This is a genomic window from Flavivirga algicola, from assembly GCF_012910715.1.
In the GTDB taxonomy this organism is placed as follows: Bacteria; Bacteroidota; Bacteroidia; order Flavobacteriales; family Flavobacteriaceae; genus Flavivirga; species Flavivirga algicola.
In genome coordinates this window covers 115,343-173,013 of the sequence record NZ_JABBHF010000010.1, presented here as the reverse complement: position 1 = coordinate 173,013, position 57,671 = coordinate 115,343, and the positions used below count along the sequence as shown (strand labels likewise).

General features: G+C 33.8%; 54 protein-coding genes. 32 read left to right on the top strand and 22 right to left on the bottom strand.

What is annotated here, in order from left to right:
* Positions 1 to 75: 75 nt before the first annotated feature.
* Positions 76 to 945 (top strand): OmpA/MotB family protein, encoded by an 870-nt coding sequence (locus HHX25_RS16775; RefSeq protein ID WP_169675886.1) that lies wholly within the window; start codon positions 76 to 78, stop codon positions 943 to 945.
* Positions 946 to 1,001: 56 nt separating this feature from the next.
* Here HHX25_RS16775 and HHX25_RS16770 read toward each other — a convergent pair whose 3' ends face one another.
* The 4 genes from HHX25_RS16770 to HHX25_RS16755 all read right to left on the bottom strand — a co-directional run bounded on the left by HHX25_RS16770 (position 1,002) and on the right by HHX25_RS16755 (position 6,207).
* Positions 1,002 to 1,445, bottom strand: a complete 444-nt coding sequence (locus tag HHX25_RS16770; RefSeq protein ID WP_169675884.1) for a DinB family protein — start codon at positions 1,443 to 1,445, stop codon at positions 1,002 to 1,004.
* Between the two features lie 205 nt (positions 1,446 to 1,650).
* Complete coding sequence (locus tag HHX25_RS16765) at positions 1,651 to 4,134, bottom strand: ribonucleoside-diphosphate reductase subunit alpha (protein WP_169675883.1); 2,484 nt, start codon at positions 4,132 to 4,134, stop codon at positions 1,651 to 1,653.
* A gap of 225 nt (positions 4,135 to 4,359) precedes the next feature.
* Positions 4,360 to 5,340, bottom strand: coding sequence for a ribonucleotide-diphosphate reductase subunit beta (locus HHX25_RS16760; protein WP_169675881.1), 981 nt, complete (start codon positions 5,338 to 5,340; stop codon positions 4,360 to 4,362).
* A gap of 294 nt (positions 5,341 to 5,634) precedes the next feature.
* Positions 5,635 to 6,207 carry a DUF3109 family protein gene (locus HHX25_RS16755; RefSeq protein ID WP_169675879.1) on the bottom strand — a complete coding sequence of 191 codons (573 nt, stop codon included), beginning with the start codon at positions 6,205 to 6,207 and terminating at the stop codon, positions 5,635 to 5,637.
* Positions 6,208 to 6,297: 90 nt separating this feature from the next.
* Between HHX25_RS16755 and HHX25_RS16750 the strand changes: the two genes are divergently transcribed.
* From HHX25_RS16750 to HHX25_RS16740, 3 genes are read left to right on the top strand one after another with little or no spacing between them, the layout of a single operon-like run.
* Positions 6,298 to 6,885: a MarC family protein gene (locus HHX25_RS16750; protein ID WP_169675877.1), complete on the top strand. Its 588-nt coding sequence runs from the start codon at positions 6,298 to 6,300 to the stop codon at positions 6,883 to 6,885.
* Between the two features lie 12 nt (positions 6,886 to 6,897).
* Entirely contained in the window at positions 6,898 to 7,101 is a 204-nt protein-coding gene (locus tag HHX25_RS16745) for a hypothetical protein (protein WP_169675875.1), read from the top strand.
* Positions 7,101 to 7,709 carry an NAD(P)/FAD-dependent oxidoreductase gene (locus tag HHX25_RS16740; protein ID WP_169675873.1) on the top strand — a complete coding sequence of 203 codons (609 nt, stop codon included), beginning with the start codon at positions 7,101 to 7,103 and terminating at the stop codon, positions 7,707 to 7,709. The genes HHX25_RS16745 and HHX25_RS16740 overlap by 1 nt, the downstream gene beginning before the upstream one ends.
* On the opposite strand, the gene HHX25_RS16735 is transcribed toward HHX25_RS16740, so the two are convergent.
* The 3 genes from HHX25_RS16735 to HHX25_RS16725 form a co-directional block, all read right to left on the bottom strand.
* Positions 7,706 to 9,304, bottom strand: coding sequence for a S41 family peptidase (locus HHX25_RS16735; RefSeq protein ID WP_169675871.1), 1,599 nt, complete (start codon positions 9,302 to 9,304; stop codon positions 7,706 to 7,708). The two genes, HHX25_RS16740 and HHX25_RS16735, sit on opposite strands and share 4 nt — an antisense overlap.
* A complete protein-coding gene (locus HHX25_RS16730; protein ID WP_169675868.1) occupies positions 9,304 to 9,735 on the bottom strand; it encodes a deoxycytidylate deaminase in 432 nt (143 codons plus the stop codon). Before HHX25_RS16730 ends, HHX25_RS16735 begins: the two co-directional genes overlap by 1 nt.
* A gap of 184 nt (positions 9,736 to 9,919) precedes the next feature.
* Positions 9,920 to 10,510 (bottom strand): HupE/UreJ family protein, encoded by a 591-nt coding sequence (locus tag HHX25_RS16725; protein ID WP_169675866.1) that lies wholly within the window; start codon positions 10,508 to 10,510, stop codon positions 9,920 to 9,922.
* Positions 10,511 to 10,712: 202 nt separating this feature from the next.
* On the opposite strand from HHX25_RS16725, the gene HHX25_RS16720 reads away from it, so the two are divergent.
* Positions 10,713 to 11,234: a hypothetical protein gene (locus tag HHX25_RS16720; RefSeq protein WP_169675864.1), complete on the top strand. Its 522-nt coding sequence runs from the start codon at positions 10,713 to 10,715 to the stop codon at positions 11,232 to 11,234.
* Between the two features lie 61 nt (positions 11,235 to 11,295).
* On the opposite strand, the gene HHX25_RS16715 is transcribed toward HHX25_RS16720, so the two are convergent.
* Positions 11,296 to 12,009, bottom strand: a complete 714-nt coding sequence (locus HHX25_RS16715) for a tetratricopeptide repeat protein (RefSeq protein WP_169675862.1) — start codon at positions 12,007 to 12,009, stop codon at positions 11,296 to 11,298.
* A gap of 215 nt (positions 12,010 to 12,224) precedes the next feature.
* On the opposite strand from HHX25_RS16715, the gene HHX25_RS16710 reads away from it, so the two are divergent.
* Positions 12,225 to 12,692, top strand: coding sequence for a CBS domain-containing protein (locus tag HHX25_RS16710; protein WP_169675860.1), 468 nt, complete (start codon positions 12,225 to 12,227; stop codon positions 12,690 to 12,692).
* Between the two features lies 1 nt (position 12,693).
* Here the strand turns inward: HHX25_RS16710 and HHX25_RS16705 are convergent, their stop codons facing one another.
* The 6 genes from HHX25_RS16705 to HHX25_RS16680 all read right to left on the bottom strand — a co-directional run bounded on the left by HHX25_RS16705 (position 12,694) and on the right by HHX25_RS16680 (position 16,424).
* The gene (locus tag HHX25_RS16705) at positions 12,694 to 13,215 is read right to left on the bottom strand and encodes a hypothetical protein (RefSeq protein WP_169675859.1); all 522 of its coding nucleotides are present in this window, start codon (positions 13,213 to 13,215) and stop codon (positions 12,694 to 12,696) included.
* Between the two features lie 241 nt (positions 13,216 to 13,456).
* Positions 13,457 to 13,804 carry a hypothetical protein gene (locus HHX25_RS16700; RefSeq protein WP_169675857.1) on the bottom strand — a complete coding sequence of 116 codons (348 nt, stop codon included), beginning with the start codon at positions 13,802 to 13,804 and terminating at the stop codon, positions 13,457 to 13,459.
* Between the two features lie 2 nt (positions 13,805 to 13,806).
* Positions 13,807 to 14,331, bottom strand: coding sequence for a GNAT family N-acetyltransferase (locus tag HHX25_RS16695; protein WP_169675854.1), 525 nt, complete (start codon positions 14,329 to 14,331; stop codon positions 13,807 to 13,809).
* Positions 14,332 to 14,342: 11 nt separating this feature from the next.
* Entirely contained in the window at positions 14,343 to 14,852 is a 510-nt protein-coding gene (locus HHX25_RS16690; protein ID WP_169675852.1) for a DinB family protein, read from the bottom strand.
* Positions 14,853 to 14,892: 40 nt separating this feature from the next.
* Positions 14,893 to 15,843 carry an aldo/keto reductase gene (locus HHX25_RS16685; protein ID WP_169675850.1) on the bottom strand — a complete coding sequence of 317 codons (951 nt, stop codon included), beginning with the start codon at positions 15,841 to 15,843 and terminating at the stop codon, positions 14,893 to 14,895.
* 56 nt (positions 15,844 to 15,899) lie between these two features.
* A complete protein-coding gene (locus HHX25_RS16680) occupies positions 15,900 to 16,424 on the bottom strand; it encodes a DinB family protein (protein WP_169675848.1) in 525 nt (174 codons plus the stop codon).
* Positions 16,425 to 16,682: 258 nt separating this feature from the next.
* On the opposite strand from HHX25_RS16680, the gene HHX25_RS16675 reads away from it, so the two are divergent.
* The 7 genes from HHX25_RS16675 to HHX25_RS16645 all read left to right on the top strand — a co-directional run bounded on the left by HHX25_RS16675 (position 16,683) and on the right by HHX25_RS16645 (position 26,693).
* A complete protein-coding gene (locus tag HHX25_RS16675) occupies positions 16,683 to 20,627 on the top strand; it encodes a hybrid sensor histidine kinase/response regulator transcription factor (RefSeq protein WP_169675846.1) in 3,945 nt (1,314 codons plus the stop codon).
* A 189-nt stretch (positions 20,628 to 20,816) separates the two neighbouring features.
* The gene (locus HHX25_RS16670; protein WP_169675844.1) at positions 20,817 to 21,872 is read left to right on the top strand and encodes a helix-turn-helix domain-containing protein; all 1,056 of its coding nucleotides are present in this window, start codon (positions 20,817 to 20,819) and stop codon (positions 21,870 to 21,872) included.
* An 83-nt stretch (positions 21,873 to 21,955) separates the two neighbouring features.
* Positions 21,956 to 23,509 carry a fibronectin type III domain-containing protein gene (locus HHX25_RS16665; RefSeq protein ID WP_169675842.1) on the top strand — a complete coding sequence of 518 codons (1,554 nt, stop codon included), beginning with the start codon at positions 21,956 to 21,958 and terminating at the stop codon, positions 23,507 to 23,509.
* Between the two features lie 225 nt (positions 23,510 to 23,734).
* Entirely contained in the window at positions 23,735 to 24,280 is a 546-nt protein-coding gene (locus HHX25_RS16660) for a M23 family metallopeptidase (RefSeq protein ID WP_169675840.1), read from the top strand.
* A gap of 12 nt (positions 24,281 to 24,292) precedes the next feature.
* The gene (locus tag HHX25_RS16655) at positions 24,293 to 24,907 is read left to right on the top strand and encodes an SIMPL domain-containing protein (RefSeq protein ID WP_169675839.1); all 615 of its coding nucleotides are present in this window, start codon (positions 24,293 to 24,295) and stop codon (positions 24,905 to 24,907) included.
* A gap of 720 nt (positions 24,908 to 25,627) precedes the next feature.
* Entirely contained in the window at positions 25,628 to 26,236 is a 609-nt protein-coding gene (locus tag HHX25_RS16650) for a hypothetical protein (RefSeq protein ID WP_169675837.1), read from the top strand.
* 202 nt (positions 26,237 to 26,438) lie between these two features.
* Positions 26,439 to 26,693 carry a hypothetical protein gene (locus HHX25_RS16645; RefSeq protein WP_169675835.1) on the top strand — a complete coding sequence of 85 codons (255 nt, stop codon included), beginning with the start codon at positions 26,439 to 26,441 and terminating at the stop codon, positions 26,691 to 26,693.
* Positions 26,694 to 26,822: 129 nt separating this feature from the next.
* Here the strand turns inward: HHX25_RS16645 and HHX25_RS16640 are convergent, their stop codons facing one another.
* Complete coding sequence (locus HHX25_RS16640; protein ID WP_169675833.1) at positions 26,823 to 27,272, bottom strand: hypothetical protein; 450 nt, start codon at positions 27,270 to 27,272, stop codon at positions 26,823 to 26,825.
* Positions 27,273 to 27,349: 77 nt separating this feature from the next.
* On the opposite strand from HHX25_RS16640, the gene HHX25_RS16635 reads away from it, so the two are divergent.
* From HHX25_RS16635 to HHX25_RS16620, 5 genes are all read left to right on the top strand, one after another.
* Entirely contained in the window at positions 27,350 to 28,267 is a 918-nt protein-coding gene (locus HHX25_RS16635; protein ID WP_169675831.1) for an IS1595 family transposase, read from the top strand.
* A complete protein-coding gene (locus tag HHX25_RS16630) occupies positions 28,264 to 29,430 on the top strand; it encodes a virulence RhuM family protein (protein ID WP_169675829.1) in 1,167 nt (388 codons plus the stop codon). Before HHX25_RS16635 ends, HHX25_RS16630 begins: the two co-directional genes overlap by 4 nt.
* Before the next feature lie 24 nt (positions 29,431 to 29,454).
* A complete protein-coding gene (locus HHX25_RS21365; protein ID WP_262888892.1) occupies positions 29,455 to 29,583 on the top strand; it encodes a hypothetical protein in 129 nt (42 codons plus the stop codon).
* A gap of 19 nt (positions 29,584 to 29,602) precedes the next feature.
* A complete protein-coding gene (locus tag HHX25_RS21545; RefSeq protein ID WP_394352863.1) occupies positions 29,603 to 29,875 on the top strand; it encodes a JAB domain-containing protein in 273 nt (90 codons plus the stop codon).
* Positions 29,876 to 30,255: 380 nt separating this feature from the next.
* Positions 30,256 to 30,591, top strand: coding sequence for a single-stranded DNA-binding protein (locus HHX25_RS16620; RefSeq protein WP_169675825.1), 336 nt, complete (start codon positions 30,256 to 30,258; stop codon positions 30,589 to 30,591).
* Between the two features lie 44 nt (positions 30,592 to 30,635).
* On the opposite strand, the gene nadB is transcribed toward HHX25_RS16620, so the two are convergent.
* The 3 genes from nadB to HHX25_RS16605 all read right to left on the bottom strand — a co-directional run bounded on the left by nadB (position 30,636) and on the right by HHX25_RS16605 (position 35,164).
* Positions 30,636 to 32,195, bottom strand: coding sequence for an L-aspartate oxidase (gene nadB / locus HHX25_RS16615; RefSeq protein ID WP_169675823.1), 1,560 nt, complete (start codon positions 32,193 to 32,195; stop codon positions 30,636 to 30,638).
* 3 nt (positions 32,196 to 32,198) lie between these two features.
* Positions 32,199 to 33,125 (bottom strand): quinolinate synthase NadA, encoded by a 927-nt coding sequence (nadA, locus tag HHX25_RS16610; protein ID WP_169675821.1) that lies wholly within the window; start codon positions 33,123 to 33,125, stop codon positions 32,199 to 32,201.
* Positions 33,126 to 33,355: 230 nt separating this feature from the next.
* Entirely contained in the window at positions 33,356 to 35,164 is a 1,809-nt protein-coding gene (locus HHX25_RS16605) for a hypothetical protein (RefSeq protein ID WP_169675819.1), read from the bottom strand.
* 297 nt (positions 35,165 to 35,461) lie between these two features.
* Here HHX25_RS16605 and HHX25_RS16600 point away from each other — a divergent pair, with 297 nt between their 5' ends.
* A complete protein-coding gene (locus tag HHX25_RS16600) occupies positions 35,462 to 38,050 on the top strand; it encodes a phosphoenolpyruvate carboxylase (protein ID WP_169675817.1) in 2,589 nt (862 codons plus the stop codon).
* A 173-nt stretch (positions 38,051 to 38,223) separates the two neighbouring features.
* Here the strand turns inward: HHX25_RS16600 and HHX25_RS16595 are convergent, their stop codons facing one another.
* Entirely contained in the window at positions 38,224 to 38,535 is a 312-nt protein-coding gene (locus HHX25_RS16595) for a hypothetical protein (RefSeq protein WP_169675815.1), read from the bottom strand.
* 111 nt (positions 38,536 to 38,646) lie between these two features.
* On the opposite strand from HHX25_RS16595, the gene HHX25_RS21465 reads away from it, so the two are divergent.
* Complete coding sequence (locus HHX25_RS21465; RefSeq protein ID WP_317169103.1) at positions 38,647 to 38,874, top strand: helix-turn-helix domain-containing protein; 228 nt, start codon at positions 38,647 to 38,649, stop codon at positions 38,872 to 38,874.
* A gap of 45 nt (positions 38,875 to 38,919) precedes the next feature.
* A complete protein-coding gene (locus tag HHX25_RS16585; RefSeq protein ID WP_169675811.1) occupies positions 38,920 to 39,612 on the top strand; it encodes a hypothetical protein in 693 nt (230 codons plus the stop codon).
* Between the two features lie 229 nt (positions 39,613 to 39,841).
* Here HHX25_RS16585 and HHX25_RS16580 read toward each other — a convergent pair whose 3' ends face one another.
* The 3 genes from HHX25_RS16580 to HHX25_RS16570 form a co-directional block, all read right to left on the bottom strand.
* Complete coding sequence (locus tag HHX25_RS16580; RefSeq protein ID WP_169675809.1) at positions 39,842 to 41,077, bottom strand: ammonium transporter; 1,236 nt, start codon at positions 41,075 to 41,077, stop codon at positions 39,842 to 39,844.
* Between the two features lie 24 nt (positions 41,078 to 41,101).
* The gene (locus HHX25_RS16575; protein ID WP_169675807.1) at positions 41,102 to 41,440 is read right to left on the bottom strand and encodes a P-II family nitrogen regulator; all 339 of its coding nucleotides are present in this window, start codon (positions 41,438 to 41,440) and stop codon (positions 41,102 to 41,104) included.
* A 91-nt stretch (positions 41,441 to 41,531) separates the two neighbouring features.
* A complete protein-coding gene (locus tag HHX25_RS16570; protein ID WP_169675805.1) occupies positions 41,532 to 42,542 on the bottom strand; it encodes an outer membrane beta-barrel protein in 1,011 nt (336 codons plus the stop codon).
* Positions 42,543 to 43,005: 463 nt separating this feature from the next.
* Here HHX25_RS16570 and gltB point away from each other — a divergent pair, with 463 nt between their 5' ends.
* From gltB to HHX25_RS21355, 11 genes are all read left to right on the top strand, one after another.
* Complete coding sequence (gene gltB, locus HHX25_RS16565) at positions 43,006 to 47,520, top strand: glutamate synthase large subunit (RefSeq protein ID WP_240964559.1); 4,515 nt, start codon at positions 43,006 to 43,008, stop codon at positions 47,518 to 47,520.
* 4 nt (positions 47,521 to 47,524) lie between these two features.
* Complete coding sequence (locus tag HHX25_RS16560) at positions 47,525 to 48,988, top strand: glutamate synthase subunit beta (protein WP_169675802.1); 1,464 nt, start codon at positions 47,525 to 47,527, stop codon at positions 48,986 to 48,988.
* A 290-nt stretch (positions 48,989 to 49,278) separates the two neighbouring features.
* The gene (locus HHX25_RS16555) at positions 49,279 to 50,568 is read left to right on the top strand and encodes a glycoside hydrolase family 117 protein (RefSeq protein ID WP_169675800.1); all 1,290 of its coding nucleotides are present in this window, start codon (positions 49,279 to 49,281) and stop codon (positions 50,566 to 50,568) included.
* 7 nt (positions 50,569 to 50,575) lie between these two features.
* Positions 50,576 to 52,357, top strand: a complete 1,782-nt coding sequence (locus tag HHX25_RS16550) for an arylsulfatase (protein WP_169675798.1) — start codon at positions 50,576 to 50,578, stop codon at positions 52,355 to 52,357.
* A gap of 245 nt (positions 52,358 to 52,602) precedes the next feature.
* Positions 52,603 to 53,487 (top strand): restriction endonuclease, encoded by an 885-nt coding sequence (locus HHX25_RS16545; RefSeq protein WP_169675796.1) that lies wholly within the window; start codon positions 52,603 to 52,605, stop codon positions 53,485 to 53,487.
* An 84-nt stretch (positions 53,488 to 53,571) separates the two neighbouring features.
* Complete coding sequence (locus HHX25_RS16540) at positions 53,572 to 54,210, top strand: class I SAM-dependent methyltransferase (RefSeq protein ID WP_169675794.1); 639 nt, start codon at positions 53,572 to 53,574, stop codon at positions 54,208 to 54,210.
* 164 nt (positions 54,211 to 54,374) lie between these two features.
* Positions 54,375 to 54,902 (top strand): hypothetical protein, encoded by a 528-nt coding sequence (locus tag HHX25_RS16535; protein WP_169675792.1) that lies wholly within the window; start codon positions 54,375 to 54,377, stop codon positions 54,900 to 54,902.
* Between the two features lie 152 nt (positions 54,903 to 55,054).
* Positions 55,055 to 55,591 carry a YcxB family protein gene (locus HHX25_RS16530; RefSeq protein WP_169675789.1) on the top strand — a complete coding sequence of 179 codons (537 nt, stop codon included), beginning with the start codon at positions 55,055 to 55,057 and terminating at the stop codon, positions 55,589 to 55,591.
* Positions 55,592 to 55,661: 70 nt separating this feature from the next.
* On the top strand, positions 55,662 to 56,525 hold the full coding sequence (locus HHX25_RS16525; RefSeq protein WP_169675787.1) for a DUF4261 domain-containing protein: 864 nt from the start codon (positions 55,662 to 55,664) through the stop codon (positions 56,523 to 56,525).
* 62 nt (positions 56,526 to 56,587) lie between these two features.
* Positions 56,588 to 56,968: a hypothetical protein gene (locus tag HHX25_RS16520; protein WP_169675785.1), complete on the top strand. Its 381-nt coding sequence runs from the start codon at positions 56,588 to 56,590 to the stop codon at positions 56,966 to 56,968.
* A 27-nt stretch (positions 56,969 to 56,995) separates the two neighbouring features.
* Complete coding sequence (locus HHX25_RS21355; protein ID WP_262888891.1) at positions 56,996 to 57,130, top strand: hypothetical protein; 135 nt, start codon at positions 56,996 to 56,998, stop codon at positions 57,128 to 57,130.
* The last annotated feature ends 541 nt before the right edge of the window (positions 57,131 to 57,671 follow it).

Here is a 57,671-nt window from a genome sequence, read left to right as displayed (position 1 = left end):
AAAAAAACACAACCTTTCAACGTCTAAAGCTCTACTTTCAACGTAAATAGCCTAAATAACCTAATGATTATTATTATGAAGAAAATTTCTGTTTTGCTATTAGTAGCAATTTTTACCGTTTCATGTGTATCAAAGAAAAAATACATGGCCCTAGAGCAAGAAAACGGAGAAATTAAAAGTGAATTACAAAAAACAAGAGTCGCCAAAGAAGATTTAGAAGCTAAATTTGATAAAATCCAAGCTAGAGTTGAAGCTTATAACTCTAAAATAGCAACTCTTAAAGAGGCTAACGACTCTAAGTTAGAAGTTGTAGAAAACGTAGCTGTCATGTCTAACGAGACAAAAGCAAACATGCGTAAAACGTTAAAAAATGTTGACCCCGCTAAATTAAGTCAAGCAAAAACACTTAAAGATTCCATGAATCTAGCAGTTGCTTACAATCTTGAAAAAACAATTAGCGAAAGCAATATAAACGAGAACGAAGATTTTGCTGTAAATATTAATGAAACTGTTGTTATGATTTCTATTGCAGACAATATGTTATTTAATACGGGGAGTTATAGATTAAGCCCTAAGGCAGATCCTGTTTTAAAGAAACTGGCCGATGTTATTAACTCTGAGCCTAGTTTAGATGTTATGGTTGAAGGCCATACGGATTCTAGAACGATAAACACTCCGAATATTGCTGACAACTGGGATTTAAGCGTTTTAAGATCAACATCTGTTGTGCGTAAACTACAAGAAAAATATAATGTAGCACCAGAAAAATTAATTGCCTCGGGTAGAAGTAGCTACCAACCTATTGCAGAAAATGACTCTAAAGAAAATAGAGCAAAAAATAGAAGAACAAGAATTATTATTCTTCCAAATATTGACAAGTTTTTTGCTTTAATGGCTGAAAATAATGATACTGTAGCTGAAAATATAGTATTAGAAGAAGATTAAGTATAAACCGAGTTTATAAAAATTACAGAAGAAGCATCCAAATTGGGTGCTTTTTTTTATTTAAGTATTTGATTTAGGTGATGCTCTAAATGACTTACATAATCTTTAATCAGAAATCTTAAATCGGATATTTCATTACTATTAAACACTATTTTATAATTAAGAGTGTCTTCCGTTTGTTGATTTATAACATAACAAATTCTGTTATTGATTGCTATCCAAAAATTAGTGATTTCTTTTAAATCGGCATGTTGATAATCGTTTGCTTTAACCAATTCATCCTGTTTATATTTTCGAATTCGATAAGGTTTCGTTTCAGTCTGAATTTCTGTAAATCGTTGCAAATTATTTATCCCAGAGTCAATAAGATGTCCTAAAATTTCTTTTTTCGACCACTTTTCAGGTGATAATTTTTGAGTTAATTCAAAATCTGAAGATTGGGATATATATGCTTTCCCCTGTTTTATTAAGTTTTTTAATTTATGAACCGTTTCTTTCATTCTTCAAATTTATTAACATCAACAACATATGTTTTTGAAATAGAATCATGCCACCCTTTACCATTTATTTGTTCTTAAAAAGGATAATCTATATTGGAAGCCTTTTATTTTTGTTAAAAAATAAATATACTCTTTTAATAAGAAAAAGCACCCTAAAAAGGGTGCCCTGTGCCTGATAAATCTATTTTTAATAATCTATATATAGTTAAGATCCACACATCAAGCAATCATCACCTTCTCCAGCTTTCGCCTGAGCAATGAGTGCTTTCATTTCCTCTGCAGTCATGGGCTCAACTTCTGGCACATTTTGTTGCGCAAATTTTGCCGCGTTTTTGGCTGCCACTTTTTTCTTTTTTGCCTGTTCTTCCTGTAAATTAACATCATTAACTTCTACAACTTCTGCTGTTGGTTCTTCCTTCTTGGTTGTTTTTAGAGTAAACTTAATAGCATCTACAGCACTCTTAGTACGCAAGTAATACATACCCGTTTTTAAACCACTTTTCCATGCGTAGAAATGCATAGATGTTAGTTTAGCCATTGTAGCACCTTCTAAGAATAAGTTAAGTGATTGTGACTGGTCTATAAAGTACCCTCTTTGACGAGACATATCTATAATATCCTTCATACTTAACTCCCAAACTGTTTTGTAAAGGTCTTTAATATCTTGAGGAATAACATCAATATTTTGTATGGAGCCATTGGCTCTCATAATATCTTGTTTTAAACTTTCATTCCAAAGTCCAAGTTCAATTAAATCTTCCAATAGATGTTTATTCACAACAATAAACTCCCCAGACAATACACGACGCGTATAAATGTTAGATGTATAGGGTTCAAAACACTCATTATTACCAAGTATTTGAGATGTCGAGGCTGTAGGCATAGGTGCCACTAACAGCGAGTTACGCACACCGTTTTTAAGTACTTGTTTACGTAGTTTCTCCCAATCCCAGTTACCACTTAATTCGTCATTATTTAGGTTCCATAAGTTATGTTGAAATTGCCCTTTACTTATTGGAGAGCCTTCATAGGTTTCATAAGGACCATCCACTTTTGCTTCTTCCATACTCGCAGTCACCGCTGCATAGTAAAGTGTTTCAAAAATATCCTGGTTTAATTTTTTAGCAGCATCACTCGTAAAAGGCATACGTAGTTTTATAAACGTATCTGCTAATCCCTGAACCCCCAAACCTATTGGTCTATGACGCATATTAGAATTTTCGGCTTCTTTTACTGGATAATAATTTCTATCAATAACTCTGTTTAAGTTTTTAGTAACACGCTTTGTTATACGGAACAATTCTTTATGATCGAATTCTCCATTTTTAACAAACATTGGCAAAGCAATAGATGCTAAATTACATACAGCAACCTCATCTGGTGATGTATACTCTAAAATTTCTGTACATAAATTAGAAGAACGAATGGTTCCCAAATTTTGCTGATTAGACTTACGGTTTGCCGAGTCTTTATAAAGCATATATGGTGTCCCAGTCTCTATTTGAGATTCTAATATTTTCTCCCAAAGTTCACGTGCCTTAATTGTTTTACGCCCTTTACCCTCGGCTTCATATTTTAAATATAAGGCTTCAAATTCTTCACTATGTGTTTCTGGTAATCCAGGGCATTCATTAGGACACATCAAAGTCCAATCGCCATCTTCCTGTACACGCTTCATAAACAAATCTGAAATCCACATTGCATAAAACAAATCACGTGCACGCATTTCTTCTTTACCGTGGTTTTTCTTTAAATCCAAGAAATCAAAAATATCAGCATGCCAAGTTTCCAGATAAATCGCAAAGCTTCCTTTACGTTTTCCACCTCCTTGATCTACGTAACGCGCCGTGTCGTTAAATACACGAAGCATGGGTACGATACCGTTACTCGTACCATTGGTTCCTGCAATATAACTCCCTGTAGCACGTACATTATGCATCGCTAAACCAATCCCTCCAGCAGATTGTGAAATTTTTGCCGTTTGTTTTAAAGTGTCATAAATACCATCTATACTATCTTCTTTCATAGTTAAAAGAAAACAAGACGACATTTGCGGTTTTGGTGTACCTGAATTAAATAGTGTTGGTGTAGCATGCGTAAAATATCTTTTAGACATGAGCTCATAGGTCTCAATAGCAGCATCTAAATCATTTAAATGAATTCCTATTGAAACACGCATAAGCATATGTTGCGGACGCTCGGCAATAACACCATTTAACTTTAAAAGGTAGGAACGTTCTAACGTTTTAAAACCAAAATAGTCATAACCAAAATCACGGTTATATATAATAGTAGAATCAAGACGTTCTTTATTCTCCATAATAACGTTATAGACTTCGTCTGATAAAAGCGGTGCATCTTTACCTGTTCTCGGGTTTACATATTTATGCAAATCTTCCATAACACTGCTAAACGATTTTTTAGTGTTTTTATGCAAGTTAGAAACCGAAATTCGTGCTGCTAAACGCGCATAGTCTGGATGTACTGTTGTCATTGTTGCAGCAATTTCTGCAGCAAGGTTATCCAGTTCGCTTGTTGTTACACCATCGTACAGTCCTTCAATCACACGCATGGCCACTTTTAAAGGGTCGACCAACTCGTTTAATCCATAACATAACTTTCTCACTCTGGCAGTGATCTTGTCGAACATGATTTGCTCTTTTCTTCCGTCTCTTTTTATTACATACATAATATTACACTTTTTAGGTTTTCTGATACACCTTCAGAAAAATGGTTAGTCAATTATTCTAAAATTTAGTTCTAATGGTTAGTTAGATAAAAATCAGTTGCTTGGGTTATTCAATAAAAGGCTATTAATCTTCCACTTTCATGGAAATGTCATTCTAATCGTTCTTTCAAATAGGGAAACTCCATTGGAGTTTTGAAAAGAAGAATTATTAATAATTCTTCTTGATTAAAAATCGGCATCAAAGCTAAATTTGTCCTTTTCTTCTTCTTTATTAAGGACTCCTGCTTTTTGATATTCGGATACACGTTTCTCAAAGAAATTTGTTTTTCCTTGTAATGAAATCATATCCATGAAATCAAATGGGTTAGCTGTATTATATACTTTTTCGCAACCTAATTCATTTAACAGCCTATCGGTCACAAACTCTAAATATTGTGCCATTAAAACTGCATTCATGCCAATTAAACTTGCTGGTAAAGATTCTGTTATAAATTCACGTTCAATATCTAAAGCATCTACCAATATTTCTTTAATACGGGATTTAGGTACTTTATTTATTAAATGTTTATTATGTAAGTGCACTGCAAAATCGCAGTGTACACCTTCATCACGAGATATTAACTCATTAGAGAATGTTAAACCTGGCATTAACCCTCTTTTCTTCAACCAGAAAATAGAGCAAAATGCCCCTGAAAAGAAAATACCCTCAACAGCTGCAAATGCAATTAAACGTTCTGCAAAACTTGGAGATTCAATCCATTTTAAAGCCCAGTCTGCTTTCTTTTTAATAGCAGGAAAGTTCTCAATGGCATTAAATAACAAGTCTTTTTCTTTTTCGTCTTTTACATAGGTATCTATTAAAAGCGAGTAGGTCTCACTATGAATATTCTCCATCATAATTTGAAATCCATAAAAGAATTTCGCCTCACTATACTGTACTTCGTTTACAAAGTTCTCTGCTAAATTTTCGTTTACAATACCATCACTGGCAGCAAAAAATGCCAAAATGTGCTTTATAAAATAGCGCTCATCATCATTAAGTTTTGTACTCCAATCTGTAAGATCTTGATGTAAATCAATTTCTTCTGCTGTCCAAAAGCTTGCCTCCGATTTTTTATACCACTCCCAAATATCATGGTGTTGAATTGGAAAAATAACAAAGCGATCTTTGTTTTCTTGTAGAATCGGTTCTATAGCCTGAGACATTGTTTCTTTAAATTTTTATAAAATATTGGACGAAAATTTCTTTCGATTTGGGAATAACAAAGATTGAAAATAGAAGTTGAAAATGAAAGGCTTTGTTATAAACATTGTCAACAAGTTTTTAACAAAACTTAGCAGATGGGGGTTTTCAAAGGAAAGCCCTACAACAACACAATAACCTGATAATCAGTAATTTAATTTCAACAACCTTCGCTGAAGCCTTATAAAACAAGGGTTCTTTAGTTTGCAAAAATTGTAAAGAAAAGGAGCATCTATTTTAGAAAATCAAACTAGTTTTTAATCGTTTTTTTTAGAATTTGCAACCTTTTCCAACTCCATGTACCAGTCTTCTCCAAACTTTCTAACTAAGGCTTCTTTTACAAATTTATAGATGGGGATTTGCAGTTCTTTTCCTAAAGAGCAAGCATCATCGCAAATTTGCCATTTATGATAATTCACTGCCGAAAATTCGCTGTAATCTTGAACTCTTACAGGATACAAATGGCAAGACACTGGTTTTTTCCAGGAAATCTGGCCTTGGTTATACGCTTCTTCTATACCGCAAAGCGCCACTTTTTTTTCGTTAAAAATAACGTAAGCGCAATCTGCCCCATCAATTAAAGGCGTTTCCAGTTCTCCATCTTCAGTAGTTACATACGTCCCTTGGGATTCTATAGCTTCAATACCCTCTTTACGTAAAAAGGGCTTCACCTTAGGGTAAATATTTTCAAGTATTTTAGTCTCATCTGCTTCTAACGGCGCACCTGCATCACCATCAACACAGCACGCACCCTTACAAGCCGATAGATTACATACAAAATCTTTTTCTATGATCTCTTCGGATACAATGGTTTTTCCTAATTGAAACATCGGACAAAAATAGACAATCTTTAGAATTATTTTGTGTAATAGTTTGGCATTTAATACCGAACTTTGCCCACAAACTTAATAATCAAAGCAATGCAATTAGACTTTAAAGAAATTTTTACGGCCTTTATGGTATTATTTGCCGTTATAGATATTATCGGGAATATCCCAATAATTATCGATTTAAGAAAAAAAGCAGGACATATACAAAGCGAAAAAGCCTCCATTATAGCGGGCATTATATTAATTCTGTTTTTGTTTTTAGGAAAAAGTATTTTAAACCTTGTTGGTATTGATGTCAATTCATTTGCTGTAGCCGGTGCTTTTATTTTATTTTTTATTGCTTTGGAAATGATTTTAGGAATCACTTTATACAAACAGGAAGAAAGCACCTCTATGACAGCTGCGGTATTCCCTTTAGCGTTTCCACTCATTGCGGGCCCTGGTAGTTTAACGACTTTATTATCACTAAGAGCTGAATTTAGAACAGAAAACATTATTGTTGCAGTTATAATGAATGTTATCATTATTTTTATCGTGCTTAAAACATCTGCTAGAATAGAACGCCTTATTGGACAAAACGGTATCAATATTATACGCAAAGTATTTGGAGTTATCTTATTAGCTATTGCTGTTAAACTATTTGCTCATAACATAAAAGCCTTATTTGAAATTACATAAACACCATCACAAATGAAATATTTAACTATTATAATTAGCATTATTGCTCTAGGTTTAATGATTTTCAATTTTACAAAAGTGAATTTTAGTGCGCCTTTTAAAGATGATAGCTTAATCGCTTTAATCACTATTTTAGCATCTCTTTGTGTTATTCTTATGATGCTTATTCTAAGGGTCTCTAAGCGTATTGAACAAAAAACCAAAGAACGCAACTAATGTATGATGCTCTAATTATTGGCGGGGGTGCTGCGGGTTTGTCATGCGCCCTAGTTTTAGGCTCTGCTAAAAATAAAGCTTTTGCCAAAGACAAACATATTGGCATTATTGCCCATCAAAAAACATCCCATCTTCAAACTGCTTTATTCAACAATGTACTGGGCTTAACGCCTGAAACTACTGGAGCTTCAATATTGGAAAGCGGAAAAAAACAATTAACGGAACTATACCCGCATGTCGAACTGATTGAAAAAGAAAAAACCTTGGAATTGTCAAAATCTGAAGGCCTTTTAAAAATTAGAACCAATAAAAACACCTACACAGCAAAAGCTGTTGTTATTGCTGTTGGCTATACCAACTTGATGACGATTAAAGGACTTGAACATTATATAGAACCTCATCCAAGGAGCCCGATTGAAAAAAATCGGATTTGGTTAAAAAACACAGATCATTTGATTGAAGCCAATTTATACGTTGCAGGCACACTTGCTGGGTGGCGTAGCCAATTTTCCATAGCTTCTGGTAGTGGCGCACATGTAGCTACCGACATTTTAACACTTTGGAACAATGGAAAAGACACTAAAGTGCATGATAAAATTGAAGTTTAGTCTTTAGCCTTACTATCACTTAACTTAATAACCTCATCAATCATGATATCACGCTGATTGAAAACTTCTTCAAAAGCACCACTGCCATAAAGCTGACCTGCTAGTGTTGCTTTGATATATTGTTTCACCTCAGTATGGTATGCTACAAAAGTAATTTTAGAATCGGTACGTACATTTAAGTAGTCCTGGAAAGCAAACACCAAATCATCACTCACCTCAAACGAATCAATAAAATCTTGTCTTGAAATATTATCGTAAAGATGCCTGTCTTTTTCAAGCTCCTCAAATACAAAATAACCGATAAATCCGCGTCTTTGTAAAAAGGTTAGCGTTTCATTTTGCATACTATTATCTATAGGGACAAATACATCTGGAATAATACCCCCACCACCATACACCGTTTTCCCCGCTGGTGTTGTAAATTTTAATGAATCTGCTACCTTAATTTTGTTGGGATCTAAAAGCTCTCCACTATCTAGCCTATCAAAATATTCATCATAGTAATCTTTATTACCATTTTTATATGACCGCTGAATAGAACGTCCTGTTGGTGTATAATAACGTGACACCGTTAAACGCACGGCACTACCATCTCCTAGGTCCATTTCTCGCTGCACCAAGCCTTTGCCATAAGAACGACGCCCTACTATGGTTCCTTTATCATTATCTTGTAATGCCCCAGCAACAATCTCACTTGCAGATGCTGAATTCTCATCTATGAGTACGTATACATGACCATCTTCAAAATCGCCTTTACCAGTAGCAAAGCTTTTTTCAATATTTCCGCGCTTATTTTTAGTAAATAGGATGAGTTTATCATCTTCTAAAAACTCGTCTACTATTTGTTCTGAGATACCTAAAATACCTCCTGGGTTATTTCTTAAATCCAATGCAATTTCGGTAGCTCCTAATTCTAAAAGCTTATTCAACCCTTTTTTAAATTCCTTATAAGTAGACTCTGCAAATCGGTTTATTTTTATATATCCTAATTTTTCGGTTAGCATATAAACGGCATCGACACTTTTAATAGGAATATTATCCCGCTTTATTGTGAAGTTTAAAAGTTCTGGCTCTCCTTTTCTATATACTTTTAAATTGACTTTAGTATGAATAGGCCCTTTTAGTTTTTTAACCATTTCACCATCATTCAATCTATCTCCAAAAAGCGTATCGTTATCTGCCATAATAATACGGTCACCTCCTTTTATACCTGCTTTGGCACTAGGACCTCCTTCAATCGCCCTAATAACCGCTATGGTATCTTTGTAGGGATAAAAGCTAACTCCAATACCCACAAAATCACCTTTCATCTCTTCCGCAACACGTTCCATAGCCTCCTTAGGGATGTATACAGAATGCGGATCTAGATTTTCTAAAATACCATTAACCGTAACATCAACAATACTGTCTGTATTTATGTCATCAACATAATCATAATCAATATAGTCGATAAGCCTATTGAGTTTATCTTTTTTACTATTAGTAGAGAACAATCTATCTGGCGAATCTGTAAAATCCAGCTTTCCACCAATAAAAATGCCTGCCGCTATCGCAACACCCAAAATAAAAGGCAAATATTTTTTTTGAAATGACATTATGCTTTTAAGTCTTCTATTAATTTAAGTTCTATACCTGCTTTTTTCAAGAATTTCAATCCAGAATCATCTTTATATGCTTCATGATACACCACCTTTACAATCCCAGCCTGATGGATTAATTTGCTGCATTCTTTACATGGTGACATTGTGATATACAGTGTAGCGCCTTTGCACGACTGGGTAGAAGCAGCCACTTTTAAAATAGCATTCGCTTCTGCATGTAACACATACCATTTTGTGTAGCCTTCATCATCTTCACAAAAATTCTCAAACCCCGATGGCGTTCCATTATAACCATCAGAGATAATCATTCTATCTTTCACAATAATCGCGCCAACTTGCCTGCGTTTGCAATAAGACAATTTTCCCCACTCCTGTGCTATTCTTAAATAAGCCTTATCGTACTTAAGCTGTTTATTTTCTGGCATTATTCTATTTATAATTATAACATGTTTTTAAACGATTAATACATTTTTAGAAGCCATTTCAAAAATAAAAACCAAGAATAGCTCGCAAATGCTTTAATCTCAAACGCAAAACAATACAACGAAGATACTCTGTTCGTATTTTAATCGCAATGCAAGTTCGTTAAAGTTTTATGAAAATTTTATATTATGACAAGAAATCACTGTTCAATATCATGGGAATAACCAAACCAACAACGATGGCAGACACAACCATAATCCAATCGCGTTTAGAAAATCTAAAAATAGTCTGTACCACATACCCTAAAAACAAGACTAAAAATACAATGATAATCTGGGCAAGCTCTATTCCTAAAGCAAACTCCAACAATAATGCTAATTTGTTATCTGAATCTCCCAAAAGCATCTGAAATTCACGTGCAAAGCCCAAACCATGTATCAATCCAAAGAATAGTGTTGACAAGAACAACACGCCCACTTTTTCCCTTTGAGCACCTTTACCAGAAGTAAAAACATTAAACAGCGCAACAATTAGAATAGTAATAGGAATTAAAAATTCAACAATCTGCGCATTCACACGAACCACATTATAAGCTGCCAAAACGAGTGATAAGGTATGCCCCAAAGTAAACATAGAGACCAATAGCAACACACGTTTCCAATCTTTAAACACATAGGAAACTGTTAAGACTATAAGAAATAAAACATGATCGTATGCGTTGATATCTAATACATGATTGATACCATACTCTACGTTAAACCAAAAATTTTGAAACATAATAATTTTAAGATTAGGGAACCGTTCAAATATACAATTAATTAGGTTGTTTTAAAATGGCATCGGATTTTTTATCTGAGCAAAACAACTCATTTTACACAAATTAATATCGTATAAGAAATTAGTAATTTGATTTCTAATTCTTAAACAGAAGATAAACTATTACTATATCTTTGTACGGTATCATTTTAAATGAAGCACTATGCGTATTAAAACCTTAAGTATTTTAAGCCTGCTAATACTATTTCTTTCTTGTAAAAAAGAACAAGAAAGCAACGTAGCAACTAATAAAGCGGACATTGAAAACAATGAAATAACGGAAAAAGATATTTCAAAAATTGACTATATCGAGTTTTTTATAGACTCAAAAGCCGAAGGGATTACAGAAAACTGGGCAGAATACCAACAATTACAAGAAGCTATAACAACTATTAAAAAAGGGGATTTAAGTTTTTTTAATGATAATGAAGAAACCATAACCGCTCTGTTAAAAGGTTTAAAAAAAAGCATTCCTAAAGAATTAAAGGCACCTTCTATTTCTTCTAGAATTACAGCGTTGGAAACCAAACTTCGCAAACTAGAGAGTTTATCAAATTTATCTACTACAAGCAAAAAAGAACTTATAGCGACCATTAAGGATTTTTTAGTAGCCTTTTCTAGTTTTAATTTACAAATAAATAAGAAAATAGAATTCGATACACGAAAAATTGAAAAGCCAGAATAATAAAAAAAGGGTCTAAAAAGTGCATTCGCTTTTTAGGCCCTTTTTTCAATTAATTTTTTAATTAATTTTTTGGTTGTGACGCTTGTGCTTGCAGAGCCTGTTTTTGTCTTAACAATTCCGTTTTTGTTAATTGAATTAAATTAAAGTTGGGTGCTGTTTTTAAAGTTTCATCCAAAACATCGACAGCTGCATCAATATTTGCTTTCGTATCCTTATTGTAAACAACCAATGCCTTTAAATACATAAAGGCCGCTTTTAAAGATACTTCATATGGTGTTTGAGTCTCGTAATAAGCTTTCTTCATATCGTCTTTCGAATTTGCGATACCATAAGCAATATGCTTTTCTGCTTCCGCCAGTTTTTTAGTTTGCAAATTAAGTTCTGCCAATTCGTAGGCAATTGGGGCATTTGGTTTTCTTTTAAACATTTCCTCAAAAAACCCAATGGCTAATTCAGGCTGTTTAACCGATTTTAAAGACAATGCCTTAACTTCAATGGCGATATCAGAATCGGTAGCACTTTTTTCTATGCCTATGGTGTTAAGTGCTTGCATGTATTTACCTTCGGTCATGTATAAATAAGCTAAAGTGTCTTTTCTTGCCTGGGATGGTGCTAACAAATTTAAATGTGTCATCCCATTTATTATCCCTTGAACATCTCCTTGTGCCTTCATTTGCTTATAATAAGCTTCATAATGTTTTATTAATTCTGAGTTACTTTGAGCGTTTAGCATAAAGCCACTTACTAATAAAATCAATCCAAATAATCTTTTCATTCCTCTAATATTTATTTTAACGTGCTAAAACTATAAAAAATTAACATTTAAACTCTTAAAAGAATGCTAATTATTTTTATTTGGATCATACGGTCTTCTTTTGGGAAACCACATACCATTTATTATTAATTCAAATCTCTTTTTAGCGAAAAAATGCATTTATAGGAAAATTTAAAAAAAATGACTATATTTAAGATTACTTAAAATTAATGACCATGGGAATAAAAAGTTTTCTAGCCTCGCGAAAAAAGACAAAAAAGGACACGCCCAATACCCCAATTAAGGTTAGTGACTATATGACTACAAATCTGATTACGTTTAAATCTAATCAAAGAATTGAGCAAGTTATTGATGCTATAATAAAACATAGAATTTCAGGTGCGCCCGTAATAAATGAAAAGAATGAATTAATAGGTGTTATCTCTGAAGGTGATTGTATTAAACAAATAAGTGAAAGTAGATATTACAATATGCCCATGGATAATGCTACTGTTGAAAAACACATGGTTAAAGATGTTGAGACCATTGATGGTAATATGAATATTTTTGATGCTGCCAATAAGTTTCTTAACTCCAAGCGAAGACGTTTCCCTATTGTTGAAAACGGAAAACTTGTGGGGCAGATAAGTCAGAAAGACATTCTTAAAGCGGCCCTAAAGTTAAAAGGGCAAAATTGGAAATAAACTAAAGCCTTCTTTTCACTGGCTGTATTGCCTTGGGATGATCTGTAATGATTATTTTTTGATTCACAGTACTTTCCAATGCTGCAATTTTAGAATAGGTATACCCTCCAATAGGCTCTTTTAATGTTTTCCACTTTGCAATACCACCAACGGTTATTATTTCGCCAATTTCTATAATCCTTTCAGTATATTCCAAGGTTTTATTAAACCCAAACCAATTTTCGCTTTCAATTCCGAACGCATCCAAAAGCTTCAAAAACTCAGGTGTAGGATCATTAAACGTACCCGAAGAAACCTGCTTATCCCTAACCATATAACTACTATAGTTACTGGTTTCCTGAGAGGGTTTTACCATAACCAATTCGCCATCTTTCTCTATAAAAAAATCTTGAACATCTTCCTTTTTGACTAATGTGTTCCATCGAGAATTCTTGCCCGATTTTATTTTTTCCCTTATTTCAAAAATATAAGCAACACATTTTCGTTTACTAAATGGCATAACAAACGGCTCTTGTACTTGCATTACTTTCCCTGATACCTTTGTAAGTTCGTTGGTTCTAAATTGAGAGATGCGTTTGGACTTAAATTTGGACAGTTTTCTCAGAATAATATTTTTTTTATTGAAATAGATCACTAAAAAGACAATCCCACCAAATAGACAAAACATAAAAATGGGTATAATAAAAATAAGGGATTCAGTCATCGAGGTTATTATATAATATTTAACAAATGGTGAGTATTAAAAATATGCAGCAAAATAATATTTATTCTCGTTTTACCAATGCATAATAATCGCCTTCTAATGGTAAATACCCTTGGTCGTAAACAAAATAATAAATAGTTCCTGCTTTAGTCGTATAAATACTTGTAAAATAGTTAAAGTCGAAACCTGCTTCTATGAGCTTGGCTCGGGATGTTTTTGTTTTTTGCTCAGGATTAAGCATCTCTAAAACCCTATAATTTTTACGTAATCGATTATTTGTGTTGCGTATTAAATTCTTGCTATCTTTGTTTACGCGATTGTTATACGCATTTCTACACCCATCGCTACAAAACTTTTTATCAATTCTGCCAACTATATTATCGCCACACTCTAAGCATTGTCTCTGCATAACTACTTATTTTCAATTTTATACCAGCGAAGCTTTATCTTTTCCTCTTCAAAATAAAAATCTTCAATATATTTTAAGCCAATTTTTAAAAGGGCATGGTGAGAAGCTTGGTGTTCCATTTCTGTTATACCGTACAACTCGGGAAGCTTTAAAACCTTAAAACCATAATCTACAGCTTTTTTACCAGATTCTGTTGCATAACCTTGGCCCCAAAAACGTTTTATTAATCTGTAACCTACATCATAAAAGTTAGTAATGCCATTCATTTTTGTATTGAGTTTTAGCCCAGACCACCCCATGAATTCACCTGTTTTTTTATTGATTAGAGCCCATCGACCTATACCGTATTTTTCATATTGATCAATAACAGCTTCTATAATTTTTTGAGATTCTTCTTTAGTTTTTACAGGTTTGTTTCCTAAATATTTATGTACTTCAGGATCCGAATCCAATTCGAACATACCTTCTAAATCAGACATCCGTAAGTCTCTTAAAATAAGACGTTCTGTTTCTAAATTAAATGTCATACTAAATTACATTACCAGTTCCCTGCATACCCTAAATCAAGCTTAGTTCTCTGTTTTAAGTAATTATAATCATATCTTAAAACTTGTCTTATATGCAAATAATCGTGTGCCAACCAATTAGCTAAAAGCAACCTTGCCGACATAGCTCCCAGTTCAGGGTGCAATAACTTACTTTCCCAATTAGCATCTAACTTACTTTTTAACCATACAACAGATTGTTTCCGCTCTTCTAGAAAATCCAGAAGTGTTTGGTTATAATCTCTAGCATTATAATCTCTTTCTTTAACCCAGCCTTCAGGATCAATTGGCACCAAGGGTTTTTTAGGAGTTTCAAGTGCATGAACCACCCGAGCTTTAAAATCGTCTCGTTCTTCATCCAATAAATGACATACAATTTCTAGCAAGTTCCATTTTTCAGGCTCGGGCCTCCATAAATATTGTGTCTCTATTTTAGATACTAAAAGACTTTTAAAAACCTGCTGGTTGCTTTCTAATTGCTGTATAATTTCTTTAATAGACATATCCTTGCTTAATTTAACACACTAAATAGCACCAAACCTACTAAGCCCAAATACTTTCCAATGTGTAAGCACCACCTTCAAACACCCAGTGTCCACCTGTTAAATACCTGTAATTTTTATCTAAGCTGGCAATTTTTTTCATATCATCATCGGATAAATGAATGGCTCCTGCCTGTAGGTTTTGAGCAATTCTACCTGAGTTTACAGACTTAGGAATAACAGCAGTGCCCCGATGCAATGCCCAACTAATTAGGACTTGTCCTGGTGTGGCGTTTTTAGACTTTGCCATGTCTGTAATGATAGGATCTTCTAATAATTTAGGCTCATCTGCTGCCTTAAATTTCTCTGCCCTGTCTGAAGAGCCCAACGGTGCATATGCCGTAAAATGAATATGATGATCTTTACAAAATGAGAGTAGGTCTTCTTGCTGAAAATAGGGGTGCGACTCCACCTGATTCATTTCAGGTTTTATTTTCGATTTAGATATTAAATCTTCTAAAGCTTTTTTACCAAAATTAGAAACCCCAATATGCCTTACCAAACCTAAACCTACAGCTTCTTCCATAACTTCCCATGTTGTCGCATTAGGAAGATCATCTAATGAAATTAAATCTTCCTTAGCACCAACGAACATTACTTCTTTTTTTAAGGCTACCGGCCAATGAATCAGGTATAAATCCAGATAATCGAGTTGCAGATCGCTTAACGTTTGCTTTAAGGCTGGAATTACATCTTCCTTTGCATGGGCATTACACCAAAGTTTGGAGGTAATCCATAACTCTTTTCTGGTTACAATACCTTCTGAAAAACATTCAGCCAATGCTTCACCTATTTCTTTTTCGTTACCATATACTGCTGCACAATCAATATGTCTATAGCCTTCCTTAATAGCTGTTTTTACTGCATTGTAAACGTCTCCTGATTCAGATTTCCATGTACCTAGGCCAAAAGCAGGCATTTCGTCATTGTTCTTAAATTTTAGTGTTCGCATTTATTTTTTAATGTTTGTATTTTAAGATTTATATGTTAAATATTTAATGTCTATATCTATGTATTCAAAATAGGAATGAAGGCTTTCCAAGGACCTACCTCATCTTTATATTGTTTTGCCATAACTCGTGCAATTTGTACAATATGCGCCAAATCATGTGCTACCCAACAGGCCAATAGCTCTTTTAGCCTGACCTCTCCTAATTCAGGATGCGCGGCTTTCATCTTTAATTGCGACTCTGTAATTTTAAAATCCTTGAGCTTTTTTAAGTTTTCTGTACGTAATTCTGAAAACTCTTTTAATAATTGTTGTAATGTTTTGTCTTTTGAATTTCCAAACTGAGCAAATCTATCAAAAGATTCAAATACTTTGTTACTAGAATCGCTCAAAATAATTTGTATTCTAACAATCCAATCGGTCTTTTCGCCATGAATTAAATGTCCAACAACATCAAAAGCACTCCAGGTATTGTCACCCTCGTTATTATAAATCCATTCATCAGACAATCCCAAAAGCATTATATTAAGTGTATTCGGAGTGCGTTCCAAAATTTCTAAAGCTTGGTCTAAATTGTAAGTCATTATATTTATTTACAATAAATTATTTTAATTCATTTCCAATGCATGCTCAAACACAATTTGGGAGCAAGCCATATAGTTTTACCAAATATAAGGTTATTCCGAATAAAATTTAAAACCAAAAAAATCAAGTGTAGTTCACTGGTACCTTTAGAGATAACATAGAAATTATTAATCCAGAATTAAGGAAAACTTTTAGCTAAATTATATTATAAAGTATATTAGCAGTATCAAAATTGCCATTTGTACCAAATAAGACCTATGAGACTTTTCAATACATCCTTATTAGTAGGTATATTTATATTTATTGGTTGTTCGACATTACAAGCGCAAAATAACCTGTCTTATAATGTAAAACATTATGATATTTTTGACGGACTTTCAAATAATTGGATCTCGGACATTTTTCAGGACAAAGATGGTTTTTTATGGTTTGGAACACAGTATGGAATAAACCGTTTTGATGGTAAAAACTTTAAAGTATTTACATACATACCTGGAGACACCACGGCCATCAAAGCCAATTGGATAAGGAGCATCACACAGCTAGACGATCATAAAATATATTTTGGCTCTTTGGGTGGTGGTATTAATGTTTTGGACCCTTACCAAGAAAAGTTTACCGAATTATTTATTAAGTCCAATTCAAACAATCACAACATATCATTGATTAATAAACTCACTCCCGATGATGAAAAAAATTTATGGATATCGAGTACCAATGGTGTTTTTCGCTATCATCCTAAAGATAGTACGATAAAAGAACTTTATAACAGAGGTTCTTCCAATATTAGTATTTCAAAAAATGGTTCGAAACTTATCTTGGGAAGACAAGAACGTACTTCAAAAAAACAGGAACAAGGGCACAGTATTTTTAAAGTAGTGCATGATACGATTCAAGAAATTCCTTTGCCAAAAGATCAAAAACTCATCAATACTTTCTCTATTTCCAAAGATAGTACACTGGTTTATACTAACAAGGCATTATACATTACCTATAAATCTAATGGCGCTTGGTCTCAACAAAAATTAAATTTTGAAAGTACCTACAAAACAGCCGTAAGAGATGTTCCCTTTATTTTTAAGGACAAAGAAGGTTGGATATGGGTAAATGGCGGAAAAAAAATTTACAGATTCTCTTCTGATTTTACTCAGCAAGAAGCTATTACCATAGAAGCATTATTAAACTACCCTTCTTCTGTTAGTATAAGGGCCAATTGTATGTTTCAGGATAACGAAAGTAACTATTGGTTAGGCACCAATCTAGGAGTATTTCAACTCATTCACCACAAACCATTTAGGCATCCCTTTTTAGGAGAGCTAGGAAAAGTTAGAGAAATAGTGGGGCGTGGAGATAAAATTTGGTTTGCTCTTCCTGATGGAATTTACACTTGGAATAAAACCAAAATTAACTCGCTCAAAAAAATAAACAAAAAGCCAGTAACTTCTATGGTCTGCGCCAGCGATAGTTTTTTGTATACGATGGGAAGGGATAACCAAGGCCAATTGGCTTTGCTAAAAATAGACTCTAACTCGAATAAAGAAACACCCATTTATTTTCCAAACTTAGACTTTTCTTTAGGTGTATGCTGGCGAGTGATAGAAGACCATAACCAACGGTTATGGATTGCGCAATGGGACAACATGATAGTATACGACTTAAAAGACCAAAGCTATTTTAAAATTCGTTTTCCCCGAAAAAGAATAGGAATTATCGAGCTATATATGGATAGTTTTGACAATATTTGGGTGGGCAGTATTAATGAAGGCCTATTAAAATTCTCCAATGCCAGTAAAATTAGTGAAGACGAAAACCATAATTACAAACAATTTTTGCACGATGTTTTCAATCCTAATAGCATTAGCTCTAATCTTATTCAATCTATACGACAAGATGACAATGGTTTATTATGGATTGGGACTGACGGTGGACTAAATTGCCTCGATATAGAAACAGAAAAATTTGAACGCTATGTTAGAAATGATAAAATGCCCAATGACAAAATTTTAACTATTATTAATGATACTAAAGGAAAACTATGGCTAAGCACTATAAGCCATGGTATTTTGTCTTTCGATATCCAGACCAAAAAATTCGATCATTTTATGACAACAGACGGGCTATACGACAACTCTATGTTACTTAGTTCTGCATATCTTGACGATGAGGACTTTATATGGTTAGGTAGTGAGGGAGGCATTCAATATTTTAACCCAGATAACCTAACCACTTCTAAAACCAGAACTCCTAATATGATTTGGGAATCATATACCAAGTTTAAAGCAGATACCACTATAGTTTATAAATTTCCAAATAAAAGTTTGTCGAATGAAAATGTAATAACCATATCCCCACAAGACCAAAGTATTAATTTTTTATTTCAAACCTTAACTTTCGAAAAGCCCGAAAAGGTTAGGTATCATTTTAAATTACAAGGTTATCATAAAGATTGGCTACCCATGAAGGAAAAAGGAAGCCTAACCCTCTCTTATTTACCCAAGGGATCATATGAATTGTTGGTAAAAGCTACTTCTGAAGATCAATGGGAAATCCCATACGAGCCAATAGCCATTACCGTAGTCCCTCCCTGGTATAAAACCAACCTCGCAAATGCTCTTTACATCCTATTTATAGGATCTCTAATTTTTGTACTGTATAGAATTCAATTAAGAATAAAAATAGCAGAAACCGAAAAAGAATTCATTATAGACCTATCCCAAACCAAAACCCGGTGGTTTAATCAAATAGCACATGAATTTAGAACACCATTAACCGTAATTCTTGGTGCTGTCGATCAAGCAAGGGAAAAACACGCTTCTGAAATTGGTTCAAAAACAGATAAACATTTATTTCAAATAGAAGAACAGGCCAATCACTTATCAAATCAAGTACACCAGATTTTGGAGATTGCTAAAATGCAGGATAACCAGTTAGAGGTTCGGACCAACAACAGTGATTTTGTAGCTTTTCAACGATATTTATTTCATTCCTTTACTTCCTTAGCCGAAAAAAAAGATATTACCTTAAGCTTTTCGAGTTCGCACAACAGTTTATATCTGTTATTTGATGAGGATAAGTGGCGAAAAATATCAACTAACATAATCTCCAATGCTATAAAATACAATACTTCAGGAGGAAAAGTGTTTTTTTCTATTGTATTTAAAGAGAATAAAGCTGCCCTTACTATCCAGATTAAGGATACAGGTATTGGTATGTCCAACAAGTTCGTTTCTAAATTGTTCGATCCTTTCGCCAAAGAAAAAATCGATGATTCTCAAGGTGTTGGACTGGGGCTTACCCTTACTAAAGAATTGGTTCAATTAATGAAGGGCGAAATTGCAGTACATAGTCAAAAAGGAGTAGGAACAACTTTCACCATAAAAATCCCTGCGATAATTCCAGACGACAAACCAGCAGCAGAAATTAAAAATGAAGAGATTATTTTATTTGAAGAAAACGATACGCCAGTTGTTCTCATTGCTGAAGATCACAAAGAAGTACGAGATTATATTCATTTTTGCCTGGCTTCAAACTTTACTATACTACAAGCTGAAAACGGTTTGGTAGCATGGGAATTGTGCGAAAAGCACTTGCCAGATTTAGTAATCTCCGATATAATGATGCCCAAATGGAACGGTATCCAGTTAAGCTCCCAAATTCGGCAAAATATAGCAACCAATCATATCCCTATTATTTTATTAACTGCAAAATCGGGACAATCCAATCAATTAGAAGGCTTGAAAACAGGTGCCGACGCCTACCTTACTAAACCTTTTAATCGCACCGAATTGCTAATACGAGTTGACAACCTGATTAAAACCAGACAAAAACTACGGGAAAAATATCAACGTGGGGAAACGATCATCACTTCAAAAAATAAAACTATTGACCATTTTATGAAGAATGTGATACAAATTATTCACAAACAATTGGATAATGATGAATTTGCTGTTCCCCAATTGGCAGAGTACCTAAGCATTAGTCGGGTACACTTATTCAGGAAAATTAAAAACCTCACAGGTTTGCCGCCTACCAAATTTATACGAAAGATTCGTTTGCAAAAAGCTCAAGAATTATTACTTCAAAGTGAGCTCTCTATATCTGAAATCGCCTACCAAACAGGGTTTAAGGATCCCGCTTACTTCACCAGGGTTTATGTCGAGGAATTTGGAAAACCGCCATCTGAGTTTAGAAAACAAAGCTAAACACCATTATTTCGGAGGTTTTCTAAATAAATGTAACCACAATACAAGCTTTGGTAACTACAGTACAAAGCAAATTTTCATTTGTACCCTAAACTTGTAATATAATAAAAGCCTTCAAATCTAATTTGTATCTACCCTTAATCTTTAAGCGAGATTTCAAATCATTTTTGATTCTGATAAAAAATTAAAATGGATTCTCAAAAATACTTTCGCAGTAAAAATATATTACATCAAGAACCTAACTTATGTGACAAGGTGTCTCCTAAAATTTCATCAAAAAAATACAACACTTGCCCAACTAAACAAGATTTATCCACCAAGGCAAGTAACGTTTCTAAAACCCCTTATTTGGATGAAGTTTTTGCAGAATTTGACAGCGACTATCTAGAACGCGCACCTATTCAAACCATCTCTGTTTTGAGCTATTTTGCCACATCTCTGTTTGAGAACAACAACGCAGATGATGTTCTTTGGGACATTGTAGAAAATTGTATTGCACATCTTCAGCTCGAAGACTGTGTAATTTATATGCTAGATAAAGACAAACAGTACCTCATTCAGAAAGCTGCATTTGGAAATAAGAACAATGGAGAAAAAAAAATTGTTAGTCCAATTAAAATTAAAATTGGAGAAGGCATTGTAGGCCATGTGGTCAAGTCTGGAAAATATCAATATGTGAAAGATGTGGCACTCCACCCCAAATACATAGTGGATGATGCCAATAGGAAATCAGAACTATCTGTACCAATATACATTGGCGATGAAATTATTGGTGTTTTGGACTCTGAGCATTCTGAAAAAGGCTTTTTTACCGATGATCATATTTTTTTATTTCACTTAATAGCAAAATTGACGGAAAAAAAACTAAAACAAATATACAATAACAGTAATGTTTGCAATATCAATCACGATAACATCTATTTTAAAGAACTCGAACTCTTAATGAAAGAAGGCAAAATATATAGAGATCCCAATCTTGGCCTTTCCAGTGTTGCCCAAAAACTTAAAATAAGCAGTAATTACCTATCGCAATTGGTCAATAAATTAACTGGACAGAATTTTGCAGATTACATAAATACATTTAGAGTTGAAGAAGTCAAACTAAAATTAACCAATGCCAACTTTGCAAACTACACTGTCGTGGGAATTGGCTTAGAATCGGGATTTAACTCGAAATCGACATTTTATAGTGCGTTTAAAAAAATTACGGGAATTTCTCCCAGTACTTACAGAAAGGCTTGTTGAAAATGTCCAGATTCTTTGAAATTCAAACTTTTCGGATACCATTGGTTATTTAAGTCAGTACATTTTCAAAAAAAATGTAAATAATGAACAAAACACTTATTCTAATCACCCTAATGACCTTATGGGCATCGGGGTGTGGCAACGACGATAACGGCGATTTGCAAATACAAAATCAAAACCCTAAAGACTTTTCTGTAGAAGCAACAGAGATAACCAATAACAGTACGTTACTTAAATGGAGTCCTGCAACAGATCCAGAGGGAGATGTGGTAACCTATACCATATTTCTAGAGCAGAATGAGGTACAATCTCAACTACAAACTACAGAGTTTTTGCTTGAAAACCTTGTTGAAGAAACAAATTATAGTGGAAAAGTTGTAGCTTCTGATGGAAAAAACGGCGCATCAGAAAGTACGTTTTCATTCACAACCACAGAAACGATTAATAGCGAGATAGCTATAGCATGGCAAAAGTCATTAGGAGGAACTCTAGACGAGGAAGCCTATAGCATACGTCAAACAAATGACTTGGGATACATCGTCGTAGGCGCATCAGAGTCCAATAACGGAGACGTTGGCGGAAATAAAGGTAATAAAGACTGCTGGGTGGTTAAATTAGACAGCCAGGGCGTTATACAATGGGAAACTAATATTGGTGGCACCAATAATGAAACTGCACACGATGTACAACAAACCAACGATGGTGGGTATATTATAGGGGCATTTTCATCATCCAACGATGGCAATGTAGCAGGAAACCATGGCATGCGCGATTTCTGGATCGTAAAACTAAATGCCTCTGGAAATATAAGTTGGAAAAGAAACTTAGGGGGTAGCAAAGATGATATTTTAGAAGCCATTATTGAAACCTCAAATGGCGAATTTGTGGCTGTCGGTTATACGAGTTCCGATAGTTTCAACGTCAAAGGTCAATCTGATGCCTGGATCGTAAAACTAGATGAGTCGGGGACCCTCTTATGGGAAACCAATTTCGGAGGTTCGCAAAGAGACTTGGCCTTTTCGGTTGATGAAACTTCAGACCAAGGTTGCATTGTAGCAGGGTACACAGAAACTACAGATAACAAGAGGGATATGTTGGTTATTAAATTAGATAACGAGGGGAAGCATGAATGGAATAAAACTTACACAGGATCTGAAAATGAAGAAGCGGCATCGATACAACAAACCAATGACGGTGGGTATATTATTGGTGGGTACTCCAAATCTAGTGATGGAGATATTGGAAAAAACAATGGTGCCAATGATGCCCTAGTTATTAAAACAGATAACCAAGGGAATATTATTTGGAAAAAAGTACTGGGCGGTTCTAAATCAGACGGTGTCAACGATATTAAACAAACTACTGATGGTGGATATATTGCAGCTGGCTCTTCAACCTCTGATGATTTGGATGTAGCAGAGAATCATGGAGGAGCAGATTTCTGGATTCTGCGACTACAAGCCAGTGGAGATCTGGTATGGCAACAAAACCTTGGAGGGGAAGGAAATGATTATGCGTTTTCGATTGAAGAAACTAAAGATGGTGGTTTTATAACCACAGGCTCTTGGTATACTAATATAACAGGAAATGGAGGAGGTTTTGGAGATTTTAATTATTGGGTTATTAAGCTAGAATAGACACCTTACAGGCTATTATAAAACCTATCCTTTATAATACGATCAAGTGTATGTTAGTTGCTTTTTTACCAGTGGGTCCTCTAACGATTTATTTTAACCAAAGTGACGGGGACCCTTTTTTAAATGATTTATAAATGTATTCAATTAACCGTTTTGTTAACACCATTCAAAAACAGCTTTATAACGGTAAAAATTGTCAAAGAATGTGTTTACACAATAATTCATATGCAAACCAAACGAATTAAACTTTTAATACTCGGCTTATTAATTTTTGGGTGTAATAACAACGATGAAACGTTAGATCCTGCTCCTCCATCTCTTTCCATCACCCCTATAGCTATTAACGAAATTAGTTCTTTTATAGCATTTGGAGAAACTCTGAGTCAGAATCAGCTAAACCCCACAATTGAATATATTACCAACCATGCCAACATATTGGTACAGTCTGCTTCAGGGGGCTATGTAGAAGCTATTCAAATGAATTCAAACATTGATGATTTTGAAATCTGGGTAAAACCTTCAAATAATTCCCAATGGCTTATTATTTACGACCATATACTAAATATTAAAGTTTCTGTAGGAGATAAAATTAATGCTGGTGATGTATTAGGGTCTATAGGTATAGGAAATAGAACAGAACTTCAAATCAATCAAATAAACCATAATCAAGAAATAGCCTATTGTCCACTCAACTTTGGGACAAATAATTTTGTTCAACAGCACACCAATTTCTCAAAAAACTGGTGTATTGCAAAAACAGTAACCCCTTAATAAAAATATATTATGAAACGCATCCAAAATTTAATGCTAATATGTATATTATTCACTAATATTATAGTAGCACAGCAAAAAAAATCAATCACCGTTATAGGAGAAACCATTAAGACCACTGAAATAGAAAAATATGTAGTCAATATAGAATTTAAAGAAATTATAAGTGATAATTACCAAAATATAAAAGGCAAAACGGTTTCTGAGCTAAAAAAGGAGTTTGCCTCCATGCTTAGTAAAGAAAATATTAATTTTGGGTTCTTTAAAGAAGATGTTAATTACCACTTAAATTCTTATCTCTACACATCATCTGCTTATTATTTTTATGTAACGACATCCTTAGAAGAAGTACAAAAAATCCTTAGTCAAAAAATGAAGGGCGTAGACAATACAAGGGTCGATTTTATTGCCAAAGAAATGACGAATAAACAAATTGGAGAATTAAGCAAAAAGGCTATAGACGATGCAAGAAAAAGTGCCGAGCAGATTGCGTCAAAAATAGGAAAAACGGTTGGAGAAATCACCCAAATTGAAAATACAAATTACAAGTACGAATACTTTAATGTTAGCGGTGTTAGAGGAGTACCTTTAAAATATCATATAAAAGTTACATTTTCGCTTCAATGAAAATACAAAAAGGTAAAATATAATATTAATAAATATACATGCTAAAAAAGACACCCTTAGCGTAGAATATAACTATTAACACCTCAAAAACAGTCTTTTATTGGTAATTGTAGCGAACCCATAGTCTGATTTTTTTTAGGTACTGTTTCTATGCTCCAAAAAGAAAACTATTCTGTAGAGTTGTTTGCTTTCTCCAACCGTTTTTAAGACATAGATATAAAACCAAAAGACCAAGTAATTATTTTTTATAAGTACAAAGGCAACTATCTTTCTCTTGGAGGAATTAATGGCCCTCTCGTAAAATCCATACGGAAATATAATAAACATGGTCAAAATCCCTTATCGATAGAGGACGATATTCATATTTGAGATAAATTCCAATTGGGGCCGAACCAAGACAGATCGTATTTTGTAAAAAAATGTTCTCTGTAGAATAATTAAGATTCGTTTCTTGAAGGCATGGAAACGACACCCAAAGACCATCTATAGTTTTTGGAATTACATTTATTGCTGAAAACTTCGAAAAGGTAGTAGATAGATTCTGTTGTTCCTTAAATATGCACTAATCAATTGCGTAAATTTCCTAGCTATACACCCAACAAACACAGGGAAAAACACCCATAAAACGTCCAGATTCTTTGAATTTCAAATATTTCGGACATCTAAAAAACACCTGCTGTCTAAGTTTGCTTCATAACATAATTTTAAAAAAATTTAACAATGAAAAATTTAATTAAGTACGTAACTATAGCATTATTATCAATAGCTATTTTCTCCTGTGATGGCGAAGACGGAGCTATTGGCCCACAAGGCCCACAAGGCCCGCAAGGTGACCAGGGACAACAAGGTTTACAAGGTGACCCTGGTGCCCCAGGCGATCCAGGAACGGCAAATGTGATCTATTCTGATTGGATTGAACATGGGTTTGGTAACAGTCCTGTGGGAAGTTCGGCAGCAGGTTTTGATATTGAAGCACCTGAAATTACCAATGATATCCTAAATAATGGGGTCGTATTGATATACGGCCGAAGAGCAGTCCTTTCAGACGGTGAAATCGAGACAACCTTCTATCAATTACCCTATACTTTCTATGGTAGTTTAGATGTCGAGTTTCGTTATAGAATTCAACCTCCAACCGATGATTCCAACGGGGCAATAAGAATCCAAGTGAAAAAATTGGATGATACAGACTTAAATGCCGACGCCGTGTTGATTTCTGCCTACCGTTACGTTATAATACCAGGAGGTCAAAGCAATACAGGTAAATCCATTTCTAATTACAAAAAAATGTCGTACGAAGAAATTGCTAACCTTTTTGACCTTCAATAGTTTGAATAAAATGTGAGAAATAAGCATTAGGATTGATTATACATACACACTTCTCACATTTTATTTTCTTTTTGATAAGTTAGTTTTTCTCCATGATTAAGGAAAAACGAGGTCGTCTAAAAAGTATTGAAAACTAAAGTTGAAATACTCGAACAGATACCTAAGTACTCTTTAGGCAGCCTCGTTTTATTTTAAAATTATTATGAAAAAAATACTTTACATTTTTGTATCATTAATTTTATTACACTTTTCTTGTAGTAGTGATGATTCGTCTAATAATTTGAGAATTGTTTACGAACAACATCTTATGGAAAACACGTTTTTACAAACGGGAGAGACAGCACCTCCTGTAGTAAATTGGTCTGAGGAAAAAGGCACTTTTTCTGCTACAACATTGACTGCACCGAAAGGAGATGATCTAGTTGGAAAAGGGAATCTATATACAAAATTACACTAATGAAAAATCACTTTATAACATTCTTAAATTTCTTCAAACCCAATAAGAAAAAAGAAACAGATAAATTCGATGAAAAATATGGGTTTATTTTAAGGCTGGATTTAGACAATGAAAAAATGTATAATAAAGTTAAGGAGCATTATTATTGCCTTCAAGTTCAGCAAGAGCTTTTTTAAGTGTGCCTGCAGATTTCACAAAGTGATTATCTAAGACCAATTTACGCTCTTCTTCTGAAAATTGCTTCAAACTTAGAACGCAGAAATTAAATAGCTCTCCTACCTTTTCTCCAGTTTTTTCTTTATAAAATTCATGAACCTCACCTAACGTATTTTTAGAAACTTCTTCAATTATTTCTTGAGCTTTTTCATCATTATTAATCATGTTTTTTAAATCACCCTTAATCCTTTCCTCTCTCATTGAGGCATACTTCTTTACCTCATCAACCTTAAATATGTCAATGAATGTTTTCATTGAATCTATAATATCTTTTTGCTTTTTTATCTGACTGTATTGTATAATAAATACGATTAGGTAAATTAAGGTATAAACGCCAATTATCACAATTGTTACAATATCCATAAAAATTATTTAAATGTTATTAGAATATGCTTACACTAAATATTTGTTTTCAGTGTAAAAAACTACTATATTTATATATGTTTAATAAAGAAGTAAAATCAGTTTTAGACCTTATCAAAGCCTTTCCAACGGAGCAGGATTGTATCGACCATTTAGAAATACTGCGTTGGAACGAAAACGTTGTAAGTCCTTTTGATTCAACTTCTAAAGTCTATAAATGTAAGAATAACCGTTATAAGTGCAAAAACACAGGTAAGTATTTTAACGTCAAGACCAATACTATTTTTGATAACACCAAAATGGAGCTACAAAAATGGTTTTTAGCGATCTGGATAGTTACTTCACATAAAAAAGGTATTTCATCACTTCAATTGGGTAGAGATTTAGGAATCACCCAGAAATCAGCGTGGTTCATGCTTCAAAGGATAAGAAACTGTTTCGGTTTAGATAATAACGACCAATTAGAAGATGAAGTTGAAATGGACGAAACTTATGTGGGTGGCAAGAATGAAAACAGAAGTATATCTATAAGACGTGATAAATCAGAGGAGGCTTTAGAACATTACAAAAAATCTACTGTCTTTGGTATGGTTCAAAGAAACGGTGAAGTAAGAGCAATGCATGTAGAAAATGCTTCTGAAATTGCGTTATTACCTATTATTTATGAAAACGTAAGTAAAGAATCAAAAGTTTATACAGATCAACATAAAAGCTACTCTAAATTAGAACGTGTTTATGACCATAAAGTAATAAAGCATAGCAGGGGTGAATATGTAAGAGGTCGAATAAGTACAAATACAATAGAAAGTTTTTGGGCTATTTTAAAGCGAGGTATTTACGGTATCTATCATTTTACATCCAAAAAGCATTTGCAGTTATATATAGATGAGTTTGTATTTAGATACAATACAAGAAATGGAAATGAAAGTGATAGATTTAACTTACTTTTGTGTAATATAGAGAATAAAATAACTTATAAAGAATTAATTGCATGAGTGGTTTAGAAGATAAAGTTAATTTTTTGTTCTACACGGCTGACGATGGAACTACTAATATTCAAGTCATTATTGATGAAGATACTGTATGGGCTACTCAAAGGTCAATGAGTGAAATATTTGGAGTTGAAGAAAACACTATTACTTATCATATAAGTAATGTGTATTCTGACGGAGAATTAGCTAAGAGTTCAACTACTCGAAAAATTCGAGTAGTTCGAAAAGAGGGCACTCGTAATGTAAATAGAGAACTCGATTTCTACAACCTAGATATGATTATTTCGGTTGGATATAGAGTAAACTCTTTAAGTGCAACAAGATTTAGAATTTGGTCTACAAGTATTTTAAAGGAATACTTAATTAAGGGCTTTGCCTTAGATGATGACAGGCTGAAGCAAGGTAAAACATTGTTTGACAAAGATTACTTTGACGAATTAGTAGAACGTATCAGAGAAATACGTGCTTCTGAAAGACGTTTTTACCAAAAAATCACTGATATATACGCCACAGCTGTAGATTATGATTCTAAAGCACAAATAACCCAAACATTTTTTGCTACAGTTCAAAATAAATTAGAATACGCAATTACACATCATACTGCATCAGAAATAATAAAACTTAGAGCAAGTTCGGAAAAACCCAATATGGGACTTACAAGTTGGAAAAATGAAAAGAAAGGCGGAAAAATATTAAAGTCTGATGTTGGAGTTGCTAAAAACTATCTAACCCATGAAGAAATATCTGAACTAAATAGAATCGTAACGATGTATTTAGATTATGCAGAAAACCAAGCTAGTAAAGGAAGATTAATGAATATGAAAGATTGGGTTGAAAAGCTAGATGCATTTTTATTATTTAATGAGTATGATATCCTGAAAGATGCAGGTAAAATGCGGGCTGATGTAGCTAAGAAATTTGCTGAAAAAGAGTATGAAAAATTCAGGGTTACGCAAGATAAAGAATATAAATCTGATTTTGATAAAATGGTTGAGGGGGTTAAGCAAGGTAACTTACCACAAGAGAAAAAAATTGAAACCGAAGAACCTTTATCTGATTTTAATCAAAAATTAAAACAAGGCTTAAACTATGACCCGAAGCAAGAACGAAATTCTGCTTTAAGTCTAAGTAGCATTAAAAAACGTAGAGACCGTAAAAAAGATTAATAATAAAGGCTTAACTATAATTAAATGAACGTACGTATTCCCAAAGACGAAAACACACGCATAGAAGATTCTAAAGACATAGCGCGTATCATGCGCAAGATACTCCTAAGACAGAACAAGCTACGCAGGAAAAAGGAATATTTTGGAGTATAGGACTTAGCGTAAAAACGATATAGAGTACATAGAGTTGCTTACCATTGGGATATTGAACCAAAATAATATTGACCCCGTAGAGGTATTTAATTTTGCAGTAGCCAAAAAATGTAAACGAATAATCATTTGTCATAACCACCCGTCAGGAGATACAAAACCAAGCGAAGCGGATAAACAAGTTACCCAAAAAATAAAGAAAGGTGCGGATGTTCTGAATATAGAACTTTTAGACCATCTAGTAATATGTGAGAGCAAAGAGTTTTACAGCTTTAAGGCTTTTGAATTGCTTTAACAACTCATTCTAATGTTAGTAGAATTAGAATGAGTTAAATATGTTCATTGATAGGCAAGAACTTAATTTGACTGTTCGCAGTCGGCAAGAGCTTATTGTTAAGGTTCTGAATTAGCGGAATCGAAAACATAGATTGAACAACTTGCATACTTCAAAAAAGCACAATTTCTAAGTGCGAAGCTCAATTTTATTTTTTTGTGTAAACTGATATATAGCTCCCCATAAGTCCCGAATATTATTCGTTTGCAAACGACTACAATCATTTACAAACGATTTTAAATAAGTAAGTACCGAATAACATTTGGGAGCTGCTCCATCTTTGCAGTGTCGAAACATAAGAACTCGATAGTATTAACTGTTTAACATTAAAACTTAAAATTATGAACACGCTTAGAAACAAAGTACAGTTGATTGGTAACTTAGGAAACGATCCAGAAATTATTAATCTGGAATCTGGAAAAACACTGGCTAAATTTGCTATCGCCACTAATGAAAGCTATACCAATAATAACGGTGAAAAAATTACGGAAACACAATGGCACAATGTGGTAGCCTGGGGCAAAACAGCCGAAATTATTGAAAAATATATCACCAAAGGAAAAGAAATTGCTATTGAAGGCAAATTGACTTCACGTAGTTATGACGATAAAGAAGGCAATAAACGATATATCACAGAAGTTGTTTGCAATGAATTATTGATGTTGGGAAGCAAGTAATTTAGATGGGCTTAAAGGTAAACACAATAACTTTTGAGCCCTTATTATTTTTTAGCATTATCGACATTATAATAACCACCCTTATTCTCTTTTCTATCTAAAGATTGCCTAATGATCAAGTGCGATACATTAATCATATTACGCAGTTCGCAAAGCGACGTGGTTATTTTAGATTCTTTGTAAAGATCTTCAACTTCATTATAAATTAAATCTAAATGCTTGATAGCTCTTTTTAAACGCTTATTACTTCTTACAATCCCAACGTAATTACGCATTAAAGCCTGTAATTGCTTTAGGTTATGCTGTATTAAAATATGTTCTTCGGGAATGGTCGTGCCTTCATCATTCCAATCTGGAATATGAACGTCTAAAGATTTATATTCTTTTTTAGAGTGGTGCTTAAAGATATTATGAGCATAAACCAAAGCTTCTAATAATGAATTTGATGCCAGCCTATTAGCACCGTGTAAACCCGTTCTTGTACATTCTCCACAAGCAAATAGGTTATCGATAGTTGTTTTTCCTTTTTTATTAACTTTAATACCTCCGCATAAATAGTGAGATGCCGGAATAACGGGAATCCAATCGGTTTCAATATTTATATGGCGCTCTAAACACTTTTTATAAATATTTGGAAAATGATTTTTAAAGGCTTCAATATCTAAATGCGTACAATCTAAATACACATGTGGCTCTCCAGACTTCTTCAATTCACTATCTATACTTTGAGACACAATATCTCTGGAAGCTAGTTCTGCACGCTCATCATAATCAGGCATAAAACGATAGCCTTTTTTATTCCGAAGATAAGCTCCAAAACCTCTAACAGCCTCTGAAATTAGAAATGCCGACTCCCCTTTTTCTTCATACAAAGCTGTAGGATGAAACTGCACAAACTCCATGTCTTTAATCCGCGCCTTAGCCCTATAAGCCATCGCAATCCCATCTCCTGTTGCAATAACTGGATTTGTGGTGTGTCCATAAACGCAACCAATACCTCCAGAAGCAAGCAGGGTGCTATTTGCTTTTATGGTAAAAATATCACCTGAATTTTGATTAAATATATAGGCTCCAAAACACACTAAGGGCTCATATTCATAATCTTTAACATGGTGATTGGTAACCAAATCTATAGCGAAATGGTGCGGTAAAATAGTAATATTGGATAGCTGGTGTGCTCTTTCTAATAGTGCTCGCTCTATCTCATAACCCGTAATATCTTTATGATGAACCACACGATACTCTGAATGACCGCCTTCTTTTCCTAAATCGAATTCTCCACTGGCATTAACATCAAAATTGGCTCCCCAAAGCAATAATTCCTCCAGTCGTTTTGGACCTTCTTTTATAACCAACTTAACAACATCTTCTTTACACAAACCATCGCCAGCAATTAAAGTATCCTTAATATGTTTTTTAAAGGAATCCTGTTCTTTATCTAAAACCACAGCCACGCCACCTTGGGCATATTTAGTATTAGATTCGTCTTCGTTAGCCTTGGTAACAATAACGACCTTTCTATCTGGAAATTTTTCTGCAATTTTAACCGAAAATGTTAAACCTGCTATTCCTGAGCCAATAACTAAATAATCTGTAGTAACCATATCCTATTTAGATAGTTCTAACATACGTTCAATAGGCAGCAAGGCTTTTTTTCTAATGGGTTCTGGTACTTCAATCTGTGGTGATTCGTTTAATAAGCAATCATACAATTTTTGCATGGTATTCATTTTCATAAAATGACACTCACTACAAGCACAGGTGTTATCTTCTACGGCTGGGGCAGGGACAAGCTCCGTATATGGCATTTCTTGTTGCATTTTATGTAAAATGCCTGCTTCTGTAGCCACTATAAATTTCTCTTCCTGATGTTCTTTTACATAGTTTATCATCCCTGAGGTAGAACCAATATAGGTTGCCGTATTTAAAATATGTTCTTCAGATTCGGGATGTGCAATGATTTTGTAATCTGGATACTTTTTATGCAATTCAATCAATTTATCCATTGAAAAGGCTTCATGCACAATACAGCTCCCATCCCAAAGCAACATATCCCTTCCTGTTTCTTTAATGACATACTTCCCGAGATTCTTATCTGGTGCAAAAATGATAGGTGTATCTTTTGGAACCGATTCAACAATTTTCAAAGCATTTGAAGAGGTACATACAATATCGCTCAATGCCTTAATTTCTGCCGAACAGTTTACATAAGTAATAACAACATGATCTGGGTGTGCTTTTGTGAATTTTTCAAAGCTGTCTGGTGGACATGAGTCTGCCAAAGAGCACCCCGCATTTAAATCTGGCAACACCACTGTTTTTGTAGGGTTTAATATTTTGGCTGTTTCTGCCATAAAATGAACCCCAGCAAACACAATAACATCAGCATCTGTTTCGGCTGCTTTTTGTGACAAACCCAAACTGTCTCCCACATAATCTGCTATATCCTGTATTTCTGCAACTTGATAATAGTGTGCCAGAATTACAGCATTTTTTTCTTTTTTAAGACGTTTTATTTCTTTAACTAAATCCATGTTATTAATATTCACTGCATTACGCAACAATATAATGTTACTATAACATTATTATTTTGCAAATATCTTAATTAAAATTGTATTGAAAATCACCTAACGCTAAAAATTAAGAAGAAATTAAACATCTTCAAAAAAATCATGAGATAGAAGTACCTAACTTAAATAAAAGCTTTATTATTTCATAAAAACAGAATGGAATTGTTTCAAAAAATATGTGTCTTCACTATATTTTAACTTTTTAATGGTAAATTTTCAATCTCGACTTTAATGAGACTTAAGGTTCTCTCACTTGCATCCAATTCATTTAGGACAACTTCCTTAATATCTTCAAAGGTATTTTTCAACTCGTAAAACATGGTTTTATAATAAGATATGCCTTCTTTCATATTGTTTGCAAAAGTTAGCAAGTACTTTTCTTCTTTTTTTGTTATCGATGTTCTTACTTCGTTTAATTTATTCTTTAAAAAGTTTATATAAATATCTAATTCCTTAATAAAAAAATGGGGTCTGTCATCTCTTGAAATCATATTATCTCTCCCATAAATATGGTCTGTTATATTTTTTAAGCTCATAATACTAGAATAATATGCCATATTGGGGCCAGGGCAAATAGAAACGCCCTTTCCTTCTACTTTTGTGTCTAAATTATATGCTAATAGCGCAGAAGTCCCTAAACCTACACAGGTACAGGATTTCTCTATTATTTTATTAAATTTAGCTTGGTACTCTTCTAATGGCAATTCTTGCTCGTCTAATTCTTTTATTTTTAAGTGTTGATATTCCCTGGAAGCCGTACAAATACCTTTTTCTTTAAACTCTTTATTTAAAGCCACAAACCTTTTAGGACAGGCACTTCCAGGCCTTCCCTTGTTGATAAATCCTTCTTTTTCGAGATCTTTTGTGTTATCCCTAAGGTTGTTAAATGGGACTCCAAGTGGCGAAATATCACTTAGGTATAAATCATCCTCTTTAGCATTGGTTAGCTTGTCCAGTGTCTTTTCGTCTACGGTTGTTGCTTCTGGAACTAACAAAAAAGGCGTTCCCCAACCTACTGAGTCTAATTGGTATTCTTTTATTAAAAACGTGTGCTCTTCTTGTGTTCCAACACCTCCTTGTGCAGAAATTTTCATAGTCAATGCTGTTTTAGGAACAACACGTCCCTGATTTATTAATTCTTGATTTAATAAATCTTGAATGGTACTTCTTAATGCTTCACGTTTTTCTTTGAATTCGGCTAAAACTGGCCCCAAAAGATATCCGTTAGTAGCAAAGGCATGACCGCCACAGTTTAACCCAGACTCTATTCTATATTCCGAAACCCATAAACCTTTTTTTGCCAAAAACTTCCCTTGTATTAATGCCGATTTATAGTCACTTACTTTTAAAATGATTGTTTTTTTAAAAACGCCTTGTTCTGTTGGATAAAAATCATCAAATTGTCCCATATAACTATATAATCTGGGATTCATCCCAGCAGAAAGCACTACAGAAGAGTTTAATTTACTATTTACAAAACCTCTTAAAGCAGCATGGGCATCGTTATACTCAACAGATAACTTTTCATCTTTAACATAATTATCTTTATCAACTTTAGTCATGATATTAACATCAATACTCCCCTTGACCAGGTTTTTAATAGTCCACTTTTTTATTTCGGAAACATTAAATCCTTTTTCTGTAAGTTTTTTAAATTCTGTTTTTAATGAAGCTCCATTAGGAAGCATGCTTATATAAGCCTTTAAATCATCGCTCTTTTTAATCCCTATATTTTTTAAATCTTCAAATTTCTTATCGGCAATATCATGAACCAAATTTAAATACGATGTAATTCGTTTTGCTCTAAAATCCTGCACTTTATCTGTAATCTCATTATAAGGGATTTCAAACTTCTCACTATACATCTTTCTTAACTTCTCAAGTAAAATATCATCTACCAAAGAAATAACCGAATCCATACCATATTGGGCAACTTTTAAAGGCGTATCAACAGTAAAGCCAATACCCATAACGGGAATGTGAAATGAATGTATTTTTTTCATCTAACTATATTTATTTCTATTCGTTTTAAATTTTATTAAACGCCGAAGATATTGGTTAAACTTATCACCAAGTATGACTTTTATCATACCTCTTTAATAGAATTAACATTTATCTATAAAAAATATCCTAAGTTAAAGGGCTTTTTTCATTATTAAGAATCTCGTTAAGTAAGCGTTTTATTTAATTATTCACAATAAGAATTCATCAAACTAAAAAAATTGATAAATCTTAATCGAGCCTGTGTTCCTTAATGAAAGCTTCACTATTTTTACAGCTAATTTTCATAGAACGAAATTATGTCTGTAGAACCTAAACTAACGAGATTTAATCAAACAGTATTGTCAAAGTACCAGATATACAACAGTATATTTATGACATTACCTTTTGATTCTATAACAAAAACAGGGGTTTTACTCCCTTTATTTCATGAAACCTGTGAAAAAGGTTTTAAAAGGGGGGATGATCCTACTACTATTGTTGAAACGTTTTTTGAAAAATACCAAGCGCGAAGAAATAAAGAAAGCCAGATAAACTTATTATTTAGGTTTATACAATATATTGAAAGACAAGTTGTTTTATTTGACGCCATTGAAGATGCTGCATACTCCGTAGTAAACAACATGGATGGTGTTGGTACCCTAAGAAACTTAAAAGGAACTGCAAGATCTGAAGGAAAATTAGAGGAATTAAAAAACTTTTTGGAAGAATTTAAAGTTCGTATTGTTTTAACAGCCCACCCTACACAATTTTATCCTGGTTCGGTTTTAGGAATTATCACAAATTTAACACAGGCTATCGAGGAAGATAATCTTTCTGAAATTCAAAACCTGTTTGCTCAATTAGGCAAAACACCTTTCTTTAAACACAAGAAACCAACACCTTATGATGAAGCGAAAAGCTTAATCTGGTATTTGGAAAATGTATTTTACAAAACTTTTGGTGATATATACAACTACATTCAAACCAATATTTATGCAGATGGAAAAAAGCATAACGATATTATAAATATTGGATTCTGGCCAGGTGGTGACAGAGATGGAAACCCTTTTGTAAAACCAGAAACCACTTTAAAAGTTGCCAAAAAACTTAAACGATCTATCCTTAAGAAATATTACCAAGATCTTAAAGTATTGAGACGTAAACTTACATTTAGAGGTGTTGAAGAGCGTGTTATAAAACTTGAGACCATACTTTATAAGTACAGTATTGATTTAAACTACAAAAAGGCTATTACCGAAAAAGAGCTTATCCTTGAATTATTAAGTATAAGAAATTTGGTCGTTAAGGAGCATCAATCCCTTTATGTTAATGAATTAAACCATATTATAAATAGGGTGCATCTTTTCGGTTATAGATTTGCAACTCTGGATATAAGACAGGATAGCAGGATTCATCATTCTGTTTTCACTACGGTCATAGATCATTTAATCCAATCTGGTAATAGTTCATTTCCTGAAAATTATCATGACTTATCTGAAGAAGAGCAAATTAAAATATTATCTGAAGTATCAGATACTTCTATAGACATAAGTGTTTTTGAAGATGAAATGGTTTCTAATACATTAAAAACCATTCAGGTTATTAAAGAAATACAGGAGCTTAATGGTGAACGTGGTGCCAACAGATATATTATAAGCAACAATCAGACTGCTTTAAATGTTATGCAGCTTTTTGCGATGCTTAAAGTGGTTGCATTTAAAGATAATTTAACGGTAGATGTTGTTCCTCTTTTTGAAACGATTACCGATTTAGAAAATGCCCCTAGTGTTATGGAACAACTGTACACCAATCCTGCATACAGAGCGCATTTAAAAAACAGAGACAATAAACAACCTATCATGCTGGGATTCTCAGACGGAACAAAAGATGGTGGGTATTTAATGGCCAACTGGGGTATTTACAAAGCCAAAGAATTGCTAACAGAAATGTCTAGAAAATACGATATCACAGCGATATTCTTTGATGGTCGTGGGGGACCACCAGCCAGAGGAGGCGGTAAGACACATAATTTCTACTCTTCGTTAGGTCCAACTATTGAAGATAAGGAAGTACAGCTTACCATTCAAGGTCAAACGGTGAGTTCTAATTTTGGGACACTTGATTCTTCTCAGTACAACTTAGAGCAATTAATAAGTTCTGGTATCAAGAATAGAATAGATGGAGAGAAAAACAAAATGTCTGATGAAGACAGAGTGGTCATGAGCGATCTTGCAGAAACAAGCTATCAAACTTATAAAAACTTTAAAAGCCACCCCATGTTTATTCCATATTTGGAACGCATGAGTACTTTAAAATACTATGCCAAAACAAATATTGGTAGTAGGCCATCAAAACGATCTAATTCTAGTGAGTTGGTGTTTTCAGACCTAAGAGCCATTCCGTTTGTAGGTTCCTGGAGTCAATTAAAACAGAACGTTCCTGGTTTCTTTGGTGTTGGTACCGCCCTAAAAATCTATGAAGACAATGGCGAATTTGATAAGGTAGAGCAACTTTATAATAATTCGAAATTCTTTAAAACACTATTGGAGAACAGCATGATGTCTTTATCGAAATCATTTTTCGATTTAACAAAATACATGTCAAAAGATGAGGAGTTTGGTGCGTTTTGGAACATCATTTACGAAGAGTACTTAACAACCAAAAGGCTACTGCTAAAACTAACTGGCTATAAAGAATTAATGGAAAACGAGCCTGCTGGAAAAGCTTCTATTGAAGTTAGAGAATCTATTGTATTGCCTTTATTAACCATACAGCAGTATGCACTTAAAAAAATTCAAGAATTACAAAAAGCAGATGTAAAAGACGAAGAACAGTTAAGAATTTTTGAGAAGATAGTTACGCGTTCTTTATTTGGTAATATTAATGCGAGTCGAAATTCGGCGTAAATACACATCATAAATAATATTAGGTAAAATAAAATGCTATAATGAAGCCTTCGGTTAATCGAAGGCTTTATTTTTGTATAGCTGAATCAAAATAAAACATCATAGGGGATCAGACCTGACAGGTTTTTTAAACCTGTCAGGTCTCTTTTGTCTATATAAAGCACCAGCATCGTTTATGTCACATTATTCTGATTTAGCTTTGCATCAGATTTTAACCATTCAGATAGCCCATTAAGTTCAGCATGTGGATAACTAACCAAAAGCAACTTACTAAGCAAATACATGATACTTTGCATTTGTTCGTTTTTATATTGCCTTTTTTCTAATTGAGACAAGAGCAACGTCAACGTACATTCAAGCAATGATTCCTGCATATAACTGAGTTCATTTAAGTCTGCAATGGGCAGTTTTATATACACTTGCCTAGTTTCAGGATCTGTTTGCAGTGTATGTCTATGACTTATGGTAAATTCGTTTGGTTTCATTTTATAGTTTTTAGGTTTAGCTACTTTTATTTGATTAATGAATTCAAATATAACAAAAAACAACACATATATGTGTTTATTATATTGATTGTTAAAGCTGAATTTAGATTCGTGAAATCTAAAGACCATAAATACATAAAAGCTTTTGGTAAGCATTTGAGGAAATTAAGAAAGGAAAACAACTTATCTCAGGAAGATTTAGCTAATGATGCAGATATTCCTATTAATCAAATAGGTAGAATAGAAAGGGCAGAAATTAATACTACGCTTTCTACAATGCGAGCAATTTCCAAAGCTTTAAATATTCATATTACAGAGTTATTTGATTTTGATAAATAATTATCCCTTCCGTTGAGTTATCGCTGATCGTAATAATACTAAAAAATGAACAATAAAGATTTCTTTATAAAACAACTAGAATATATACTTTCAGAATATCAAACTTTTGAGAACCATTGCCAATATGAAGACCTTTCGGACAAAAAGAATACAGTCGAAATGGGGGTTCTTATCTCCAAATCAATTTCAACAATTGAAAGAATTACAAGTAATAAATCTGAATATTATAAATTAATCCAAATGGCATATGACCCTAAAAATGCGCGTCAATACCCTCATACTGGATTAATTTTAAAACATATTATTGGTATTATTGAAGCCTTAAAACATGATTTAGAAAATGATTATCTAAAATCTCTTTCTGAAATAATACATAGTAATCTGTTTTCGGGTTATATTGATATGGCTACTCACTTGCTAGAGAAAGGATATAAAGACCCTGCGGCAGTTTTAACTGGTTCAACTCTTGAAAATCATTTAAGGAATCTATGTATTAAATATGATATTCAGGTAGAGTATGAAAATCCTAAAGGCAAAATCGTTTTCAAAAAAGCGGATTCTATGAATATCGAACTTGCAAAAAAAGAAGTATATAATAAAACATTTCAAAAACAGGTTACCGCATGGCTTGATTTAAGAAATAATGCCGCACACGGAAAATACGACCAATTCAGAGAAGCTGAAGTTAAATTAATGATTTCTGGAATCTTAAATTTCATTCAATTATACTCTGCATAAAACAACAAAAGAACTTTCCTTTCCTTAGCTCTCTTCGCTCTAGCTGGCTCTTATCCGTGTCGAGGATAACAACAATTTATATCTAAATATCACAAAATACCTTCTGAAATATAAGACATAAAAGACATAATCATCAGGTTCTAAGCCTTACTGCTTGTTCTAAAAACTATTACAATAAAAAAGGATGCCCTAACAGACATCCTTTTTTTAACACTAACTAAAAATTTATTTAATGCTCATTCATTCTAAAATCAGCGTAAGCACTCATACCATGTTCGTGCCCATCTAATCCTTCCAATTCTTCTTTTTCAGAAACTCTTATTCCAACTGTTTTCTTCATTACAAAGAATATTATAAATGCAGAAGGCACACAAATAGCTGCATAAGATAAAATGCCTATTAATTGACTAATTAACTGATCTACACCAGCTAATGCGCCAAAAATCCCAACTGCTAATGTACCCCAGATACCACAAATTAAGTGAACGGCAATAGCTCCAACAGGATCATCTAATTTAATTCTATCAATAAAGCTTACAGCAAATACGATTAATGCACCAGCAATAGCACCAATGATGATGGCATCCTCAGGGCTCATTTGGTCTGCTCCAGCAGTAATACCAACTAAACCACCTAATATACCATTTAAGAACATCGTTAAATCTAAATTCTTATATCTTAAGAACGATACTAAAGCAGCAATCACACCACCTGCAGCAGCAGCCAAACATGTTGTTACTAAAGTTAAAGAAGTTAACTCAGGATCTGCAGAAAGTACAGAACCACCATTAAATCCAAACCACCCTAACCAAAGGATTAATACACCTGCTGTTGCTAATGGAATATTATGTCCTGGTATCGCTTGTGGTTTACCATCTTTAAATTTACCTATTCTAGAACCTAGTAACCAAACCGCTACTAAAGCAGCCCATCCACCAACAGAGTGTACTAGTGTAGAACCTGCGAAATCGTAGAATGGTGTTTCTCTCATATCTAAGAAACCTCCACCCCATTTCCATGAACCAGCTAAAGGATAAACAAGACCTACATATATGACTGTGAAGATCATGAATGGTCCAATTTTAATACGCTCGGCAACGGCACCAGAAACAATTGTTGCAGCTGTAGCAGCAAACATCCCTTGGAACAAGAAATCGGTCCACCAAGTATACCCACCATCGGCATATTCTGGAGTCATTCCATTTTCAGGAGGTGCAATACCAAATCCTGCGAATTCGAAAAATCCAGCAGAACCTTCTTCAAATCCTGGATACATTAAGTTGAATCCTAAGATGTAGTATAATAAAAGACCAACTGTGATGATAAAAATATTCTTAAATAAAATGTTGATTGTATTTTTTTGTCTCGTTAACCCAATTTCCAAAAATGCAAATCCTGTATGCATAAAGAAAACGAGTGCTGTACAGATCATCATCCATACATTGTTAGTTGTAAGTAATTCCATAATTATATATTTTTTAGATGATGATTATTTTAAAGTGTCTCCACCTTTTTCCCCAGTTCTTATTCTGTAACATTCATTAATATCCGATACGAATATTTTTCCATCTCCAACTTCACCTGTTGCGGCCGAATTAAGAATGGCCTGAATTGTTACTTCTTCAAAATCATCATTTACAACAATCGATATATGTCTACGTTGAATATCACTCGTACTATATGATACCCCTCTGTATACATGTCCTTCTTTTTCATTTCCTAAACCGGTAACATCCCAGTAAGAGAAAAAGTTCACACCAACATCGTGTAATGCCTCTTTAACAACACGATATTTTGATTTTCTGATAATTGCTTCAATTTTTTTCATATGATATATGGTTTAATTGATTGGTTAATTAATTTTAAAAAGTAGTATTCCTAAGAAGTACTCTTAGGAATACTAGGTATTATATTATTTTTTAGAAAGAATATATAGCAGCCAATGTAAAAGCAGCTAAGCTTTTTGTAGGCTCTAAATCTGAATTAAAATAAACTTCTTCAGAATTGCTGTCTAAACGTAATTCAGGCTTAATTATTAAATTTTCTAATGTATAACTTCCTGTTAAAGTTACTGCAAATACATTTGGCTCATTAGTTGCACCATCAATCATCCAGTTAAAATACTCCCCTCTTAAACCAATAGAGAAATCATCAGAAGTTGCTAATTGCGGGTATAAAGCAGCACCATAGAATCCGTTTCCATCGTTATCTGCATAAGCTCCATTAATTCCTAAGAAGAAATCGTCAGATAAATCAAAACCACCAGTATAATCAATTTCAAATCCTAATTTGATTCCAGAATCGTAATAGAAATTTAAAAACTGACCTGCATAACCTAATTGAGCTCCAAGAGCGTAATCTCCAGTAGTATTGCTATCTATATCTGTAGCATTCATTACAGCTAACATTAAGCTAAAGTCATCAGATAAAGCAAAATCAGCTTTTAACCCTACATGAGAAAATGGTCCGTTAGAGAATAAATAAGAGGTACTGTAGTTAAAGTTCGCCGCTGGAGAAATAACTTCATATCCTAAATACGTATTAAAACGACCTAAAGTCAATGTCGTTCCTTCAGATACATTCCAGTAAGCATATAATTGATTAATATTGTTTCCAGTAATTGCAGAGTTCCCTCTTGGCCCAAAAACCACATCTGCAACTACTCCTGTTTTTTCTCCTTCGTATGAAGCAACAATGTTAGCCATACCTAAAGCAAAACCTGTTTCATCTGCAAATGAAGTTCCAAAAGATTGAAAACCTCCATCTCCACCATTGAATACTGGGTTAGTTGCATCGGTAGACGTTAAATTTGTTTTGTAATACGTATCAACTGTTCCGCTTATTGACACTTTTTTCTTTGTAGCTTCTTCTTCTTGAGCAAATAAAGCTGTGGCCATAAAAAGCATTGAAAGAGTAATTAGTTTTTTCATAATTGTTTAATTTTTAAGTTATTGATCTTTGTGTTTATTTCCAATTAATGCGGCTAAACTATATAAAAAAGATATATACCCCATAAAAAATAGGGGTAATTGGTTTAATTTTATAGATATTTCATTTTTTACCCCATTTTTTTATATGTATTTTGTTTATAATGGCGTTTTTTGAATTTTTAACAACTCAGTTATTTGAATGATTGTCAGTATTTTCTAAATTTTAATGCTGTTATTTTCATTTATTTGATTATTTGTTAGTATTAATTCAGATATCTGTATTTATTACTAAAAATTTATAGATTGAATATTTATTAAAAAACGCCTTTAATATTGATATATAATTATTTTTATCAAGACTTCGTTTCTATAATCGGAATAATGAAATACCCCTTATTGTTATTCGAATCTTAGTGCATATCTTAGCTCTCCAACTCAAGTTTTAAACCAAAATTTGTTGATTATGCTGAAGAAACAAGGACTGTATTTACCCGAATTTGAACACGAAAATTGTGGCGCAGGTTTTATTTGTAATCTTAATGGAGAAAAAACAAATCAAATCATTCATGACGCCCTAGAAATTCTCGTAAAGTTAGAACACCGTGGGGGTGTAAGTGCCGATGGGAAAACTGGTGACGGGGCTGGTTTATTAATTGATATCCCTCATGACTATTTTAAGAGAGTTTGCGGTTTTAATATCCCAGCTCAAAGAGAATATGCTGTAGGTATGGTATTTTTACCAAAAGTATCTAACCAATACCAATACTGTAAAGACACATTTGAAAAGGAAATAAAAGCACAAGGGCTTTCTATTTTAGGATGGCGAGAAGTACCTGTAGATTCTACACAATTAGGTCAAATAGCTTTAGCTTCAGAACCTAATATTGAGCAGCTTTTTGTCGGTAAAACCGAAGCCATTAGCGAAGCTGATTTTAAAGCTAAATTATATGCTGCACGTAAAATCACAGAGCATACCATCAGAAAATCGAAAATTTCCGAAAGCGCCTATTTTTATGTGCCTAGTTTATCGACTACAACCTTAATATATAAAGGTATAATAATGCCCGAAGACATTGGTCCTTATTATACTGACTTACAACAACAAGATTTAGTAACGCGTCTGGCATTGGTACACCAACGTTTTTCTACCAATACCATGCCTACCTGGGAGTTAGCACAACCATTCCGTTTTATGTGTCAGAATGGTGAAATCAATACGCTTCGGGGTAATGTTAGTAGAATGCGTGTTCGTGAAGAAATCATGAAAAGTGATGTTTTCGGACCTCAAATAGATAAGTTATTCCCTATTATATTACCAGGAAAGTCAGATTCTGCCTCTATGGATATGGTAGTCGAGCTACTAACTCATACCGACAGGTCTTTACCAGAAATCATGATGATGATGATTCCTGAAGCTTGGGAAAAGCACGAGACCATGTCTAACGACAAAAAGGCATTTTATGAGTATAATGGTTGTATTATGGAACCATGGGACGGCCCTGCATCTGTTCCTTTTACAGATGGTGACTATATTGGTGCCTTATTGGATAGAAATGGCTTAAGACCTTCTAGATATACCGTTACCAAAAGTGGTAAATTAATCATGTCATCAGAAATTGGTGTTGTAGAAATAGATGCCGAAGATGTAGAAAGACATGGCCGATTGGAACCAGGAAAAATGTTCTTGGTAGATATGAACGAGGGACGTATTATCGAAGACGAAGAAATTAAGAGCAAAATTGTTTCGGAAAGACCTTATAAAGCATGGTTGGACAAAACAAGGTTACACTTAAAAGACGTTCCTTATACAAACGAAACCTGTCCTATTGAAACCATAGATATTAAAACACGTCAACGTTTATTTAATTATACGTTTGAAGATATCCAAGAAGTTATCACCCCTATGGCTATTGTAGGCAAAGAAGCCTTAGGCTCTATGGGAATTGATACGCCTTTAGCCGTTTTATCAGACAGACCTCAGCTTATCTCAAACTACTTTAAACAATTATTTGCACAAGTTACCAATCCGCCATTAGATGGTATTCGTGAAGAGATTGTAACCGATATTAGTTTAAATCTTGGTAAAGACAGGAATATTTTCAGCATTACAGAAAGACAGTGTAGAAAACTTAGAATTCAAAACCCTGTTATCTCTAATGCCGATTTAGAAAAAATAAGAACCATTCAAATTGAAAGTTTTAAAGCAGAGACCATTCAAATGCTTTACCCTAAAGCACAAGGATTAAATGGTTTGGAAGATGCTTTAGAAGATATCATCAAACAAGTTGAAAAAGCATTAGAAAGAAAAACGAATATCATAATTCTTTCAGATAGAGGTGTTAACCAAGATTTTGCACCTATCCCCGCTTTATTAGCATGTTCTTATGTAAACCATCAATTGAATCGTCTGCGTAAGCGTTCTTATTTCGATATTATTATTGAATCTGCAGAACCTCGCGAACCTCATCATTTTGCTACCTTATTTGGTTATGGCGCTAGTGCCATCAATCCATATATGGTAAACGAAATTATCAGAATGCAAGTAAAAGAAGGCTTCATTACTGGTATGGACGAGCAAAAAGCAGTTGATAATTTCAATAAAGCTATTGGAAAAGGGATTTTAAAAATTATGAACAAAATAGGAATCTCTACATTACATTCTTATAGAGGTTCTCAAATCTTCGAAATTGTTGGTTTCAATTCTCAATTTGTAGAAAAATATTTCCCTTATACAGCTTCCAGAATTGAAGGTATTGGCTTATATGAAATTGAAAAAGAAATTAACGAGCGTTACAAGCAAGCTTATCCAGACAATACCATTGATAAGCGTTTAGGTTTAAACATTGGTGGTGATTACCGATGGAGACGTAATGGTGAAAGACACCTATTTAACCCGACTACTGTTGCTAAACTACAACAAGCCGTTAGGTTGAGCGACCAAGCAAGTTACGATGTTTACTCAAAAGCTATCAACGAGCAATCGGAAAACTTAATGACCATTCGTGGCTTATTTGAGTTTGACAATTTAAACCCGATTCCATTGGAAGAGGTTGAGCCTTGGACAGAAATTGTTAAGCGTTTTAAAACAGGGGCCATGTCTTATGGTTCCATTTCCAGAGAGGCGCACGAAAATTTAGCAATTGCCATGAACCGAATTGGTGGTAAATCAAATTCTGGTGAAGGTGGAGAAGACAGAAAACGTTTTCAAAAAGATATCAATGGCGATAGCCGTAACTCAGCCATAAAACAAGTGGCATCAGGTCGTTTTGGCGTGACTTCACATTATTTGACTAATGCGAAAGAAATTCAAATTAAAATGGCACAAGGTGCAAAGCCTGGAGAAGGCGGACAATTACCTGGTGAAAAAGTATTGCCATGGATTGCTGCTGCCAGAAACTCAACACCTTTTGTAGGTTTAATTTCGCCACCACCACATCACGATATTTATTCTATTGAAGATTTAGCACAATTAATTTTCGATTTAAAAAATGCCAATCGAGACGCCAGAGTTAATGTTAAGTTAGTGTCAGAAGTTGGTGTAGGCACCATTGCCGCTGGGGTTTCAAAAGCCAAAGCCGATGTGGTCTTAATTTCTGGTTATGATGGTGGTACAGGAGCTTCTCCTTTAACATCGTTAAAACACGCTGGGTTACCATGGGAGCTTGGTTTAGCTGAAGCGCAACAAACCCTGGTTTTAAATAAACTAAGAAGTCGAATTGTTGTAGAATGTGACGGCCAATTAAAAACAGGACGTGATGTAGCCGTAGCTGCGTTGCTGGGTGCTGAAGAATTTGGATTTGCTACAGCGCCTTTAGTGGCTTCTGGTTGTATTATGATGCGCAAGTGTCACTTAAACACCTGCCCTGTTGGTATCGCAACACAAGATAAAGAGTTGCGTAAAAACTTTAAAGGAACACCTGAGCACGTTATTAACTTCTTCTTCTACATTGCTGAAGAATTAAGAGGCATCATGGCACAATTAGGTTTTAGAACTGTAGCAGAAATGGTTGGTCAAACACATAAGATTAATGCCAACAAAGCCATTAAGCATTATAAAGCAAAAGGTTTAGATCTATCTAGTATTTTACACAGACCTTCTGTTTACAACCAGCTTACCATTAGAAATACAGAAACGCAGGATCATAATTTAGATGGTGTTTTAGATCACAAAATATTAAAAGACTCTCATAGAGCTTTATATAGAAAAGAGAAAACGAACTTAGCATACCCAATAAAAAATATTAATAGAACCGTTGGTGCTATTGTTAGTAATGAAATATCAAAAATTTATGGTCATTTAGGTTTACCTGAAGACACATTAAATATAAACTTCACGGGTTCTGCTGGTCAAAGTTTTGGTGCATTTGGGGCACACGGACTAACATTTACCGTAGAAGGAAATACGAACGATTATTTAGGTAAAGGTTTGTCTGGAGCCAAATTAATCATCAAAAAACCTGCAAAAGCAGATTTCATAGCAGAAAATAATATTATAGTTGGTAATGTCTGCTTGTTCGGTGCCGTAGAAGGTGAAGCGTATATTAACGGAATTGCTGGTGAACGTTTTGCCGTGCGTAATTCTGGGGCAAAAGCAGTTGTAGAAGGCGTAGGTGATCATTGTTGTGAATATATGACTGGAGGACAAGTCATTGTTTTAGGTAATACTGGAAGAAACTTTGCCGCTGGTATGAGTGGTGGTATTGCTTATGTTTATGATCCTGAAAATAAATTCGTAAATGGTTTATGCAATACAGAGACTATTGAATTTGAAGATATTTCGGCAGAAGATGCAGCAGATTTAAAAGCATCCATAGAAAAACACGTCCTTTATACGAATAGTAAGCGGGGTAAAGATCTATTGGCAGATTGGGATACCAGTCTGGGTAACTTTGTAAAAGTTATGCCAATAGAATACAAACGTGCCTTAATACGTTTAGAGACTGAAGAACAAATGGTAGAAGAACTAACAACAGCATAGTGTCATGGGAAAAGTAACAGGATTTAAAGAATTTGAAAGACAAGATGAAAAATACACACCTGTAGAAGAGCGTGTAAAACATTATAAAGAATTTACAGTGCCTTTAAGCGAGTCTGAGTTGACAAAACAAGGATCACGTTGTATGGATTGTGGCATCCCATTTTGTCATAGTGGTTGCCCACTAGGAAACTTAATACCGGATTTTAATCACATGGTACACCAGGGAGAATGGCAAAAAGCCTCTTGGTTATTGCACTCCACCAATAACTTCCCTGAATTTACGGGCAGGCTATGTCCAGCACCATGCGAAAAATCATGCGTGCTAGGTATTATTGAAGACCCAGTGTCTATTGAAAATATAGAAAAGAATATTGTAGAACGTGCCTTTAAAGAGGGTTGGATTAAACCACAGCCACCTAAAAAACGTACAGAAAAAACCATTGCTATTGTAGGTTCTGGGCCTGCTGGTTTGGCAGCTGCCCAACAACTAAACAGAGCAGGACATATCGTAACCGTTTTTGAAAGAGATGATGAAATAGGCGGGTTATTGCGTTATGGTATTCCTAACTTTAAGATGGAAAAAGAAATTATAGACCGTCGTATCGCCATTTTAGAAGCCGAAGGCATCACTTTTAAAACGAATGTAAACGTTGGTGTTAATTATGATGTTAAGGAATTGAAAGCGTTCGACTCGGTTGTTCTCTGTGGAGGTGCAACAGAAAGAAGAAGCTTACCAACACCTGGTATTGATGCCGATGGTGTGGTACAAGCTATGGATTTCTTAACACAACAGACTAAAGTTGTATTTGGCAAAGAGGTGAAAGATCAGGTATTGGCAACCGATAAAAATGTTATTGTGATAGGTGGTGGTGATACAGGGTCAGATTGTGTAGGAACCTCGAATCGTCAAGGTGCAAAATCGGTAGTAAACTTCGAAATTATGCCAAAGCCTCCAGGGCACCGTTCACCAACAACACCTTGGCCATTTTGGCCATTACAGTTAAAAACATCCTCTTCGCACGAAGAAGGTGTTGAAAGAAACTGGTTAATCAATACCAAAGAATTCATAAAAGATGAAAACGGTAAATTAACCGCTTTAAAAACGGTGAATGTAGAATGGAAAATGGTTCCAGGTGAGCGCCCTCAACTTATAGAGATTGAAGGTACCGAAAAGATATGGCCTTGCGATTTAGCATTATTAGCACTTGGATTTACGGGTCCTGAAAGTACTCTGGCCGATAAATTAGGCATTGAAAAAGATGCGCGTTCTAATTACAAAGCAGAGTATGGAAAGTACCAAACCAATATTCCAAATATCTTTACTGCTGGAGATATGCGCCGCGGACAATCACTTATTGTTTGGGCCATTTCCGAAGGTAGAGAAGCTGCGCGCCAAGTAGATATATATTTAATGGGTAAATCGAACTTACCATCTAAGAATATGAGTGGTGATCTGGTTGCGCTTTAAAATATCCTGATTGATTTTTGAATACAAGAGGGTGTCTAAAAAGTCTTTGTAATTTGATTTGTCAGGTTGAGCACTTCGACTACGCTCAGCATTCAACCTGTCGAAACCAACATTGAGTATCAGTATTTTAAAAATATTTCGACAAGCTCAATATGACATTGAACATACTTTTTAGACACCCTTTTTTGTTTTTGAAGGGATTTAATAGGGCTTGATCATAGTTTTCATAGACTATATTTTTTTCGTTCGAATTAAATAAAATCATATCTTATGGGAATAAACATGTCATTATGGACAAACTCCGTTCCCTCTTAAGCAAAGTGCCTTTTGTATTGGTATTATTAACCATATGCTTTTCTTGTAAACAAGAACAGGAACCTTTGCCTTCTAATAATCAGGGAAGCTTCCCTTTTATGCTGCCAGACGAAAAACCCCTCAGACCACTAAGCTCGGCCATAGAACGATTGTATGATGATTACCCTGCACCTAAACCAGAAGATAATGAGCTTTTTTCTCAATTTAAATACACGCCCTTAAAAGGTTTTGACTATAGCAATCATGATGGTACCATAAGCCGTCGCGATCCTTCAAAAGTCATTTTACATAATGGAACCTATTATGTTTGGTACACCTACAGACATACACCAACACCGCCACAAGGTGCCGCTAAATCTAATGACACCATACCGTCATCAGACTGGGATCTGGCCGAAATCTGGTATGCCACAAGTACCGATGGATTTACCTGGAAAGAACAAGGTGTAGCCATTAAAAGACCTGATAAGCCCATAGTAGGTTGGCGATCGGTTACAACAACAGATATTCTTAAATGGAAAGACAAATATTACCTGTATTACCAAGGTTTTATGGAAGCCAGTGGAAAAAGAGGTGACGACTGCCCTGTTGCGGTATCCTATGCCGATTCACCTGATGGCCCTTGGATCCCATACAACAAAATAGTGATTCCCAATGGAGAAAAGGGAGCCTGGGACCAGTATTCCATTCACGACCCCTATCCGTTAGTATACAAAGGAAAGATATATTTATACTATAAATCAGATACTGGAGTAGCTCCTAACTGGGTTCGTATGCAAGGTCTGGCTATTGCCGATAATCCTTTAGGGCCATTTACAAAACATGCTTTAAATCCAGTGATTTCATCTGGACATGAAACCTCTCTGTTTCCTTTCAAAAACGGTATCGCTGCCTTGGTATATAAAGATGGTAATGAGCACAACACCATTCAATTTGCCAAAGACGGCGTGAATTTTGAAATTGCTTCGATAACAGAACTCATGCCTTACGCTGCAGCGCCATACGTTGCAGATGCTTTTACCGATACAAAAGATGGCAGAGGGATTACCTGGGGCTTATCTCATTTTATAAACCTTGGTGGCAGGGATAAATTTCACGCTATGCTGGTACGCTTTGATTGCGATCTAAGCCAGGACCTACATGACCCAGAAATGAAAAAACATCGGGTTAAACACGATACCACAGTACATTTTAAACAAGGTTTGAGTCGCAAGCAAATAGAGCGTATTAAAGAAGCAAACAGTAAGCTAACACATGATGATTAGTTCTAAAATGAAAGTATTCGTAACATTTTTATGTGGACTGTTTTGCCTTATAGGATTTTCACAAAACGAAAATAAAAAACGGCCTAATGTTATCTTGGTTTTAACCGACGATCAAGGTATTGGAGACCTTAGCTGTCATGGAAACCCCTGGTTAAGAACCCCTAACATTGATGCTTTTTATAAAGAAGCCGTAAGAATGACCGATTTTCATGTAAGTCCCGTGTGCACACCAACACGAGCAGCTATTATGACAGGGCGTTACCCCATTAAAAATGGCGCATGGGCCACCTATAAGGGGCGGGATGCTTTATCTGAAGGAACAACAACATTGGCTGACCTGTTTCAGAAAAACGGCTATAAAACTGGTATTTTCGGAAAATGGCACTTAGGCGATAATTACCCTGTACGTCCAACCGATTGTGGCTTTGATATTGCAGTTCAGCACATGGCTGGCGGTGTTGGCGAACTCTCAGATTATTGGGGCAACAATTATTTTAACGACGTGTATTATGTAAACAATAAACCTCAACAATTTAAAGGGTACTGCACCGACATCTGGTTTCAAGAAGCCATGTCCTTTATCAAGGCCAACAAAGATGAACCTTTTTTTGTCTATCTACCAACCAATACACCCCATAGCCCACATTATGTAGATGACAAATATGCGGCGCCTTACAATCATTTGGAAGGATCTCAAATCCTGAATGCCAAATATTTTGGAATGCTTGTCAATATTGATGAAAATTTTGGAAAGCTTGACAATTTTCTAAAAGACAACAACCTTGCCGACAACACGATTTTAATCTTTATGACCGATAATGGCACCATAGATGGTATAAGCAAGGATGGGAAACTAGGCTATAATATGGGACTAAGAGGTCGTAAGGGAGACAAAGTTGAAGGCGGACACCGCGTGCCATTTTTTATTAGATGGAAAGACGGAAAAATTAAAGGCGGTTGGGACATAGACCAAACCACAGCGCATGTCGATTTAATACCTACACTGGCCAATTTATGTAATATCACCATGCCAAAAAACATGAAATTAGACGGTATGGATATGTCACCGTTATTACTTAAAAAAGCCAAAAAACTTAAGGATCGCACTATTTTTGTGCACCACCGTCAAGACTGGCGCAGACCAAAAGATATTGACGAAACCTGTATCATCATTGATAAATGGCGATTGGTAAATGGTAATGAGTTATACGATATTGAAAAGGACAACATGCAAAAGCACAATCTGGCAAATCAATATCCAGAACTTGTACAACGCATGTTAGATAACAATGCCACGTTTTTAAAAACTGCTAAAAAGAACCACGAATACAACGAGTTTCCGCCATTTATAATTGGTAATTCGTCCCAAAACGAAATAAAACTCACCATTCAACACGCTATAGGAGACGATCTACCCATTTGGAAAAGCGAGCAAGTAGCAGAAGGCTTAAAAAACAAAAACAACACCCATGCACTTAAAATAGAGAAAAAGGGCAGATACCGAATCTCCTGCAGAAGATGGCCAAAAGAATGCCCTGGTCCCATACTTGGAGTGCCAAAAGAAAACCCAAAAAATTGGTTCAATTATAAACCCATTACTCCCGAAAAAGTAAGGATTCAAATTGCAAACCAAATTTTTGAAAAGCCTATTAAGCCCAACGACACAGAAGTAGTATTTGAAGTCTATCTGGAAAAAGGAAAAACCTTTTTGATTAACGATTTTATTGAAGGTGATGAAAAATATGGTGTTTATTACACCTATATATCTCTTTTAGAAGCGATTAAATAATGTGGTTTGGGTCTAGAATTTATTGTTTATTTCTCTAATTCTTTATTAGGTTACCTCAAGTAAAATCGAGGGGCTTTATAAATTGATATTATTTTTATGATTCTGGGTTATAATTATTTAAGGGAAAGTAGGTCAATTCTCCATTCTTTGAAGTAAACTTACTATATTGCGTGTGTAATGAATGGTATATGTGTACTGGTACATATATTTTTTTGTTATGGGGCATTAAAAAATTTCTACAGAAAATGAATTGGCAAGAATATGAAAAATATGTATTTGAAAATATAAAAGATAGTTTTCCAAATGCTGTTTGTACATTTAACAGTAAAATATTAGGAAAGTATTCTGAAGGCACCAGACAATGTGACGTCCTTGTGAAACAAAATATAAACGGTAAAGAATATCTGATTTTAATTGACGCTAAATATTATTCAAAAAAAATTGATGTAAAAAGTGTAGAAGATTTTATTGGAATGTCAAATGATGTAAACGCAGATGAGGGTATTCTCGTAACACCACACGGATATACTAAACTTGCATATAATCGAGCCGAAAATGACCCAAGTCAAATTTTACTTGACATATTGACATTAGAGCAATTAAAAAACTATCAAGGATATTGTGCTATTCCTTATGCTGGTAACCACGCGGTATTATTATCTCCTGCTTTTGGTTGGGTGATTGATGCAAGACAGATGTTTGGTAGTTTGGCTTTAAGTTACAGAAAAGGGTTTGATTTCGACAAAGCATTTGCCGAAAAAGAATTCATCTACTTTAACATATGGAATACCGAAGAAGATAAGTTAACAGTTGAAAAATTATTTGAAAATCAAATAGAATTGCTTTCAGAAAGTTCAAATGTTTTAGAGTCCAATATTGAGAATGTGGTAGTTAATGGAAAGAAATTAACAACACGTAAGACCATAATTGAAAATTACGTATCTCCTGAATATGCCTGTGCGATTGAATACCCAGATTTTATTTTCTTTGGAGTGTTATTGTCCGAGAATAATAGAGAAAATGTAAATTTCAATAAATTAAAGCAAATGATTTCCAAAACACTCCCTGTAAAAGTTAGACATTCAAAAAAACGACCCCATAACAACAGTAATCGTTGCACAAAGCACTAAAAAACATATATACTAACTCAAAAGCTCCTTTTTAAGGGACTTTACCGTTATGCTTCATCGAAAAAAGGAAATAAAGTGAGATAAATGAGTAAATCGAAAAAATTTTGGGATAGTGCTTCAAAAAATTATGACAAAACGGAGGAGCGCTTTGAGTACATCCACCATAAGTCAAGGGAAAACGCTAAAAAGCATCTCGAAAGTTCTAATGTTGTATTAGATTACGGATGTGGAACAGGTACAACAGCTTGTGAGATTGCCAATAATGTTAAAGAGATTTACGCTATTGACATATCCCCGAAAATGATTGAAATTTCCAAAGGAAAGGCAACCGAAAAAAATATCGAAAATGTAACCTTTGTTGAAGGAGATATTTTTGATGAAAAGCTAAAAAAAGAATCTTTTGATAGGATTCTAGCTTTTAATATGTTGCATACTATTCCTAATCCCGAGAAGACTGCGCAAAGAATAAATGAATTACTAAAACCTGATGGATTGTTTATATCTATTACTCCCTGTTTAGGAGATAAAATGTCTTTTCTAATTGGTTTGCAAATTCGGTTAGTTCAGATAATGTGCAAAATTGGAATAATCCCAGTTCCTATAAGAAGGGTTAAAAGTTCTGAATTAGATGATTTAATTGTAAATGGGAATTTTCAGACTGTTGATACCGAAAAAATTTATAAAGGAGTATCTAGCTATTTTATGGCAGCAAAAAAAGAATGACGAATGAAAAATAACGAAGCATAACAATAATATATGTAATGCGGGGTGATTTAGTAAATTTAAACATTAAGGCATTTAATAAACAAAGTGTCGGTTTGACAGTGAAGTGCCTTGAAATCCCGCACTACGCATATTCGAGCCGTTGTGTGTAACTTAACCAAACTATGACAGAAATAAAAACAAATCAATATATAGAATTATATAATCCTTTAAGAAATAATTATTTCCCAGTAAGAATATTGAATAAAACTCAAGACGGATATTTAGCTCTTTCTATTCTGACCGATAAAGAGATTAATATCTATAATTATCAATTAGATACTTATGGTTATCGAAATATCTGGATTTCGGAAAAGTTATTAAGTAAACTTGATTTTAAAAAAGATAGTTTATGTTATACCCTTAATGATATAATAATTTGGGAGTGCTTAACAGGAGAATTAAGTGATATAGAACATCCATATTATTTATACGAATACAAATCTAAACATCTAGGTTATGCAATTCTGAACGAAACCGAAATTGAAAGGTTTAAAAACGATTTTAAAGCAATTGAGTACAAATCAAATAATGATGGAATTAAAAGCCGTTATTCTTTTGCAAATTCTATAAATGACATATTAAATCATCTACTTGAACTTAAGCCAGAAGAATATAGCTATGAGCGATTTGATAAAATATTTATTGATTAAAAAAAGCTACACACAACACGGTGTCCTATGAAAACCCCTAGCCTGCTTATGAAAATCCTAATAGATTTTCTATTCAGTTTGTATTCGTTAAATTAGATGCTTAAAACATACCTTTAACTTTTATAAACCATGCCCCTTTACGAACATACAGAATGAAGATAAACTACAAACTTACAAATGAAGATTTTTTAGAATATCAACTCTATACTTCTTCTAAATCTGAATTGCATAAAAAGAGACGTCGGAATAGTAGAATTATGATACCCATTCTTTTTTTGTTGTATGGTTTATACTTAACAAAAAGAGATCAGAACTTCATTGGAATAGTACTTTTTGGAATTGTAGCAAGTGTATGGTTTATTTTCTATCCAAAATATTCCAAATGGAGATATAAAAATCATTTTAAGAAACACGTTGAGGAAAATTATAAAAACCGTATTAACAAACCAGTGGAACTTGACTTTGATAAAAATTCAGTAAATGCTAAGGACTTTACAACTGAAAGCAAAATAAATGGAACAGAACTCAAACAACTGATTGAAACAAAAGACCATTTCTTTATAAAATTGGCAACTGATTTATCTCTGGTTGTACCAAAGCTCTCGATTGAAAATAAAACAGAATTTAAAAAACATGTAACTGAATTAGGAGCTGAATATATTGATGAACTGAATTGGAAATGGAAATAAAAAAACACTAATACCAAAACAGTGCTAATTGCTAGTGTAAACACACTTATCAAAAATAGAAGAACTACCAATGGGATTATTTAACTTCAATCGAAAAAAGAAAGAAAAAAAAGTAGTCGAACAACTCGAAAATCCTACCGAATTATTAATGGTAAAACTGTTCTTTAAAAACGAACCAACCTTTAACGATGAAAAAATAGAACAGGAATTAAAAAAACGATTTAGTCAAATAGAATTTTTCGAAAATTCCGAGAAGCCAACTAATTCAAGGCATTATTTATTTAAAGATTATGAAGTTAAATTTGATGAAGGAAATATACCCGCCCAAGCTACAATATTTATTCCTGATAAAAATAAAATTAACTATTCTGAACTAGATAATTCTTTTAGACAATCTTGGAGTTGGCCACTAGCAGAAGAAACTGTTAAGAAATGTTTCTACGAAATTTTGATTACTGATTTGATGTCAAGAAATTTAGACTATAAAGAGAGAATTGAATATTTTCAAAAATTTGTATCAAGTATAATATCTGCGATGAATCCAAGTGCTGTTTGGGTTCATAATAGCGAAGTTGTTTTAAAACCTAGTGATTTTTTAGAAAAAAGCAGTCTGAACAACTATCAAAATATAAATGTTTTTATGAATGTTCGTTTGTTTAATATTCAAGAAACAAAGGACGAAATAATAATGGACACATTGGGTTTAAATTCTTTAGGTCTTCCCGATTTTGAGTTTCGATTTGCAAATTATGACCCTCAACAAATTGCTGGCTTATTATTCAATTATGGACATTATATATTTGAAAATGGAAGTGTAATTGAACATGGAAATACTATTGAAGGAGTTGAGGAAAACCAAAAATGGAAGTGTTATTTTAATCATTCTCAAATAGAACCAAAAAGAATGGTAATCGAAATAAATAACGCTGACTGACAAAGTTATGTAAAAATGCATTTTACATGGATCATTAATGACCACTAATTATCACAAAAATCATGAAACAAATTACTATAACAATCATTGCTCTTCTATTATTTACATTTTCCTGTGCGCAGAAGCATGAAAAAGTTGACAAAAAAGAAATTATAGAAAAAACTGAAACCAGAAAAAAACTGTTAACTGATTATAAAAACTCTAAATTATCATCATTTTACAACGATTTTACAAATGACATATCTGATGTTACTTTGGTATCGACAAACTCGCCTGGAAATATTACTGAAGTCATCTTTATAAATAAAGAAAAAGGACATTATATAGTTGAACTAGATGCTCCAATACCTAAATCCGACAAAGCTAAAGTTGGTCAAAATTGGGAATTTAAACACGTTGAAAATGGTGTTATTCGAGATATTAAATTTGTAGCGAAAAATTAAAAATAACAACATAATTTTAAATTAAATATGGCTAATGTAATTTTTATAAGACATGGTGATATTGAAAGAGACAAGTTTGGAATTCCTTGCGAAGATAAATTAACAGAAGAAGCCATCAATGCATCAATAAAAATAGCAAAGATATTAAAATCCAAAGGGTAAACAATATCCATACTGCTTATTATGATTATTCAATAAAAGAACCTCCTTTAGATGATAGAAAAAGAGAGGCCAAAAGGTGTTTTCAAACAATCGAAAATTTGAACTGTAATAAGAAATCATTTAACACTATTGACATACCGAATTTATAGGATTCTTTAGAAATTGGAAAGATATATCTTATATGTTATTTAAGTGAATCATTGGGAAGGTTTCTATCGATTAATGGAGTTGATCTAAAAAAACATTTAAAAGATTTGAGTAATGAAAATAATGCAGATTTTTTGTATCAAAAAATGTTCGTTTTAGAAAAAAAAGATTTCTTTTCTTACTCTTTTAAAGAATGGATTGAAACTAATACTGAAAAAAGAAAATATATATAACAATCCACTACACTCTACTGTGAATTTTAAAACTTAGCTCACTATACTTATGAATCATAGGTTTTATAAATCGAGACATACAACCGTAGCCCTAATTTTTATATTATTTAAAAAGTAAGTAAATTCTTATTTTTAAAATAAAATTGCTATATTGCGTGCTT

Bases quoted from the DNA above. Each gene is read 5' to 3' on its own strand.
- gltB (WP_240964559.1), top strand. From the start codon at position 43,006: ATGCTGAAGAAACAAGGACTGTATTTACCCGAATTTGAACACGAAAAT.
- HHX25_RS16655 (WP_169675839.1), top strand. From the start codon at position 24,293: ATGAAACGCATCCAAAATTTAATGCTAATATGTATATTATTCACTAAT.
- HHX25_RS16535 (WP_169675792.1), top strand. From the start codon at position 54,375: ATGACAGAAATAAAAACAAATCAATATATAGAATTATATAATCCTTTA.
- HHX25_RS16660 (WP_169675840.1), top strand. From the start codon at position 23,735: ATGCAAACCAAACGAATTAAACTTTTAATACTCGGCTTATTAATTTTT.
- HHX25_RS16525 (WP_169675787.1), top strand. From the start codon at position 55,662: ATGGGATTATTTAACTTCAATCGAAAAAAGAAAGAAAAAAAAGTAGTC.
- HHX25_RS16685 (WP_169675850.1), bottom strand. From the start codon at position 15,843: ATGCGAACACTAAAATTTAAGAACAATGACGAAATGCCTGCTTTTGGC.
- HHX25_RS16750 (WP_169675877.1), top strand. From the start codon at position 6,298: ATGCAATTAGACTTTAAAGAAATTTTTACGGCCTTTATGGTATTATTT.
- HHX25_RS16725 (WP_169675866.1), bottom strand. From the start codon at position 10,510: ATGTTTCAAAATTTTTGGTTTAACGTAGAGTATGGTATCAATCATGTA.
- HHX25_RS16765 (WP_169675883.1), bottom strand. From the start codon at position 4,134: ATGTATGTAATAAAAAGAGACGGAAGAAAAGAGCAAATCATGTTCGAC.
- HHX25_RS16580 (WP_169675809.1), bottom strand. From the start codon at position 41,077: ATGGAATTACTTACAACTAACAATGTATGGATGATGATCTGTACAGCA.
- HHX25_RS16695 (WP_169675854.1), bottom strand. From the start codon at position 14,331: ATGACATTTAATTTAGAAACAGAACGTCTTATTTTAAGAGACTTACGG.
- HHX25_RS16710 (WP_169675860.1), top strand. From the start codon at position 12,225: ATGGGAATAAAAAGTTTTCTAGCCTCGCGAAAAAAGACAAAAAAGGAC.
- HHX25_RS16570 (WP_169675805.1), bottom strand. From the start codon at position 42,542: ATGAAAAAACTAATTACTCTTTCAATGCTTTTTATGGCCACAGCTTTA.
- HHX25_RS16700 (WP_169675857.1), bottom strand. From the start codon at position 13,804: ATGCAGAGACAATGCTTAGAGTGTGGCGATAATATAGTTGGCAGAATT.
- HHX25_RS16530 (WP_169675789.1), top strand. From the start codon at position 55,055: ATGAAGATAAACTACAAACTTACAAATGAAGATTTTTTAGAATATCAA.
- HHX25_RS16540 (WP_169675794.1), top strand. From the start codon at position 53,572: ATGAGTAAATCGAAAAAATTTTGGGATAGTGCTTCAAAAAATTATGAC.
- HHX25_RS16555 (WP_169675800.1), top strand. From the start codon at position 49,279: ATGGACAAACTCCGTTCCCTCTTAAGCAAAGTGCCTTTTGTATTGGTA.
- nadB (WP_169675823.1), bottom strand. From the start codon at position 32,195: ATGGTTACTACAGATTATTTAGTTATTGGCTCAGGAATAGCAGGTTTA.
- HHX25_RS16730 (WP_169675868.1), bottom strand. From the start codon at position 9,735: ATGCCAGAAAATAAACAGCTTAAGTACGATAAGGCTTATTTAAGAATA.
- HHX25_RS16680 (WP_169675848.1), bottom strand. From the start codon at position 16,424: ATGACTTACAATTTAGACCAAGCTTTAGAAATTTTGGAACGCACTCCG.
- HHX25_RS16600 (WP_169675817.1), top strand. From the start codon at position 35,462: ATGTCTGTAGAACCTAAACTAACGAGATTTAATCAAACAGTATTGTCA.
- HHX25_RS16645 (WP_169675835.1), top strand. From the start codon at position 26,439: ATGAAAAAAATACTTTACATTTTTGTATCATTAATTTTATTACACTTT.
- HHX25_RS16520 (WP_169675785.1), top strand. From the start codon at position 56,588: ATGAAACAAATTACTATAACAATCATTGCTCTTCTATTATTTACATTT.
- HHX25_RS16775 (WP_169675886.1), top strand. From the start codon at position 76: ATGAAGAAAATTTCTGTTTTGCTATTAGTAGCAATTTTTACCGTTTCA.
- HHX25_RS16585 (WP_169675811.1), top strand. From the start codon at position 38,920: ATGAACAATAAAGATTTCTTTATAAAACAACTAGAATATATACTTTCA.
- HHX25_RS16690 (WP_169675852.1), bottom strand. From the start codon at position 14,852: ATGTCTATTAAAGAAATTATACAGCAATTAGAAAGCAACCAGCAGGTT.
- HHX25_RS16630 (WP_169675829.1), top strand. From the start codon at position 28,264: ATGAGTGGTTTAGAAGATAAAGTTAATTTTTTGTTCTACACGGCTGAC.
- HHX25_RS16675 (WP_169675846.1), top strand. From the start codon at position 16,683: ATGAGACTTTTCAATACATCCTTATTAGTAGGTATATTTATATTTATT.
- HHX25_RS16735 (WP_169675871.1), bottom strand. From the start codon at position 9,304: ATGTCATTTCAAAAAAAATATTTGCCTTTTATTTTGGGTGTTGCGATA.
- HHX25_RS16635 (WP_169675831.1), top strand. From the start codon at position 27,350: ATGTTTAATAAAGAAGTAAAATCAGTTTTAGACCTTATCAAAGCCTTT.
- HHX25_RS16720 (WP_169675864.1), top strand. From the start codon at position 10,713: ATGCGTATTAAAACCTTAAGTATTTTAAGCCTGCTAATACTATTTCTT.
- HHX25_RS16595 (WP_169675815.1), bottom strand. From the start codon at position 38,535: ATGAAACCAAACGAATTTACCATAAGTCATAGACATACACTGCAAACA.
- nadA (WP_169675821.1), bottom strand. From the start codon at position 33,125: ATGGATTTAGTTAAAGAAATAAAACGTCTTAAAAAAGAAAAAAATGCT.
- HHX25_RS16620 (WP_169675825.1), top strand. From the start codon at position 30,256: ATGAACACGCTTAGAAACAAAGTACAGTTGATTGGTAACTTAGGAAAC.
- HHX25_RS21355 (WP_262888891.1), top strand. From the start codon at position 56,996: ATGGCTAATGTAATTTTTATAAGACATGGTGATATTGAAAGAGACAAG.
- HHX25_RS16550 (WP_169675798.1), top strand. From the start codon at position 50,576: ATGAAAGTATTCGTAACATTTTTATGTGGACTGTTTTGCCTTATAGGA.
- HHX25_RS16670 (WP_169675844.1), top strand. From the start codon at position 20,817: ATGGATTCTCAAAAATACTTTCGCAGTAAAAATATATTACATCAAGAA.
- HHX25_RS16650 (WP_169675837.1), top strand. From the start codon at position 25,628: ATGAAAAATTTAATTAAGTACGTAACTATAGCATTATTATCAATAGCT.
- HHX25_RS16705 (WP_169675859.1), bottom strand. From the start codon at position 13,215: ATGCAAGTACAAGAGCCGTTTGTTATGCCATTTAGTAAACGAAAATGT.
- HHX25_RS16640 (WP_169675833.1), bottom strand. From the start codon at position 27,272: ATGGATATTGTAACAATTGTGATAATTGGCGTTTATACCTTAATTTAC.
- HHX25_RS21365 (WP_262888892.1), top strand. From the start codon at position 29,455: ATGAACGTACGTATTCCCAAAGACGAAAACACACGCATAGAAGATTCT.
- HHX25_RS16755 (WP_169675879.1), bottom strand. From the start codon at position 6,207: ATGTTTCAATTAGGAAAAACCATTGTATCCGAAGAGATCATAGAAAAA.
- HHX25_RS16605 (WP_169675819.1), bottom strand. From the start codon at position 35,164: ATGAAAAAAATACATTCATTTCACATTCCCGTTATGGGTATTGGCTTT.
- HHX25_RS16760 (WP_169675881.1), bottom strand. From the start codon at position 5,340: ATGTCTCAGGCTATAGAACCGATTCTACAAGAAAACAAAGATCGCTTT.
- HHX25_RS16665 (WP_169675842.1), top strand. From the start codon at position 21,956: ATGAACAAAACACTTATTCTAATCACCCTAATGACCTTATGGGCATCG.
- HHX25_RS16715 (WP_169675862.1), bottom strand. From the start codon at position 12,009: ATGAAAAGATTATTTGGATTGATTTTATTAGTAAGTGGCTTTATGCTA.
- HHX25_RS16745 (WP_169675875.1), top strand. From the start codon at position 6,898: ATGAAATATTTAACTATTATAATTAGCATTATTGCTCTAGGTTTAATG.
- HHX25_RS16770 (WP_169675884.1), bottom strand. From the start codon at position 1,445: ATGAAAGAAACGGTTCATAAATTAAAAAACTTAATAAAACAGGGGAAA.
- HHX25_RS16740 (WP_169675873.1), top strand. From the start codon at position 7,101: ATGTATGATGCTCTAATTATTGGCGGGGGTGCTGCGGGTTTGTCATGC.
- HHX25_RS16560 (WP_169675802.1), top strand. From the start codon at position 47,525: ATGGGAAAAGTAACAGGATTTAAAGAATTTGAAAGACAAGATGAAAAA.
- HHX25_RS16575 (WP_169675807.1), bottom strand. From the start codon at position 41,440: ATGAAAAAAATTGAAGCAATTATCAGAAAATCAAAATATCGTGTTGTT.
- HHX25_RS16545 (WP_169675796.1), top strand. From the start codon at position 52,603: ATGAATTGGCAAGAATATGAAAAATATGTATTTGAAAATATAAAAGAT.